47 protein-coding genes and 8 tRNA genes (2 of these 55 cut by a window edge) are annotated in these 57,671 nt (G+C 44.6%); 44 read left to right on the top strand and 11 right to left on the bottom strand.

Annotated features, from left to right (window positions below; genetic code table 11):
* A protein-coding gene (locus tag D5281_RS07575) for a VOC family protein (RefSeq protein WP_277935231.1) crosses the window boundary here: on the bottom strand, positions 1-92 show its start. Its footprint begins 310 nt before the window's first position; only the first 92 of its 402 coding nucleotides appear in the window; the start codon lies at positions 90-92; the stop codon falls past the left edge of the window.
* 53 nt (positions 93-145) lie between these two features.
* A complete protein-coding gene (locus D5281_RS07570) occupies positions 146-994 on the bottom strand; it encodes an MBL fold metallo-hydrolase (RefSeq protein ID WP_160559554.1) in 849 nt (282 codons plus the stop codon).
* 480 nt (positions 995-1,474) lie between these two features.
* On the opposite strand from D5281_RS07570, the gene D5281_RS07565 reads away from it, so the two are divergent.
* The 19 genes from D5281_RS07565 to D5281_RS07475 all read left to right on the top strand — a co-directional run bounded on the left by D5281_RS07565 (position 1,475) and on the right by D5281_RS07475 (position 15,027).
* The gene (locus D5281_RS07565; RefSeq protein ID WP_160559553.1) at positions 1,475-2,191 is read left to right on the top strand and encodes a polyphosphate polymerase domain-containing protein; all 717 of its coding nucleotides are present in this window, start codon (positions 1,475-1,477) and stop codon (positions 2,189-2,191) included.
* A 155-nt stretch (positions 2,192-2,346) separates the two neighbouring features.
* The gene (locus D5281_RS07560) at positions 2,347-3,018 is read left to right on the top strand and encodes a DUF4956 domain-containing protein (protein WP_160559552.1); all 672 of its coding nucleotides are present in this window, start codon (positions 2,347-2,349) and stop codon (positions 3,016-3,018) included.
* 69 nt (positions 3,019-3,087) lie between these two features.
* Positions 3,088-4,818 (top strand): CotH kinase family protein, encoded by a 1,731-nt coding sequence (locus D5281_RS07555; RefSeq protein WP_160559551.1) that lies wholly within the window; start codon positions 3,088-3,090, stop codon positions 4,816-4,818.
* A 283-nt stretch (positions 4,819-5,101) separates the two neighbouring features.
* Positions 5,102-5,176: transfer RNA gene (locus D5281_RS07550), tRNA-Pro, on the top strand.
* A gap of 20 nt (positions 5,177-5,196) precedes the next feature.
* A tRNA-Gly gene (locus tag D5281_RS07545) sits at positions 5,197-5,267 on the top strand.
* Positions 5,268-5,272: 5 nt separating this feature from the next.
* Positions 5,273-5,344, top strand: a tRNA-Glu gene (locus D5281_RS07540).
* A gap of 15 nt (positions 5,345-5,359) precedes the next feature.
* Positions 5,360-5,433 (top strand) — tRNA-Ile (locus D5281_RS07535).
* A 29-nt stretch (positions 5,434-5,462) separates the two neighbouring features.
* A tRNA-Asp gene (locus D5281_RS07530) sits at positions 5,463-5,536 on the top strand.
* A 17-nt stretch (positions 5,537-5,553) separates the two neighbouring features.
* A tRNA-Val gene (locus tag D5281_RS07525) sits at positions 5,554-5,626 on the top strand.
* A gap of 58 nt (positions 5,627-5,684) precedes the next feature.
* Positions 5,685-5,770, top strand: a tRNA-Leu gene (locus tag D5281_RS07520).
* Positions 5,771-5,864: 94 nt separating this feature from the next.
* Positions 5,865-6,116, top strand: a complete 252-nt coding sequence (locus tag D5281_RS07515; protein WP_160559550.1) for a DUF3781 domain-containing protein — start codon at positions 5,865-5,867, stop codon at positions 6,114-6,116.
* A gap of 38 nt (positions 6,117-6,154) precedes the next feature.
* A complete protein-coding gene (locus D5281_RS07510) occupies positions 6,155-6,952 on the top strand; it encodes a class I SAM-dependent methyltransferase (protein WP_160559549.1) in 798 nt (265 codons plus the stop codon).
* Positions 6,953-6,991: 39 nt separating this feature from the next.
* Positions 6,992-7,906 carry a DUF3737 family protein gene (locus D5281_RS07505; protein ID WP_330584879.1) on the top strand — a complete coding sequence of 305 codons (915 nt, stop codon included), beginning with the start codon at positions 6,992-6,994 and terminating at the stop codon, positions 7,904-7,906.
* 130 nt (positions 7,907-8,036) lie between these two features.
* Complete coding sequence (locus tag D5281_RS07500) at positions 8,037-8,597, top strand: GNAT family N-acetyltransferase (protein ID WP_160559548.1); 561 nt, start codon at positions 8,037-8,039, stop codon at positions 8,595-8,597.
* A 366-nt stretch (positions 8,598-8,963) separates the two neighbouring features.
* Positions 8,964-9,881 carry an ABC transporter permease gene (locus tag D5281_RS07495; protein WP_160559547.1) on the top strand — a complete coding sequence of 306 codons (918 nt, stop codon included), beginning with the start codon at positions 8,964-8,966 and terminating at the stop codon, positions 9,879-9,881.
* A gap of 16 nt (positions 9,882-9,897) precedes the next feature.
* Entirely contained in the window at positions 9,898-10,944 is a 1,047-nt protein-coding gene (locus D5281_RS07490) for an ABC transporter permease (protein ID WP_160559546.1), read from the top strand.
* A gap of 100 nt (positions 10,945-11,044) precedes the next feature.
* Positions 11,045-12,046 carry an ABC transporter ATP-binding protein gene (locus D5281_RS07485; protein WP_160559545.1) on the top strand — a complete coding sequence of 334 codons (1,002 nt, stop codon included), beginning with the start codon at positions 11,045-11,047 and terminating at the stop codon, positions 12,044-12,046.
* Positions 12,039-13,028 carry an ABC transporter ATP-binding protein gene (locus tag D5281_RS07480; RefSeq protein ID WP_160559544.1) on the top strand — a complete coding sequence of 330 codons (990 nt, stop codon included), beginning with the start codon at positions 12,039-12,041 and terminating at the stop codon, positions 13,026-13,028. Before D5281_RS07485 ends, D5281_RS07480 begins: the two co-directional genes overlap by 8 nt.
* Positions 13,029-13,188: 160 nt before the next feature.
* Entirely contained in the window at positions 13,189-15,027 is a 1,839-nt protein-coding gene (locus D5281_RS07475) for a peptide ABC transporter substrate-binding protein (protein ID WP_277935230.1), read from the top strand.
* Between the two features lie 135 nt (positions 15,028-15,162).
* Here the strand turns inward: D5281_RS07475 and D5281_RS07470 are convergent, their stop codons facing one another.
* The 3 genes from D5281_RS07470 to D5281_RS07460 form a co-directional block, all read right to left on the bottom strand.
* Complete coding sequence (locus D5281_RS07470) at positions 15,163-15,609, bottom strand: FMN-binding protein (RefSeq protein WP_160559543.1); 447 nt, start codon at positions 15,607-15,609, stop codon at positions 15,163-15,165.
* The gene (locus tag D5281_RS07465) at positions 15,606-17,648 is read right to left on the bottom strand and encodes a methyl-accepting chemotaxis protein (RefSeq protein ID WP_330584878.1); all 2,043 of its coding nucleotides are present in this window, start codon (positions 17,646-17,648) and stop codon (positions 15,606-15,608) included. The genes D5281_RS07470 and D5281_RS07465 overlap by 4 nt, the downstream gene beginning before the upstream one ends.
* A gap of 229 nt (positions 17,649-17,877) precedes the next feature.
* Positions 17,878-20,439, bottom strand: coding sequence for a hybrid sensor histidine kinase/response regulator (locus D5281_RS07460; protein WP_160559541.1), 2,562 nt, complete (start codon positions 20,437-20,439; stop codon positions 17,878-17,880).
* Positions 20,440-20,916: 477 nt separating this feature from the next.
* On the opposite strand from D5281_RS07460, the gene D5281_RS07455 reads away from it, so the two are divergent.
* From D5281_RS07455 to D5281_RS07420, 8 genes are all read left to right on the top strand, one after another.
* Positions 20,917-21,693 (top strand): nitroreductase family protein, encoded by a 777-nt coding sequence (locus tag D5281_RS07455; protein ID WP_160559540.1) that lies wholly within the window; start codon positions 20,917-20,919, stop codon positions 21,691-21,693.
* Between the two features lie 31 nt (positions 21,694-21,724).
* A complete protein-coding gene (locus tag D5281_RS07450; RefSeq protein ID WP_277935235.1) occupies positions 21,725-22,150 on the top strand; it encodes a YbaK/EbsC family protein in 426 nt (141 codons plus the stop codon).
* A 142-nt stretch (positions 22,151-22,292) separates the two neighbouring features.
* A tRNA-Leu gene (locus D5281_RS07445) sits at positions 22,293-22,372 on the top strand.
* Between the two features lie 46 nt (positions 22,373-22,418).
* Positions 22,419-22,592: a hypothetical protein gene (locus D5281_RS07440; RefSeq protein ID WP_160559538.1), complete on the top strand. Its 174-nt coding sequence runs from the start codon at positions 22,419-22,421 to the stop codon at positions 22,590-22,592.
* Positions 22,593-22,637: 45 nt separating this feature from the next.
* Positions 22,638-22,832, top strand: coding sequence for a hypothetical protein (locus D5281_RS07435; RefSeq protein ID WP_160559537.1), 195 nt, complete (start codon positions 22,638-22,640; stop codon positions 22,830-22,832).
* 903 nt (positions 22,833-23,735) lie between these two features.
* Positions 23,736-24,677 (top strand): calcium/sodium antiporter, encoded by a 942-nt coding sequence (locus D5281_RS07430; RefSeq protein WP_160559536.1) that lies wholly within the window; start codon positions 23,736-23,738, stop codon positions 24,675-24,677.
* A 107-nt stretch (positions 24,678-24,784) separates the two neighbouring features.
* Complete coding sequence (locus D5281_RS07425; protein ID WP_160559535.1) at positions 24,785-26,014, top strand: 6-phosphofructokinase; 1,230 nt, start codon at positions 24,785-24,787, stop codon at positions 26,012-26,014.
* Positions 26,015-26,215: 201 nt separating this feature from the next.
* On the top strand, positions 26,216-27,154 hold the full coding sequence (locus D5281_RS07420) for an AEC family transporter (protein WP_160559534.1): 939 nt from the start codon (positions 26,216-26,218) through the stop codon (positions 27,152-27,154).
* Positions 27,155-27,226: 72 nt separating this feature from the next.
* Here D5281_RS07420 and D5281_RS07415 read toward each other — a convergent pair whose 3' ends face one another.
* The 3 genes from D5281_RS07415 to D5281_RS07405 form a co-directional block, all read right to left on the bottom strand.
* The gene (locus D5281_RS07415; RefSeq protein WP_160559582.1) at positions 27,227-28,909 is read right to left on the bottom strand and encodes a putative manganese-dependent inorganic diphosphatase; all 1,683 of its coding nucleotides are present in this window, start codon (positions 28,907-28,909) and stop codon (positions 27,227-27,229) included.
* 179 nt (positions 28,910-29,088) lie between these two features.
* Entirely contained in the window at positions 29,089-30,246 is a 1,158-nt protein-coding gene (locus D5281_RS07410) for a toxic anion resistance protein (protein ID WP_160559533.1), read from the bottom strand.
* A 126-nt stretch (positions 30,247-30,372) separates the two neighbouring features.
* A complete protein-coding gene (locus D5281_RS07405) occupies positions 30,373-31,818 on the bottom strand; it encodes a 5-bromo-4-chloroindolyl phosphate hydrolysis family protein (RefSeq protein ID WP_160559532.1) in 1,446 nt (481 codons plus the stop codon).
* Positions 31,819-32,073: 255 nt separating this feature from the next.
* On the opposite strand from D5281_RS07405, the gene D5281_RS07400 reads away from it, so the two are divergent.
* The 6 genes from D5281_RS07400 to D5281_RS07375 all read left to right on the top strand — a co-directional run bounded on the left by D5281_RS07400 (position 32,074) and on the right by D5281_RS07375 (position 42,272).
* Positions 32,074-32,898, top strand: a complete 825-nt coding sequence (locus D5281_RS07400; protein WP_160559531.1) for a sugar phosphate isomerase/epimerase family protein — start codon at positions 32,074-32,076, stop codon at positions 32,896-32,898.
* A 99-nt stretch (positions 32,899-32,997) separates the two neighbouring features.
* The gene (locus D5281_RS07395; protein WP_160559530.1) at positions 32,998-34,335 is read left to right on the top strand and encodes a BMP family lipoprotein; all 1,338 of its coding nucleotides are present in this window, start codon (positions 32,998-33,000) and stop codon (positions 34,333-34,335) included.
* A 98-nt stretch (positions 34,336-34,433) separates the two neighbouring features.
* Positions 34,434-36,098, top strand: a complete 1,665-nt coding sequence (locus tag D5281_RS07390; RefSeq protein WP_160559529.1) for a DUF5722 domain-containing protein — start codon at positions 34,434-34,436, stop codon at positions 36,096-36,098.
* A 223-nt stretch (positions 36,099-36,321) separates the two neighbouring features.
* Positions 36,322-37,707, top strand: a complete 1,386-nt coding sequence (locus tag D5281_RS07385) for a C40 family peptidase (protein ID WP_160559528.1) — start codon at positions 36,322-36,324, stop codon at positions 37,705-37,707.
* Positions 37,708-38,325: 618 nt separating this feature from the next.
* On the top strand, positions 38,326-38,853 hold the full coding sequence (gene hpf / locus D5281_RS07380; protein ID WP_160559527.1) for a ribosome hibernation-promoting factor, HPF/YfiA family: 528 nt from the start codon (positions 38,326-38,328) through the stop codon (positions 38,851-38,853).
* 221 nt (positions 38,854-39,074) lie between these two features.
* The gene (locus D5281_RS07375; protein ID WP_160559526.1) at positions 39,075-42,272 is read left to right on the top strand and encodes a hybrid sensor histidine kinase/response regulator; all 3,198 of its coding nucleotides are present in this window, start codon (positions 39,075-39,077) and stop codon (positions 42,270-42,272) included.
* Positions 42,273-42,491: 219 nt separating this feature from the next.
* On the opposite strand, the gene buk is transcribed toward D5281_RS07375, so the two are convergent.
* Together buk and ptb are read right to left on the bottom strand one after the other, a co-directional pair.
* Positions 42,492-43,559: a butyrate kinase gene (gene buk, locus D5281_RS07370; RefSeq protein WP_160559525.1), complete on the bottom strand. Its 1,068-nt coding sequence runs from the start codon at positions 43,557-43,559 to the stop codon at positions 42,492-42,494.
* Between the two features lie 87 nt (positions 43,560-43,646).
* On the bottom strand, positions 43,647-44,567 hold the full coding sequence (gene ptb / locus D5281_RS07365) for a phosphate butyryltransferase (RefSeq protein WP_160559524.1): 921 nt from the start codon (positions 44,565-44,567) through the stop codon (positions 43,647-43,649).
* A 241-nt stretch (positions 44,568-44,808) separates the two neighbouring features.
* Between ptb and D5281_RS07360 the strand changes: the two genes are divergently transcribed.
* The 4 genes from D5281_RS07360 (at position 44,809) to D5281_RS07345 (ending at position 48,710) form a co-directional block, all read left to right on the top strand.
* Entirely contained in the window at positions 44,809-45,003 is a 195-nt protein-coding gene (locus tag D5281_RS07360; RefSeq protein ID WP_160559523.1) for a hypothetical protein, read from the top strand.
* 31 nt (positions 45,004-45,034) lie between these two features.
* Complete coding sequence (gene mtnA, locus D5281_RS07355) at positions 45,035-46,123, top strand: S-methyl-5-thioribose-1-phosphate isomerase (RefSeq protein WP_160559581.1); 1,089 nt, start codon at positions 45,035-45,037, stop codon at positions 46,121-46,123.
* Positions 46,124-46,189: 66 nt separating this feature from the next.
* Positions 46,190-47,035, top strand: a complete 846-nt coding sequence (gene ant(6) / locus D5281_RS07350) for an aminoglycoside 6-adenylyltransferase (RefSeq protein WP_160559522.1) — start codon at positions 46,190-46,192, stop codon at positions 47,033-47,035.
* Between the two features lie 109 nt (positions 47,036-47,144).
* Entirely contained in the window at positions 47,145-48,710 is a 1,566-nt protein-coding gene (locus D5281_RS07345) for a carboxylesterase/lipase family protein (protein ID WP_160559521.1), read from the top strand.
* A 145-nt stretch (positions 48,711-48,855) separates the two neighbouring features.
* Here the strand turns inward: D5281_RS07345 and D5281_RS07340 are convergent, their stop codons facing one another.
* The gene (locus D5281_RS07340; protein ID WP_160559520.1) at positions 48,856-50,277 is read right to left on the bottom strand and encodes an esterase/lipase family protein; all 1,422 of its coding nucleotides are present in this window, start codon (positions 50,275-50,277) and stop codon (positions 48,856-48,858) included.
* Positions 50,278-50,633: 356 nt separating this feature from the next.
* On the opposite strand from D5281_RS07340, the gene gatC reads away from it, so the two are divergent.
* The 7 genes from gatC to D5281_RS07305 form a co-directional block, all read left to right on the top strand.
* Positions 50,634-50,927 carry an Asp-tRNA(Asn)/Glu-tRNA(Gln) amidotransferase subunit GatC gene (gene gatC / locus D5281_RS07335; protein WP_160559519.1) on the top strand — a complete coding sequence of 98 codons (294 nt, stop codon included), beginning with the start codon at positions 50,634-50,636 and terminating at the stop codon, positions 50,925-50,927.
* 11 nt (positions 50,928-50,938) lie between these two features.
* On the top strand, positions 50,939-52,414 hold the full coding sequence (gatA, locus tag D5281_RS07330) for an Asp-tRNA(Asn)/Glu-tRNA(Gln) amidotransferase subunit GatA (protein ID WP_160559518.1): 1,476 nt from the start codon (positions 50,939-50,941) through the stop codon (positions 52,412-52,414).
* Positions 52,398-53,828 (top strand): Asp-tRNA(Asn)/Glu-tRNA(Gln) amidotransferase subunit GatB, encoded by a 1,431-nt coding sequence (gatB, locus tag D5281_RS07325; RefSeq protein ID WP_160559517.1) that lies wholly within the window; start codon positions 52,398-52,400, stop codon positions 53,826-53,828. Before gatA ends, gatB begins: the two co-directional genes overlap by 17 nt.
* 328 nt (positions 53,829-54,156) lie before the next feature.
* Positions 54,157-55,524, top strand: coding sequence for an MATE family efflux transporter (locus D5281_RS07320; RefSeq protein WP_160559516.1), 1,368 nt, complete (start codon positions 54,157-54,159; stop codon positions 55,522-55,524).
* 105 nt (positions 55,525-55,629) lie between these two features.
* Complete coding sequence (locus D5281_RS07315) at positions 55,630-56,073, top strand: ACT domain-containing protein (protein WP_160559515.1); 444 nt, start codon at positions 55,630-55,632, stop codon at positions 56,071-56,073.
* A 94-nt stretch (positions 56,074-56,167) separates the two neighbouring features.
* Positions 56,168-57,376, top strand: coding sequence for a homoserine dehydrogenase (locus tag D5281_RS07310; RefSeq protein WP_160559514.1), 1,209 nt, complete (start codon positions 56,168-56,170; stop codon positions 57,374-57,376).
* 56 nt (positions 57,377-57,432) lie between these two features.
* On the top strand, positions 57,433-57,671 hold the 5' end (the start) of the coding sequence (locus tag D5281_RS07305) for a cofactor-independent phosphoglycerate mutase (RefSeq protein WP_160559513.1). Its footprint extends 970 nt past the window's final position; the window shows 239 of its 1,209 coding nt (coding positions 1-239); it begins with the start codon at positions 57,433-57,435; the stop codon falls past the right edge of the window.

Here is a 57,671-nt window from a genome sequence, read left to right as displayed (position 1 = left end):
TCGTAAAACGCAATTGTGGCTTCTATGTCATTTGTAGGAAGCCCAATGTGTTGTAATCCTGTAATAAACGGTTGAAAATTATTTTTCATCATGATGAGTCCTTTCTGAAATGATGCAATCAGAATGTATCCTTTTTTATGTGTGCTTAAAAACTTAATGGTAAATATATTACACCTTCGCCCAAAGCGGGAAGCTGCCACCTGGCGGCGTCATCGATCTCCCTTAAAATCCGTACAAAATCAAGAGGATCTACGGTGTTTCCTTTCACCATATCATAATGAGTGGGAACGGTAACGGCAGCTTTTAGCATTATGGCCAGATTGGCAGTTTCCAGCATATTCAGATTCCCAATGCAGTCCCGTGCGGTGCGGAAATAATCGCCACCGTTGATAGGCGCAAAAAACAAGTCCGGAGCCTTGAGAGCCAGCAGATCGTTTAAAAGCTGCTGGGTCAGGTAGGTATCGCCTAAATGCAATATCCGGATATTCCCCATAGTAAGCTGATAGCATAATGCCACATCTTTTCCCTGGGCTGTTTTTTGGTGGACCGGGTGGGCCGCCTGAATTGGATATACCGTAAGTCCTGGCAATTGAAGTTCTTCTTTGGCACAGGCTTCGATGATACGCGGCCTATCAATGCCAGCTTCAACCAGCGTTTCTACGCAGTCTCCCGGCACGATAAATTTGGTATGTAAATCTGCCTTGGCGATTCCTGTAAGGGTTTCCAAAGCCAGATGATCCTTGTGCCCATGGGTGCAAAGAACATAGTCGGCGGTTACCTTGTCCGGGGAAAAGGGGGATGGATAATAGCGCATGTTATCTCCCTTTTCATCAACAAGGCTGTTTAACACAGGGTCAATATAAACGATCGCCTCTTTCTTGTATACAAAACCGCATTGACCAAGGTACCAGAAAATCAGCTCATGGGGTCCTGGTAGCCATTCTTTCATTTCTCGAAGCAGCCCGTTTCCCTGCTTATACCATTTTCGCTCCATAATCATCCTCCATGCTGCCAACACCTGCCAATTTGGGCGTTGGCACAAGTATAATTCATTTTATTTTAACACAATTCTATGATTTTTCCTATTTTGATTTAAGGAATTGTGTTGTATTGTCTGAAATCACATTTTTTTCACAATTTCAACATGACTTAGACAAATTTTACCTATAAAATTGAAACTGCACATAACGGTTCAGGCAGTCCAAATCAACAACCTCGCTGCAAGGAACGGGGAATTGACCCTTGCGGCAGTGGCCCAATGTTCATGTAAGCATGTCCACTTGGCTGGCTGCGAGCGGAAATCAATAGATAAAATTTTACATAAAGCCAACAAGACTGGTTTTACGCACCTGAATCATCCTCTCACGTTTTGCGAAGAAATGCACAGGTCTGTCTGAACGTTATTGGTGCATTTTAAATTGAGCTGCGGTGTGAGGCGGTAGTAACATACTCTTGTGGGAAAGGAAAGAATTGGATGGCAAATTTTCGGCATGAGTGGAAGCATGAAATTAATACTTCGGATGCGGCAGTTGTAAGGCAGCGTCTGATGACCGTGACAAAACCGGATCCGCACGCACAGATGATCTGTCTGCCTGATATTTCAGGAAGGCCTGGGATACACAGATATATATATGAAATCAGGAGTCTGTATTTTGACAATTTGACGGATAAAGCACTGCGGGAAAAAATTGACGGAGTAAATATGCGTGAAAAATTCCGCATCCGTTATTATAATGGAGATGCTTCAGTGATTCATTTAGAAAAAAAGAGAAAATGCAATGGACTTACCAGTAAGGAAAGTGCCTTGCTTACAAAAGAAGACGTTCAAAAAATTCTGTGTGGAGATTACGGCTTTATGGCTCATAGTCCTTATGCACTGGTGGTGGAGCTTTATCACAAGATGCGGACAGAAGGGCTTGCGCCAAAAACCATTGTGGATTACACCAGAGAGCCATTTGTGTATGCGCCGGGAAATGTTCGTGTTACGCTGGACTACAATATCAGAACCGGAATAGGGTGGACAGATTTCTTAAATCCTGACTGCGTGACGATTTCGGCTGGGGATCAGATTATGATTATGGAAGTGAAATGGGATGCATTTTTGCCGGATATTATTCGTGATGCGGTACAGCTTACAGGACGGCGGGCAGGCGCTTTTTCCAAATATGCGGCCTGTCGGATTTACGGGTGAGTATTATGTGGGTAATTGTGATAGAAGCAGCTGCCGCTTTTATGGATAGCTGCTATTTGAGCAGGGATGGAACAGGCGGTTTATATGGAAAGGGTATGCGAGTCGTATTGTAACAAACCATTCTATATATAGGAAGAAAAAGAAAGGATAAAAAGATGACATTTCATGATATTTTTAAATCGGGTTTTTTAGAAAATATGAACAGCGTGAGTATTTTTGATATGGTTTTGGCACTTGTTTTGGCGTTTGGGCTGGGAATGTTTATTTTCTTGGTTTATAAGAAAACTTTTTCCGGGGTTATGTACTCCTCCAGCTTCGGTGTGACACTCATTGCCCTCACTATGATTACAACGGTGGTGATCCTTGCGGTTACTTCTAACGTGGTATTGTCTCTTGGTATGGTAGGTGCATTATCCATAGTACGTTTCAGGACAGCGATCAAGGAACCGCTGGATATTGCCTTCTTGTTTTGGGCGATTGCAGTTGGCATTGTGCTTGCAGCCGGTATGATTCCCCTTGCGGTGGTGGGAAGTCTTGGTATTGGCATTGTTCTGCTGGTGTTTGTGAATCGGAAGCCACAATTAAATCCCTACATAGTAGTGCTTGCCTGTGAAAGACATGAAAGCGAGCAGCAGGCGGTGGAATTTTTAAAGGGCAAAGTACAGCGCTGCGTGGTGAAAAGTAAAACTGTGCAAAAAGAAAGAATTGAGCTTAATTTGGAAATTCGTATGAAAGAGGATAATACAGATTTTATGAATGAGCTGGCGGAAATGGATGGCGTAAGCAGTGCGGTGCTTGTCAGCTATAGTGGAGAGTATATGGGATAGCAATGTAACTATGAAATAATTTGTGCTTTCGCCCAAATTTGAGGGCACTGGCAAGGATGAGGGATTAGTATGTCAACACACAAACATATCGATAAAATATGCTGCATAGCGATGGTACTGGCGCTGCTCCTTACAGTTTTCTTTGTGAATGCCGGAAAACTGGGCGTTCAGTCCGTTATGGCCGAGGCCGGGTATGCGCTCAAACTATTTGACACATCCAAGGTTCATACGATTGATATTGTGATGGATGATTGGGAAGGCTTTTTAGATACCTGTGAGAATGAGGAATACACGGCGTGTGCAGTAGTGATTGACAATGAAGCATATAAAAATGTAGGTATCCGCGCAAAGGGCAACACTTCCTTAAGGTCGGTTGCCTCTTATGGAAATGACCGTTACAGTTTTAAACTGGAATTTGACTGCTATGAGAGCGGAAAGACTTATCATGGGCTTGATAAGATCAGTCTGAATAACATCATTCAGGACAATACCTATATAAAGGATTACCTTACCTACCAAATGATGCGTGATGCCGGTGTGGCAGCGCCTCTTTGCAGCTATGTTTATATTACGGTAAACGGAGAAGAATGGGGGCTTTATCTGGCGGTAGAGGGCGTAGAGGAAAGTTTTCTTGCGCGTAACTATGGAAATGATTACGGGGAACTTTATAAGCCTGACAGCATGGATATGGGCGGCGGCCGGGGAAACGGCGGTAAATTTGATATGGAGAAGCAGCGAGAGCTTTTGGAAGAAGAAATTGGATTCCCGGAAGGGATGGAAAGGAGAGCGGATTTGCCTATCCCTGAGAATCAGCAGGATTCAGAAGGTGATTTTGGAGACAGAGATAGAGACAGAGAATTTTTAGAAGACAGGGAATTTCCACAAGATAGGGAATTTCAGGAAAGGTCGGAAGGAGGATTTGCCCCAAAAAGAGACTCAGGCGAAGGGCAGATGCCTCAAATGCCGGAGAATGCTCCGCTGGAGGAAAGAGGCCCGGAAGGCGGAAACCGCGGCGGCATGGGTATGGGACTTGGCAGCGAGGACGTTGCGCTGATTTATTCTGACGATTCATACGACAGCTACCAAAATATCTTTGATAATGCTAAAACGGAGATATCGGATACGGATAAAGATCGTTTGATTACCTCCCTGAAAAAACTTTCACAGGGAGAAGAAATCGAAAGCGTTGTGGATGTGGATGCAGTTATAAAATATTTTGTGGTGCACAATTTTGTCTGTAATTTTGACAGCTACACAGGCTCTTTGATACACAACTATTATTTATATGAAAAAGATGGAAAACTGTCCATGATTCCCTGGGATTATAACCTTGCTTTTGGCGGATTCCAAAATCATGCTGATGCGGAGAGTATGGTGAATTATCCCATTGACAGTCCCGTATCGGGCGACAGTATTGAATCAAGGCCTATGATTGCATGGATTTTTAATGAGGAAGAATATATGGAAATGTATCACCAGTATTTTGCCGAGTGGATAGACAGCTATTTTACCAGTGGGCGCTTCGAGGAAATGATTGGGGAGGTAAAAGAGCTGATTGCACCTTATGTGGAAAAAGACCCAACGAAGTTTTGCAGCTATGAAGAATTTGAGGCGGGCTGTGACGCATTGAAGGAGTTTTGCCTGCTGCGGGCTGAAAGCGTCAGCGGCCAGCTTACCGGGGTGATACCGGCAACATCCCAGGGGCAGGCAGAGGATCGAGATTCTCTGGTAGATGCGTTCGGGCTGTCGCTTGAGGCCATGGGAACGATGGAACATGGTGGGATGGGAGGTGGTAGATAAGCCCCCCCCGTTTTGCGCGATATTAATATAAAGTTACTTTTCCGGGTCAGGAATGTGCATTTACTGCGTATTCCGTGAGAACGTGATTCCCAGGTGTGAGGGGCGATTTTTACGAAGCGAAACTTGGAATATCGTTCTGAATGTTACTATGAGCGACTCCCAGACCGTGAATAGTAACGATATAAAATTCGGCTTCTGTAAATTAATTAATTTTTATATTGACAGAAGCAAAGTCCTATTTTATAATATATTTTGTGCTGTAGAGAGAGCGGCAGGAAACCAGCGGGGTGTGGCTCAGCTTGGCTAGAGCGCCTGGTTTGGGACCAGGAGGTCGCAGGTTCGAATCCTGTCACCCCGATTGGCAAATGTATAAGATTTGCGGGTGTAGTTCAATGGTAGAACACCAGCCTTCCAAGCTGGACACGTGGGTTCGATTCCCATCACCCGCTTTTATGGCTCCGTGGTCAAGCGGTTAAGACATCGCCCTTTCACGGCGGTAACACGGGTTCGATTCCCGTCGGAGTCATTTGACAGAGTATATGGACCTTTAGCTCAGTTGGTTAGAGCAACCGGCTCATAACCGGTCGGTCCTGGGTTCGAGTCCCCGAAGGTCCACTCGACAATTTCATATTTGATTGATATTTGGCCTGGTGGCTCAGCTGGTTAGAGCGCCGCCCTGTCACGGCGGAGGTCGTGGGTTCGAACCCCATCCGGGTCGTTTTAATAAAAAAGATTGGGATCTTAGCTCAGCTGGGAGAGCATCTGCCTTACAAGCAGAGGGTCATAGGTTCGAGCCCTATAGGTCCCACGAGTCAATTATGAATTGGTAAGTTGTCTTGGTAAACGAGATGGCGTTCTATTGACTTGCCGGCGTGGCGGAACTGGCAGACGCACAGGACTTAAAATCCTGCGGGACTAATCTCCCGTACCGGTTCGATTCCGGTCGCCGGCATGAATGAAAAGAGAGAGAAATACAGCTTAAGTACTGTATTTCTCTTTCTTTTAGTTGCAAACTTGACAGAATTGGAAACATGGAGGTTGTTAAAATGAATACAGGCAGCGAACTGCGAGAGAATTTAGATAAACTGCATACAACGGAGCTGGGTGTGGTGCGGATAAAAAGAAATTTATCCCTGGACACAGACGATGTGGTTGGTTGGTGTAAGACTAAAATCGATTCTTCCAATGCTGTTATTGAAAGGAATGGGAAGAACTGGTATGTAAATATAGACAACTGTATTATAACGATAAATGCATACAGCTATACAGTTATCACAGCCCATAAAATAAAGAAATGAATTGGAAACTGTGTATGGGAAAGATGGAGGAATAGAGTATGGAGGGAAAGTCTTTTGACTACCAGAGAATAGCGGAAGGCTATGCAAATGACAGGCCCTTTCTCCACAGGCAGGTTATAGAGCGCATAAGAGAGGACTTACATATAAGCGAAAATTTCCGAAATGGACTGGATGTAGGGTGCGGCGCAGGTCTGTCCACGAAAGCGTTGAGACTTGTGTGCGATAAAGTGACGGGAGTAGATAGTTCCAATGAAATGATAAAGGCGGCAAAGGCTATATACAAGGATGAGGCTTACACCTTTTTACAGAGCAGCGCGGAAGATATCAAAGCACCGGACCAGAGCTTTGATGTGGTAACTGCGGCCGGGGTAGTAAACTGGGTAGATGAAAAAAGGTTTTTGACAAATTTAAGGCCCCTTATGCGGGAAAAGGGATTTCTCATTATTTATGATTTCTGGATTACGGATAAGATGAAAGGAAAGGACGCCTACACAAGATGGTGGTATGATAGGTATTTGAAAGAGTTTCCAAAGCCGCCAAGAAAAGAAAATGTATGGACGCAGGAAATGACTTTATCTTATGGATTTGCCTTAAATAACCGGAAGATGTACACATTAGAATATGAGTTTGACAAAGAGGCATTCATCAGATTTATGCTGGTGCAGTCAAATGTAAATGTACAGATTGAAGAAGGCAGGAAAACTGTCAGGGAAGTCAGAGATTGGTTTGATGTTTCCCTGAAGGATATTTCCCGGAACGATATGTTTATGGATGGAAAGGAAACGCTTATTTTTGAAGGTTATGACTGGTGTTTCCTTGCATCTGACAATTTATGATGGCAGGTAATTGTAACAGTTCGGGCAGGCGGAATTGCCATGGACTTTACGGTACATTTGGAAAAAGAAAAGCAGCAGGGATTATATTTTAGAGGAGGATATAGAATGATGAGAGAAATGATTACAAAAAAACAATTTGATGAGGAACGCGCATTATATCACCTGCAGGATACGGATGTGGCAAACTGCAGTTTTGCGGGTCCGGCAGATGGGGAATCCGCCCTGAAAGAAGCCAGGGATGTTGGGATAAAAGAGTGCCATTTTTCTTTGCGCTATCCCCTTTGGCATGTAAAGAAATTTACCATGGAAAAATCCGTCATGGATGATACGGCCCGGGCGGCCATCTGGTATGCGGAGGATGGAATCATTACGGACAGTACCTTAAACGGAATTAAAGCCGTGCGGGAATGTGCCAAAATACGGTTAGAACGCTGTCAGATTGTTTCGCCGGAGTTCGGATGGAAATCGGAGGATATTTCCCTTGTGGATACGGATATTACGTCTGAGTATCTTTTTTTAGACAGCCGGAATGTGAAGCTTTGCGGCGTAAAGATGCAGGGTAAATATTCCTTCCAATACGTGGAAAATCTTGGGATTGACGACTGCGATTTGGACACAAAGGATGCCTTCTGGCACAGCAAGAATGTGACGGTACGTGACAGTATTGTGAAAGGAGAGTACCTTGGATGGTTCTCGGAGGGGCTTACGCTGATCAACTGCAGGATAATCGGAACCCAGCCCTTATGTTATTGTAAGAACCTGAAGCTTATAAACTGCCAGATGGAAGGAACGGATTTATCCTTTGAGTATTCTGATGTGGAGGCGGATGTGCGAGGCCATGTTATCTCTATTAAAAATCCCAGGTCCGGTATCATCACAGTGGACAGCGTGGGAGAGATTGTGCGGGAAGACCCTGTTATGGAATGCACCGGCCAGGTGGTGGTCCGCGCCTGAAAAAGCAGACATTTTGTCAACATTTGTGCACCTTAAAAATTGGTGGAAAGCTTATAAACAGGCAGGGAAAAAGTGCAGGAGAGCCGGAGCAATTTGGAAACCGGAGTAAAAAAGAAAGGCAGGGCGGTAAATGGAGTTTCAGGAAAAAGCATTTCAATCAAAGAATGGAAATCAATATCTGCTGCGAAGTCCCCGGGAAGAAGATGCCGGGATTATGCTCGCATATTTAAAGAAAACCGCGCAGGAGACGGAGCGTGGACTTAGTTATCCGGAAGAAATGGATATGAGTATAGAAGAAGAAGCGGATTTTATAAAGCATTTTTTGGAAGATGAGAGAAGTATGATGATTTCCGTATATGATGACGATAAACTGGTGGGAGGCGCCAGCCTTAGCAGTGTGGGCGAGAAACAAAAAATACGGCACAGGGCTTCCATTGGCATTGCCCTTTTAAAGGATGTATGGGGGCAGGGGATTGGCCGCAGCCTTATGACGGAGCTGTTAAGCTTCGCAAAGGAGGCGGGATATGTTCAGATTGAACTGGAAGTGGTGGCGGACAATGTTTCCGCTATAGGTCTTTATGAATCCTTAGGCTTTGTGACTTATGGCAGACGGCCCAATTTTTTCAGGTTAAAAGATGGAAATTATGTGGAAGGGATTTTAATGGTTTTGGCTTGTAATAAGCTGCCCTGATGGCGGGCGTATGAAGTTCAAAATGATTAGATATCAGGCGGAGTGTTGTGATAGATGCTCCGCCATTTTTTTGCAATAAGCTGACTGACGGAGCAACGGCATTTGACAGAAAGTTGATAAATACCATAGATGGTACGAATTAAAGAATAATTTTAGATGAAAATATGAAATTTATTGCAAAAAGAATAAAAATGTTACAAAATGGTAACAAATTTTGCAGAAAAATTTTAATATAGAATTGACAAATAAGGTAGTTTTTTGTTAAAGTGGTAAAGTATTAGAGCTATGAAGGGAAGGGACGATGGAGTTTGACGGAATGAAACACTATGGTTCTTTCTTTTTAATATTGATTTAAGGGGTGTAAGTATGGCAAAGTATATTGCAAAAAGAGTCGGTCTTGCAATTGTCACAATTTGGGCGGTTGCGACCATTACGTTTTTTCTGATGAATATGGTTCCGGGCGGGCCGTTCCTTTCGGAAAAGGCGATCAGCCCTCAGGCAACGGCAGCTTTGGAGGCCAAGTATGGACTGGATAAACCTTTGTTCCAGCGGTACTTAACTTACATAGGGGATGCGCTGCATGGGGACTTTGGGGACAGTTTAAAACAGCGTGGACGTACGGTAATGGACATTATCAAGATGAAATTCCCCGTATCGGCCAGAGTGGGAGGCCTTACAGTGTGTGTGGCCCTGCTTCTTGGAATCCCGTTAGGATGTATTGCGGCGCTTAAAAGAGGAAAATTTCTTGACAGTTTGATCAGTGTAGTAGCTACCTGTGGTATTGCAGTTCCAAGTTTCGTTATATGCACACTGCTTCTTTATTTCTTTGGTGTTAAATTAATGCTGCTCCCTACGGTGGGGCTGTCTTCCTGGAAACATTTTGTTATGCCTGTCATGGCATTATCCTTTTATCCTACGGCTTATATTATGAGATTGATGCGTTCCTCCATGTTAGACGTTTTGGGACAGGATTATATGCGTACGGCCAAGGCAAAAGGCGTAGCGGGATTTTTCATTTTATTTAAACATGCTCTCAGAAACGCTATTTTGCCGGTTATCACATATGTGGGACCAATGCTGGCCTACACGGTGACAGGTAGTTTTGTGGTAGAGAAGATTTTTACCATTCCGGGGCTTGGGGGAGAATTTATCACCGCTATCAATGGACGTGATTATACCCTGATTATGGGGACTACGATTTTCCTTGCAACCTTAATCGTTATTATGAATGTGGTGGTTGATATTGTTTATAAGTTTGTAGATCCCAGAATTAAATTAAAGTAAGGAGTTTAAGGCGAATATGAAACAGAATCCAATCAGCTTTCAATTAAAACTTAACCCTGAGGATTTCCTGCCTGCAACGGAAGAAGAAAAGCAGAGCCAGGTTATCATGCGGGAAAGCGTAAGTTTCTGGAAGGACGGTATGCGCCGTCTTGTAAAGAACAAGGTGGCCATGGTAAGTATTGCGGTGATTATTTTGGTCATGATTTTTTCCTTTATCGTACCTGCCTTTTACCCTTATAGCTATAAGGAGCAGATGAAAGGTGCAAATAACTTAAGGCCCATGCAGTACTCGGAAGAAGAACAGGCCAGAATTGATGCGGGAGAAAAGGTTTTTCCTCATATTTTTGGGACGGATAAGATGGGACGGGATTACGCGATTCGTGTTATGATGGGGAGCCGTATTTCCCTTCTGGTAGGTTTGATTGCAACCGGCATTATTTTGATCATCGGTTCGGCCTATGGTTCCATTGCGGCGTTTTTTGGCGGATGGGTGGACCTTATTATGATGCGTATTGTAGATATTATTTACACGGTGCCTGATATTTTGCTGATCGTTCTTTTATCCTTTGCGCTTAAGGCCCCTCTTGGGAATCTTAAAACGGTGCCCGGGTTTGGCTGGGTTGGCATAGTAGGGGAGAATCTGATTAGTATTTTCGTAGTGTTTGCTCTTTTGTACTGGGTAGGTATGGCGAGAATGGTCAGAAGCCAGGTGCTTATGTTAAAGGAAAGCGAATATGTTACGGCGGCAAGGGCTCTTGGAGTGGGCAATGCAAAGATCATCAAAAGACATTTGCTTACAAACTGTATCGGAACATTGATTGTTACCACTACATTACAGATTCCTTCCTCCATTTTTACGGAAAGTTTCTTAAGTTTCCTGGGTATGGGCGTTGCGGTTCCCCTTCCCTCCCTTGGAAGTCTTGCGAGCGATGCAATCAACGGAATGAATACATATCCCTATCTTCTGTTTATTCCGGCACTTTTGATTAGCTTGATCATATTAAGCTTTAACCTGTTAGGTGATGGGCTTCGGGATGCTTTTGACCCTAAATTAAAAAATTAGATTCTACTTACAGGTTTGTGGATGCAGTGGGTCTGTAAACCTGAAATGTGCAAATAAAGCAAAGGTGAACAAGGTTCACCCTGCGGAAATGAGGAAATTTATGTCAGAATATCTTGTTGATATAAAAAATGAGCGGCTTTCTTTTTTCACTCCCGTAGGGGAGGTAAAGGCGCTAAATGACGTCTCCATTCATTTGAAAGAGGGGGAAGTGCTGGGAATCGTAGGCGAGAGCGGCTCCGGCAAATCCGTAACAGCCTATAGTCTTATGGGACTTACGGCTCATCCGGGCAAGCTGATTGGCGGCAGCCTTATGTTTAACGGACATCAGATCGACCAGATGAGCGATAAGGAAATGCGTAAAATAAGAGGAAATGAAATTTCTATTATTTTCCAGGACCCTATGACCAGCCTGAATCCGGTTTACACAATTGGAAACCAAATTATGGAGGCAATTCTGCTTCATACGGATAAAAATAAGGCCCAGGCAAAGGAAAGAGCTAAGGAGCTCCTTGAGCTGGTAGGTATCAATGAGCCTTTAAAAAGGTTAAAACAGTATCCACATGAACTTTCAGGGGGTATGCGGCAGCGTGTTATGATTGCCATCGCGCTTGCCTGTGAGCCTAAGCTTTTGATTGCGGACGAACCGACAACTGCCCTTGATGTTACTATCCAGGCGCAGATTCTAGAGTTGATGATGGAACTTAAGGAAAAGCTTGGCATGGCGATTATCATGATTACCCACGACCTTGGGGTGGTGGCAAGCATGTGCGAGAGGATTGCGGTTATGTATGCCGGAAAAGTCATAGAGTACGGCACGGCCGATGACATTTTTTATAATCCCAGGCATCAATACACCAGAGGATTGATTCGTTCCATACCCAGAATTGATACCAAGGAACATGAAAGGCTGATTCCCATTGAGGGAACGCCGGTTGACCTTTTAAATCCGCCCAAGGGATGTCCTTTTGCGCCCAGATGTGAAGCATGTATGAAGATATGCTTAAGGGAAATGCCTCCTGTTACCAATTTTGGGGAAGTCCATTATACCCAGTGCTGGCTGAATCAGAAGGAAGAAATGGAGAAAGGAGCCGCAAATGAGTGAAACATTAGTTCAGGTTGAGCATTTACAACAGTATTTTCCAGGGGGCGGCTACGGCAAAAATAAAAAATATATCCAGGCCGTAGATGATGTCTCCTTTACCATTGAAAAAGGCGAAACATTAGGACTTGTAGGTGAATCCGGCTGCGGAAAAACCACCACAGGACGTACCTTGCTCCGGCTTTATGAGCCCACAGGAGGAAGATTTGTTTTTGACGGGGATGTAATCTTTGACGTGGAAAAGAAGATTTACACCCATATGCTGCCCTACCGCAAAAGAATGCAGATTGTATTCCAGGACCCTTATGCCAGTCTCGATCCGCGCATGACGGTGGGCGATATTGTGGGGGAGGCCATTGATGTCCATAAAATGGCGGCAAATAAGCAGGAAAGATATGAATTGATTATAGAGATGCTGCAGCGGGTGGGGCTTAATTCGGAGCATGCAAACCGGTATCCCCACGAGTTTTCCGGCGGACAGCGCCAGAGAGTGGGAATTGCAAGAGCGCTTGCAGTGAAGCCGGAATTTATTGTCTGTGATGAACCGATTTCCGCCCTGGATGTTTCCATTCAGGCCCAGGTCATCAACATGTTTGAGGATTTACAGGCGGAGATGGGGCTTACTTACCTGTTTATTGCCCATGACCTTTCCGCCGTGAAGCATATTTCCAACAGGATTGGCGTTATGTATTTGGGCAGGATGGTGGAGCTGGCGGACAGCTATGAGCTGATTACCCAGCCCCTGCATCCATATACAAAGAGTCTTATATCCGCTATCCCCATTGCGGATCCTAAGGCGGCTAAGGCAAGCAAGCGTATTGTGCTTGAGGGAGATGTGCCCAGCCCCTTAAATCCCCCTTCAGGGTGCCGGTTCCGCACCAGATGCCCTTATGCGGATGAGCAGTGCGCGCAGGAGATCCCTAAGTGGCGGGAGGCGGAAAATAACCATTACGTGGCCTGTCATCACATTGACAGAGTGAACTGATATCCGGTTTCGTAACGGGGGAAGCCGAAAGTTGAACGATATCCGGTTTTCCGTTTGGATAATGATTCATATTGACAAGGTGAATAAAATGTGGTAAACCAATATAGACGTTAAAAGGTCTATATTTGTTAAATAAAAAATGAAAAGAGGAGGAAAAATTATGAAGAAAAGAGTAATCGCCCTTATGTTGGCAGTTACTATGGTTTTCGGACTGACAGCCTGTGGCGGCGGTAATTCCGGAAGCAGCGATGGAGCCGGCAGCACAGATGCGGAGCAGAGCACGGATGACGGCGCAGATGCAACTGGCAGCACAGACGATAGTGGTGAGAGCGCAGAAGCTCCTGCTGCGGCAAGCGGAGAGAAGATTCTTTCCGTACAGGTAGGACCTGACCCTGAGACAATTGATCCGGCGCTTAACAGCGCGGTAGACGGCGGCAATATGCTGCTTCATTCCTTTGAGTGTCTTTTGACAGTAGATGAGGATGGCAAGCTGGCTCCCGGACAGGCAGAAAGCTGGGAGACAAGCGAGGATGGTCTTACATGGACTTTCCATTTGAGAGAAGGATTAAAGTGGTCTGACGGAACTGACCTTACGGCAAATGATTTCGTATACAGCTGGAAGAGAGTATGCGATCCTATGGTAGCAGCTCCTTATGCTGAAACAGTATTAGCTATGGTTGTGGGTTATGATCAGGCAATTGAAGGCGATTTAGATGCCCTTCAGGTAGTGGCGGAAGATGACCAGACACTGGTTGTTACTTTAAGCGCTCCCTGCTCCTATTTCGGCAGCCTTGCAGCATTTGCTACTTTAAGCCCTGTACAGCAGGCAACAATCGAAGCAAACGGTGATGCATGGGCAACTTCAGCTGAAACATATATTTCCAATGGTCCTTTCTATGTATCAGAGTGGGTACCTGGTTCCTATATCCTTATGAGCAAGAATCCTAACTACTGGAATGCGGATGCTATCAAGCTTGACGGCATCAAGTGGAACCTGATTGAGGATGCCAATGCTTCTTACAGCGCTTACCAGACCGGTGAAGTTCTTTTCATCAAGGATGTACCTACGGAAGAAATTCCTTCCTTAAGCGGTAATGCTGATTTTTACGTTGATCCGATTATCGGAACTTATTACTTAAGTGTTAACACAGAAAGAGAGCCTTTTAATGATCCGAAGGTACGTAAGGCATTAAGCCTTGCAATTGACCGTGAATATGTGGCAGGTACCTTGATGCAGGGTACATACTCAGCAGCAAGCAACTTCATGGGCCCCGGCTGGATTGACACAGATGGCAGCCAGTTCATAGATAATGCAAACGGCGGTCAGCCTTACATTGATGTTACAAATTATGAAGCTAACTTAGAGGAAGCAAAACAGCTTCTTGCTGATGCAGGTTATCCGGATGGCGAAGGATTCCCTTCCATTTCCTATTCAACAAACGATGCAGGCTATCACAGAGTTGTAGCTGAGTACTTACAGCAGGCTTGGGGAGAACTTGGTATTGACCTTACGGTAGATATCGTAGAGTGGGCAAGCTTCACACCTATGCGCCGTAACGGTGATTATGATTCTGCTCGTAATGGCTGGGTTGGCGATTACAGCGATCCTTCCAACATGTTAGACCTGTTATATTCCACCAACGGAAACAATGACGGTAACTTCAATAATGCAGATTATGATGCGGCTATGGAGACATCCAGAACCACACTTGATGCGAAAGAGCGTTCCGAAGCGCTGCACACAGCAGAAGATATCCTTATGGAAGAAACCGGATGTATTCCTGTAGCTTACTACAATGACTTCTGGTTACAGAGTGACAAGATTACAGGCTCCTGGCATTCACCTTACGGTTATTGGTACTTCATGTATGCAGATATCGCAGATGGTGCCGGTGCGGATAATGCTGATAACGCAGAGGCAGATAATGCTGATAACGCAGAGGCAGATAATGCTGATAACGCAGAGGCAGATAATGCGGAAGCGGAAGTTGCAGAATAATTGAGTGTAGGCAGTAGATTTATAGAAGATAAGGGATGCCATTATTGGATGTCCTGAATGAAATGATAAGGCGGATTTAAGTGAACTTACTTAAATCCGCCTTTTCAAAAGCGTTTTAAAAAGTTTTATCCGGGCTTAATGGGTGTTGGTATCCACCAGCACTATGCTGGAATCCCCTCGCCGGGCCTGTTCTAACACAGCGTGAGCCAGCAGTTGAAATGACCCATGGGAAGAACTTGCTCCGCTGATTGCATCGATACCGGTTTCACTTTGCGCCTCCAAAAGCTGGCTGGCATAATCGCGGGTGTACTCATTAGGGTAGGTGCCGTTGCTGTGAAGCATTGTCTGCATATAGGCGTTATCCCAGCTTTTGATGAAGCCGCTGGGATTTTCTGCATTGTACTCTACGGAGACAATGGTTCCGCCTTTCACCAAAATGGTGATATATTCCTTCCAGCCAAAATTAAATTCGGACGCCTGAGCGGTGTAATAGCCGTCCTGAAGCTCTGCCTGGCCACTGCAGGCTGTCAGCAGTAAAGTGGCTAATAACAGGCTTAGAAGCGTGGTAATCATTCGTTTCATGTATCGCTTTTCTCCTTCAATATAAATTTTTGTACCTGGGATTGCAGCGCCTCGGCTTCTAACGCCAAAGATCCACTGGACTGCTCTGTCTCCCCGGCGTTTTGCAGGTTGCGGTCCGCAATACCTGAAATAGTATCAATTCGTTCCTCCATAACAGATAAAGCCGCCTCCTGGCCCTGTATCGCTACTGACAGTTGGTCTGAAATAGCGCTGATTTGCGTAGAGACCTCTGAAATAGCGCGCAGGGAATCTGCGGTGTCTGCGGTCAGCGCCACGCCGGTTTGGATAATTGCTTTGGTGCTGTTTACCATATCCGTAGCGCGCTGAGCAGCCTTTGTGCTCTTGGCAGCCAGCTGCTTTACTTCCTCAGCCACAACTGCAAAGCCTTTTCCGGCAGATCCGGCACGGGCGGCCTCCACAGAAGCGTTAAGAGTTAGTATATTGGTTTGGAATGCAATATCCTCAATGTCCTTTGCAATTTTCGTAATTTGCTGCGCATTGGCGCTTATGTTGTCCATAGCGGAGGAAAGGTCAGCCATCTGTGTATTGGCAATTTGAATACATCGGGTGATTTCTTCTGTCTGGGAACGGGTCTGGTCACTGCTATTGGTGACATCAGCCAGCCGCTCTTTCACATGGGTTACTTCGTGGACCAGTTCTTCAGTGGAATGGTTCTGCTCTAAAGATGCCTGATGCAGCTGTGTGGACTGCTCGTTCAACTGTGCCGCCATATCCGTAAGACGGGCAGCGGCAGCGCGGAATCCAAGTAAGGTTTCGTTCATGGATTCAGTAATGGTGTGCAGGCTGCCACGAATTAACTCAAAGTCGCCCTTGTAATCCACCTGGGGTTCGGTGCGCAGATCACCTTCCGCAACATGGTTCAACACCTGCTGGATATCCGATATGTACAGATTTACGCTTTCTAAGGTAGCGTCCAGGGTCTGCGTCATGACTTCCAGCTCATCTCCAGTGTGAATGGGAAGTACATCTGTGTGAAGGTCCCCATTGGAAAGAGCTATCATCCGGTCTGTTACGCTCTTAACGGGATGGGAGATAGAGCGGGACAGGCGCAGAACCAGTAAAATGGAAACGACCAGAATTGCCAAAGTCGCCAGAACTGATACAAGCATTGCCCCATAAATTAAACTTGCGTAATCCGATTTAGGAATTTGGATCACCAGTGACCACTGGGTACCACGGATGGGAGAGAAAGCCACCAGCATTTTTTTACCATCAATTGAAAATTCCGTTGCACCTGTTTCGCCGGTGGTTACACGGTCCGCGGCGTCCTGATTACCATCACTGAGCTGAACCAATGAATTTTTGTTAAGGACCAGAGACTGGTTTGGATGGCCGGTAACAATGCCGTCCCGGTTAACCATATAGGCCATGCCGGTTTTTCCTAAATTGATGCTGCTGATTACATCATTGATAGTGTCATATTTGTAGACACCCACCACATACAGGATGGTCTCGCCATCTTCTTTCACCGGCATACCCATCATTATGCCAAGATTATCCTGATAGATGGTGGAGGAATAGGTAGTCAGATTGTCTGTTTCCTTTAAGAGAGCAAAAAAATTACTGTCCAATTTCATCATGGCGCCATCAATTCCCTGCACCAGCTGTCCATCCAGGTCATATAGGGCGATTGTGTAAAGCTCATAAATCTCCGCTGCTTCTTCCAGTACTGACATGCGGTTTTCTTCCGTTGATGGGGCATCCGGCAAAGAGATATCTGCTCCATTTCCACTTCCTGCGGCGCTTACCGTACGCATTCTTGGATCATCGGCGATGGTCATCATACGGTCCGCCAGCATATGGATGTTAGCCTCCACTGTTTTAGCTGACTGTCGAGCCATTGGCTGAAGACTATCCAACAAAATATTGTTGGCAAGGGATTGCATGGAGAGGGCCATAATAACACAACATATGACCACCAATAGGAGGATGTTAAGTGTAGTGCTTTTCAAAATCCTTCCATTCAGACTTCGCTTTACTTCATGGCTGGCATGAGCGTCCGTTTGCTTTTGTGTCACTTTTCTGTCACTCCTTTTACAAATAAATTTTTGTTTAACACAATAAAAGCCGCTCATTCTTCCGGTAAGAGCTATGAGCCGCACAGCGCAACCAAAGAATGATAGACTTTAAGAAAAGTATAACACAAATTAGGAATAAAAGGAAGGGCCGATGTGTAATCACGTATTTTGGTGATTGCACATCGGCCCTTTCTTTATCTCAAGAACAGCAGTGTTTTGATAATTTGATTTAGTGGTTTAAAATGAATTTCTTTAACAATGAAAGTACCTCATCAAGATTAACCGGTTTGGCAGTATGGGCATTCATTCCGCTGTCCAAACACCGTTGCACATCCTCAGAAAAAGCATCCGCTGTCATGGCGATAATCGGAATACTTTGGGCATCCTGATGGTCTGATGCGCGGATTGCCAGTGTAGCTTCTATGCCATTCATAACAGGCATTCGAATATCCATTAGAATTGCAGCATAATATCCCGGTTCAGAGGACTTAAACATTTCGAAACAAATTTGTCCGTTTTCGGCCCAATCAAGCTTCAGGCCGAAATCAGAAAGCAGTTCACTTAAGATTTCCCAGTTTAAATCATTATCTTCCGCAACTAATATATTATGACCGGCTAAATCCATGTCTACATTTGAGCTGTCCTGGGCTTCCGATATATTCATATATTTCTTTAAGCCGTAGAACAAAGTTGATTTAAATAATGGCTTTGAAATAAAACCGGTAATGCCGGCAGCCTTGGCCTCTGCTTCAAATTCACCCCAGTCATATGCTGAAATCAGAATAATGGGTATATCCGTGATTTGCAGCATTTGTTTGGCAATTGTAATGCCGTCCTGTTCAGGAAGTTTCCAATCCAAAAGAACAATTTGATATTCATCATGCATCTGATGATGGGCCGTTACCATTTGGATTGCTTTATTTCCGCTTTGTGTCCAATCTGCATGTATGCCAATGGATTCCAGAGTTTCTATTGCTGTGCGGCATAACATCTCGTCATCATCTACCACCAGTATCTTCCAGGGGGGAAGAAGCATATCCATTTCCTGCCCTAAGGCCTTTTCCAGATCTAAAATTACGTGAAATTCAGTACCTTTATTCAGGGTGCTTTCCACGGTAATGGTTCCGTTCATGGCATTTACAATATATTTTGTAATGGCCATGCCTAGTCCGGCGCCCTCCGTTTTTTGTACGCGTTTACTGTCCGCTCTGGAATAGGAATCGAAAATACGTTCTATAAATTCGGGCGCCATGCCGATTCCATTATCTTTCACCTTAATATGGGTTCGAACATAGTTTTCTTTTTCTGGCAGCGTTATGTCTTCCTGGTACAGGGACAACTGAACGGTTCCACCCTCCTGTGTGTATTTAATGGCATTAGAGAGCAGATTCAGGAGAATCTGATTCAAACGTACGCTGTCACAATATACATCTTCTGCTATTATATTATCAATATGTACATTAAAGTTTTGATTTTTGTTTTTAATCTGAGGTTGCACAATGCTGACCAGTGCATCGGATATTTCTCGCAGGGAGATTCGTTCTGCAGTTAAGGTCAATTTGCCGCTTTCTATTTTTGACATATCCAATACATCATTGATAAGTCCAAGCAGGTGTTTGCCGGACAATGCTATTTTCTTAAGGCAGTGCTGTACATGCTCAATATCATCAATGTGTGTAGTTGCGATTGCCGTCATGCCTACGATTGCGTTCATTGGAGTACGAATATCGTGGCTCATATTCGAGAGAAACTCACTTTTAGCCTTATTTGCCAAAAGGGCCTCTTGCCGCGCCGCATCCAAAGCAATAAGCTGTTGGCAGCTCAGTTTGTAATAAATATAGAAGATAAACAACAGCATAAGAAGAATAAGCGCAAAGACTAATATAGTAGCGGCTGTTGTATTTAAGTTTAAGTTTTCTACTGTTTGGTTTAAAGGACCGAAGGGGAGAACAATAATCAGGTGCCATTCTGAGTAAGGCAGTAAGGTGGAATATATCAGTTCTCTGTTTCCTCCCAGCTCCAGAATAGCAGAATAATCTTCTTTGTTTTGCATGGCTGTAGTGAGAGCTTCGATATAAGCGTCTATAGTTTCACGGGAATCCTCCGGATATCTTTCATAAAGACTGGAAAAATAATCCGAATAGTCGTTGCTTAGAGCGCTTGAAATAAAACTTCCGTCCTTTCGGATAATATGTGTGTACACCAGTTCATCGACTTCGTCCGTATCAAGCATTTCGCTAATGTATTCTATAGGAAGGGCGGCAATTAATGCCATGCACTGTTCCCCGTTTTTCATAGGGTAGTCTGCGTTAATACCGAACAAAACCACCTCATTACCAGATTCATCCTTGCCTATTGCAATCTTTTTTTCGTTGTTTTCTAAAGATTCAAAAAATGGCTCAGGATCAGCAAGGTATATCGGCTCTCCGTAAAGCATTTCCAGGTCGCCGCTTTCAGAGCATAACGCCAGATAATTAAAATTCCTGACATGGATTCGGTAGATTAATTCTTCGTATAATTCATTGGCATTGTCATGGTTTGCCGAAACTACCTCTACGACCGTTTCGGCCTGCTCCAATTTCAGAGTCATAAGTGTCCGGAAATGTGCGGAAATCTGCTTATTTATGCCTTCCATATACAGACTGCCCACTTTGTCAATGGCTTTCCGGCTTACATTGCTCATATAGTATCCCAAACATAAAAACGCACTGGCGCTTATAACCAGAAGGAGAGTAAAGCTTCCGATTAAAAAATGTCTTGTACGGTTCCCCATCTTATCCTGGATATCCATATGTTTTCCTCCTGTAAATCTTTTATTCGCGGACAATGGTAGAAATAAGCCAAATTTATGATGGCTTATTTAACATTATATCAGTTTTTTTTATAAAAACAATTTTATTTTTTCATCATTATATCTATTCATTATAGAGATGTTGCAGGTGAAAGGCAACCCTAAATATTTTCAAATGAGCGTGTGGCGTAACAGCAAATATGAAGACCAAACTGTTACTATTTGGCAGTTATTTCTATAATTAATAGGAATAACCGCTTGACGGGTAAATTATATTTTTCTAAAATAAGTAAAAGCATGATATTTGGAGAGGGTAAGGATTTAAAAATATGATTTATAATAAAATTAAGGACGGTATTTTACTTATCAAATGCGATGTCGGAAAGAACACGGAAATTATACGATAGCGGAAAATAACGTTGTGCAGATATTTCCGATGATGTAAGTAAGAACTTGAGAGAATGGAGGATTGTACAAATGAATGAGATAATACGGGATTTGCACAGAAGGAAATCGGTACGTGTTTTTACAGATCAGGAAATTACTTCAAAGGAGAAAAAGGAAATCTTGTATGCGGCAATGGCGGCGCCTACGGCAGGAAACCAGCAGCTCTATACGATTCTTGACATTACGGATGAGGAGCTGAAAAAGAAGCTTTCCGTAACCTGTGACCACCAGCCTTTTATTGCAAAGGCGAAAATGGTGCTTGTATTTTGTGCGGATTTGCAAAAATGGTATGATGTTTTCTTAGAGGGCGGATGTACGCCGAGAAGGCCTGGTGCAGGGGATTTAATGCTTGCAGTGTCAGATACAAACATAGCGGCGCAAAATGCTGTTACGGCGGCCCAAAGCATGGGAATTGGTTCCTGCTATATTGGGGATATTATGGAAAATTGTGAGGTGCACCGGGAGCTTTTGAATCTGCCGGAATATGTTTTTCCAGCGGCTATGCTAGTGTTCGGCTATCCCACAGACCAGCAGCAGGAGCGCCAAAAGCCGGTGCGGTGCCGGTTAGAGGATATTGTGCAAGAGAACGGCTACCGGCGTAAAAGCAGTGATGAGCTGCGCAGGATGTTTGATAAGAAATGCCAGAGTGTAAGCTTCGAGGAGTGGAGCAGGTGTTTTTGCGAGCGGAAATACAATTCGGATTTTGCAAGAGAGATGAGTCGGTCGGTGCGTGTTTATTTGGAAGCTTTTGCGGATCAGGCAGCCAATCATGGTAAAGGTAAGGAGGAAGGAAGCTGTGGCAATTGATAAGGTAAGAGAATATTTTAGAAAATATGGAATGGAAGATAGGATTCAGGAATTTGAGGTATCCAGTGCAACGGTCGCTCTGGCAGCCCAGGCACTTGGATGCGAGCCTCAAAGAATTGCAAAAACGCTTTCCTTTATGGTGGAAGGAAAGGCAATTTTGGTGGTGGCTGCCGGGGATGTGAAAATTGACAATGCCAAATATAAAAAGAAGTTTGGCACAAAAGCGAAGATGCTCTCGCCGGACAAAGTGACGCTTTTGGTGGGACATGCGGTTGGAGGGGTTTGTCCCTTTGCGGTTAACCAAGGGGTGAAGGTCTATCTGGATGAATCCATAAAACGATTTGAGACAGTGTTTCCTGCCTGCGGCAGCAGCAACAGTGCGATTGAACTTACAATAGAGGAGATGGAAAGGTATGCCGATGAGGAAGGCTGGGTGGATGTGTGCAAATTGGCGTAGGAGCAGATGGCTTTACTTGTTTGAAAGGTTAGAAGATAATACCGGAAGATTAAAATTTTTTATGTGGAGAAGTTGACAGCAAATTCTTGGAATGGTAAGATAGAATACGTAATTTTTAAGTCTGGTTATCCGGATGAAATAGGCGGAATTGATGGAATTGGCAGACATGCAAGATTTAGGTTCTTGTGGGCGACCGTGAGGGTTCGAGTCCCTCATTCCGCATGGCAGATACCTTGAAGGGGGGATTCAATCTTTCAAGGTTATTTTTTTGTCTAAAAATACAAATTTAACGGATGACAGGGTGTTTGGATTTATGTGCCATAAAAAGCTTGCGGATTGCTTTATAGAAGAAAAGCTGAAAGAGGTTAAGAGCAGGATAGAGAAGACGATGGAGGACGTGGTGCTGGTGATTGGTGTTGGCGTGCGCCTTATCACCCGGTAGGATTGAGGGCGGGTAGGGCTGGACGGGATTCCAAGACCCATCCATGTGGAGCATGTACTGAATGTGGTGGAAGGGGAAAAGGCTGTGATCGAAAGCTACAGCGGCGCTTTTGAACCCTTTGAAGTGCACTATGCGGAAACTTTTATTATTTCGGCTTGTGTGGAGGAATACATAATCAACCCGGCAGGAGAGGCGGCGGATGAAAAGGTGGGTGTTGTGGTTGCGTCTGTGAGAGGATGAGGATTAGAAATCATTTTCTTAAATGTGCGGTATATGTGAAAAAAATATTTTGCAATGATTCGGTCTAGGCCTTTGCAGTTACTGCAAAGGCCGTAAAAATATGTAAATTTAATCGAGAGAAAATCTGCCCCCTAACCGCAGATGATTTAGAATTGAGCCACGATAGTAGATTGTTTTTTTTATAAAAGAGTGAATTGATTACATAAAAATACCACATCACGCATCTCAAACTGCAGGTTTTCTGATAGATAGATTCAATGAATTAGGCATTGCATCTCCTGCGCTGGCAAAGACCACACTGTATACCGCATGCATAATTTGCCGGATAAAAATGTACTGAAAAGGTACGCTGCATGGGGGAGAGATACAGCTATTTGCGCAACGGACGATATTGAGAACAGTGAAAATGATAATGAAAAAAGCGGAATCGTTAAGACGTCATTTGATGTATTGGAACGAAAGGAGGTTCCAATACAGACCTCGATTTTGGGAAATGCAGTATGCATCAGTAGTATTGTTTCCTAATGATTCGGCCTTGGATTTTGCATTTATTGCAAAGTCAGTAAGAAAGTTTTTGACTTTTATGTTTGACATATTTCCATTTTTCTGGTAAAGTTTTCATAAGTTGAAAGGGAGTAGTAAAAAGGGTTGGGCCAACAATCTCCGGTGATAAGCCGTGGCTTAACACTTCCGCTATAAAATGGAAGTACGAGACTTTTGACACACATAATTTGTGGGTCAGAAGTCTTTTTTGTTATGATAAGCTGACTTACGAAGTATGCGTTTGTTACAATAAACCGACTCGCGAAGCGAGATGACGTTTGTTGTGAACGGCGGCTCAAAACATTATCAATTGAATTAGTACAACAAAATGAGGAATACTAAGGAAGAAAGGATGAGAAAATGGTAAAAACTGTTATTTTGTTTGTAGTAGGTTTAGTGCTTATTTGTCTAGGCGGTGACAGGCTGGTGGACGCGGCTGTGGCAATCGCTAAAAAACTTGGGATCCCCCAGATTGTGGTGGGGGCTACGGTTGTCAGTCTTGGGACCACGCTGCCGGAGATTTTGGTTTCCACTACGGCAGCTTTTGACGGATCCGCAGCCATTGCTGCCGGAAATGCTTTTGGTTCTATCATTTGTAATACGGCGTTGATTGCGGGACTGACCCAGACCATACGTCCGTCAAAGCAGGTGGAACTATCCGCTCTTTCATGGCGCAGCGCATTCTACTTTATTGTAATTATTTTGCTAACCGCGTGCGGCTTCATAACAGGGGCCTTTGGACGTCCTGTTGGGATTGTGCTGCTCATATTGTTTATTGTTTATGCATGTATCAATGTTGTGCGTGCTCCTGCCGAGAGCAGCGCTGGGGAAGAAGATAAAGATACGGCGGATGGGATTTCCATTCCGTTACAACTTGTGATACTGATTGTCTGTGCGGTTTTCCTTTTTGTGGGGGCAAATCTTTTGGTGGACAACGGAATCCTGATTGCAGAGGCGGTTGGCGTGCCGCAGAGAGTTATCGCAGTTACCTTTATAGCGCTTGGAACATCCCTGCCGGAGCTGATGACTTCCGTAATGTCTTTGATAAAAGGCTATGGCAATGTGGGTCTTGGCAATGTGATTGGGGCAAACCTTCTGAATATGCTTTTGGTAATCGGAATTCCTTCGGCGATTGCAGGAATTCCTTTAGAGCGCTCAACTGTGGTGGTAGATATGCCCCTTTCCTGCCTTGTTATGGCAGTGCTGCTTGTACCTATTTTAGTCAGAAAGAAAGCTTCACGGCTTCAGGGAATCACACTGCTTGGGATTTATGGGATTTATTGCGTTGCATCCTTTTTGTAATAAGAAGTGTAAAAAGGGGAATGGCCCTTGTCAGAAAAAAGGGAATCTGCTATACTTCAAGATGCAATGGAAAAATTTGAAAACAATAGAATAAAGGAGAGGTAAAAATGAAAGGTAATATTGTTGTTGGACAGTCCGGCGGGCCTACGGCAGTTATTAATTCATCTGTAGCAGGTGTATACGCAGCAGCAAAGAAGCTGGGCGTAAAGAAAGTTTACGGAATGGTGCATGGAATTGAGGGATTTTTAGAGGACAAGCTGATTGAGCTTGAGGACTACTTAGATGACCCTGTGGGAATTGAACTGTTAAAGAGAACTCCGTCCGCTTTCTTAGGATCCTGCCGTTTTAAGATGCCTAAGATTGAAGGCCATGAGGACATTTACGAAAAGGTATTTGAAATCATGGAAAAGCATAATATTGAGTGCCTGTTTTATGCCGGCGGAAATGATTCTATGGATACGGTTAAAATGTTATCTGATTATGCTGCGGCGCATGGCAAGACACAGAGATTCATGGGTGTGCCGAAGACCATTGACAATGACCTTCCTGTTACGGACCATTGTCCCGGATATGGTTCGGCGGCTAAATATATTGCAGCCAGCTTAAAAGAAATCATTCGCGACAACGAGTCCTTTGGGGCGAAAAAGCCTACTATCTGTATCGTAGAGATTATGGGCCGTAATGCAGGATGGCTTACTGCGGCAGCAGCTCTTGCAAAGGGAGAGGACTGCAGCGGCGCTGATGCGATTTACCTTCCTGAAAAAGTATTTGACATGGACGCTTTCATGGAGAAGGTAAAACATTTGGCAGCAACCAAATCTTCTGTTGTGATTGCAGTTTCCGAGGGAATCCATATTGCAGACGGCCGTTATGTATGCGAGCTGGCAAACGAAAATGTTGCGGTAGACGCATTTGGCCATAAGCAGATGTCCGGTACGGCGGCTTATTTGGCACAGCTGGTTGCATCTGAAACAGGATTAAAGACCAGAGCGATTGAATTTTCAACCCTGCAGCGTGCGGCAACCCACCTTGCTTCTCTGACCGATATCAATGAAGCGTTTCAGGTTGGACATGACGCGGTTGTAGCGGCAAACGAAGGCAAGACAGGCATGATGATTACTTTGGACAGAAATGGGGATGATCCTTATCAGTGCGGCACAAGCGCATATGATATTCACGCAATTGCCAATGTTGAAAGACCTGTTCCGGCGGAATGGATTACGGAAGACGGATGCGGCTTAAACGAGGGCTATGAGAAGTATGCAAGACCGCTCATCATGGGCGAGCTTCTTCCGATTTTTGTAAATGGCGTGCCTTCACATTTAGTAAGAAAATAGGCTGAGGGACATTTTTCGTCAGATTGATGCTGCTATAAAAGAGCGGTATGGAAGTCGGCGTTAAGAGAATTTCCGGTCCTATAAAAAATACGGATTAAACATGATACCTCCAAAGTTGACAAGGGATATAACCTGATCTGCTTTGGAGGTTTTGAATTTAACAGATCGGCATTTGTTTTGTAGGAGGTATAGAGCGGACAGATGGATAATTTTTTGCTTGCGGCAAAGGTAGTGCTGCCGCTTTTGATTTATATGGCGGTGGGGCTTATGGTACGGAAACGGGGCATCTTTCCGGCGGAGAATTTTAAGGCTTTAAACAGCATGACGTTCCGTATTTTTATGCCGCTTACATTATTTTTTAATATATATGAGGCCGAATTGAAAGAAGCGGTGAGACCTGGTATATTTATATTTGCTGTGACATTTATTTTTTTACAATTTTGTGTTTTGTGGATTGCCCTTAGCCGTTCCATAAAAAGTAAGCCGGATTGTGCCACAATGATCCAGGGAATTTACAGAAGCAATTTTGTGCTTTTTGGGAACGTGGTTGCGGCCTCACTGTGCGGTGAGAGCGGCCTGGCGCTGGTTGCGGCCCTGGCGGCTTTGGTGGTGCCAATATTCAACATCCTGGCCGTTATTTTGTTTGAACTGAAAAGGGAGAATGATTTGAGGATTGGGCAGATGATCATAAATATTTTTAAGAATCCATTGGTGGATGCCGGTATTTTTGGGTGTATTTTTAAGTTGTTTGAACTTCCCTTTCCAGCATTCGTGAAAGCGCCTTTGGCAACATTGGGTGATATCGCCACGCCGTTAGCGCTTATGTCCCTGGGCGGTATGCTGTCTCTGGGAAGTATGATAAGCCACAGGAAATATTTGCTTACTGCTGTTATCGGGAAATTGATTGTGGTACCGATTATCGCTCTGTCCGCAGCAATTACAATGGGATACCGCGGGGATGCGCTGGTGGCCGTGCTGGCAATTTTTGCTTCTCCTACCGCTGTTGCCTCGGCTCCAATGGCACAATCTATGGGAGGAAACGGCGATCTGGCGGGAGAAATTGTGGCGGCGACATCCGTATGCTGTATTATCACAATATTTCTGCTGGTGTTTTTTCTTTCGGGAAGGAATTTGATTTAACCATACCATGTAAATCCGGCCCTGCGCTGCAGAGGGCCGGTTTGGGCAATGGCTTGGCCGAAGGCTTTATTGTCATAATTCTCCGATTGCCATCATAAAAGAAGGCACAAGCTGTTTCTTTCTGGAAAGAACGCCAGGCAGTTTGACGCTCCCATTTTCCACCTTCTTGTGAAAGGCTTCAAGGACTAAATCCGGCGCCTTGTCGCCGCAGCACAGAAGCTGGGTTGTCTCCTGAATGATATCCGTTAGCATGAAGAACATCATATCTACATTTTTGTCCTGATAAACTTCATTCATATAGGGATAAAGGGTAGAGTGGATATGGGCCAGTTCATCCTCGCTCATGGAAGTGATTTGCCCTATGCCCACATTAAAGTCGCCAAATTCAAACATTTTAAAGTCCTGATACAGAATTTCCTCGTTGGTTTTTGAGGCCAAATCACTTCCGGCGGCAAACATCTGCTTAGCGTAGGACTCGCATTCGATCCCGGCTATCTTCGCCAGCTCCTTTGCCGTATGAATATCCATCTGGGTGCAGGTAGGGGAACGGAACAGCAAGGTATCAGACAAAATGGCGCTGCACAATAAACCGGCAATGGCGGGAGGCACTTCCACACCCTGTTCCACAAACATCTGATAGATGATGGTACCGGTACATCCCACAGGCTGGTTGCGGAAATAAATGGGAGCCATTGTCTCTAAAGAACCAAGTCTGTGGTGGTCTATGATTTCCAGAATTTCTGCATCCAGCACATTGTCCACGGCCTGGGTAACCTCATTGTGGTCTACCAAAATAAGGCCCCGCTTGTGCACACCAAGTAAGTTACGCCTGGAAATCATGCCTATATATTTTCCGGTTTTAGTTAAAATAGGAAAGTCCCGGTAACGCTTTTGGGACATGATTTCTTTGATGCCCTCCGTGTAATCCGATTCCCGGAAGGTCAAAAGGTTATCCTTGCGCATAAAAAAGCTTACAGGCATACTTTGATTGATCAATCTGGCTACGGTGTAAGTATCCTGGGGGGTAATGATGATGGCACAGTTGCGTTCCTGGGCTAAACGTCTGATGGTCCGCGACACCGGAGAGCCGAGACAGACAACGATACAGCCCGCCTGCATTTCGATAGCGCAGAGCTGGGATTCGTAACGGTTGCCCAGAACCACCATGTCATGCTCGTTGATGTACTCCTCCATGACATCGGGGTTTGCGGCTGCAATTACAACCTTACCCTTGTCAAAGTATCCGTTTTCATCCCCCACTACCATCTCCGCATCCAATGTTTCCAGAATGTTGCGGTAGGAGGTTTTGGCGGTGGAGAGGATGGCGCTGTCATATTCATCCATATAGGACTGGGCAATGTCATTGATGGTGATAAGCCCTTCCAGCTGATTTTTTTCGTTGGTGATAGGAAGCGTAAACACACTTTGGTCGTTCATCAGGGAATAGGCCTTTTTCAGGGAAATGTCACTTCCAACACCCGGTACCTTGCGGATATCCATATCCTTTACGCGCGTGCCAATGTTTTCAAGCAGTGTCGGCACGCTCATATTAAACCTTTTGAGCACGTACTGGGTCTCTGCGCTGACATGTCCGGCCCGGGCAGGTACATAGCAGTTGTTGCCGGGGCTTTGGTTTTTTAAATAGGCATAAGAAATTGCAGAGCATATGGAATCCGTGTCCGGATTTTTATGGCCGACTATGTAGATAGTGCGTTTGCGCGCATGGGTGGGGTCTGCATCTACGTTTCTTTTCATTTTCTTTTCACTCAATTTTTTCACCATCCTTATTGATAACCTGTATCTCTGTAGAAGAAATGGGCCGGCAAGTCTGCAATGCGCAAGAGAAAGGCGCTTCTTCAACGTGTAAATTGGGCCCGGAGGAAATCTGCCCTTTTACGCAGGCGATTTGGAATGGACAGATCATGGGCATGTGCCTATATCTGCCCGGAAGAAGAACGGCTTACGGCAAGAAGTTTTTGCCGCATTTCGTTCTCAATTCTAAAAAGCTCCTGCTCGGCGTTTCTTCTCTTTGCGCGTCCGTCTTCCTGGATTTTCAAAACCTCGTCTAAGGTACTGATGAGGGTTTTGTTGGTTGCGGTAAGCGTTTCAATATCCACAATACCCCTCTCGCTTTCACGGGCGGTTTCAATGGTTGCGGTTTTAAGGGCCTCCGCATTTTTTCGAAGCAGGGCGTTGGTCATGTCCGTCACTTCCTTTTGGGCCCTGGCCGCCTCGGCGGAATGGTTTAAGCCTATGGCAATGACCATCTGGCTTTTCCACAGGGGGATTGTGTTGACAAGGGTGGACTGTATTTTTTCGGACATAGCGGTATCGTTGCTTTGAATCAACCGAATCTGGGGAGCCATCTGCATAGAAATGGTTCTTGTCAGCTCAAGGTCGTAAATTTTCTTTTCAAAACGCTCGCACATGGAGGCGTAGTCATTGGCAGCCTGGGTATCCTCCGGCAGCCCGCTCTTTTCCGCCTTCTGTAAAAGGGCCGGCAGCTCGGAAGTTCTGGCCTGTTCTAATTTTTGCTTACCTGCGAGGATGTACATGGATAATTCTTTAAAATAATTCAGGTTCAATTCGTACATTTTATCCAGCATGGCCGCATCCTTCAGCAGAGTGACCTGATGATTTTCCATTACCTTACAGATTTTGTTAATGTTATTTTCTGCCTTATCATACTTTACTTTCATATTTTCAAGCTTATTGGCGCCTTTTTTGAAGATGCCAAGGAATCCCTTTTCCTCAGGTTCGTCAAAGTCCTTTAACTCTGTGACCACATCCGTCAGCATCTGGCCGATTTCGCCCATATCTTTAGTGCGCACGTTGTTTAAGGCACTCTCGGAAAAATCAGCTATTTTTTTTTGGCTGCCTGCGCCGTACTGCATCACCATCTGGGTGTTGGTAATATCAATCTGGGCGGCAAAGGCATCTACCATTTTCTGTTCTTCCGGCGTTAATACCACTTCAGGGATCTCCGGCTGCTCCTCCTCTATTATCAAAGGTTGCTTTTCTTCCTCCTGGGTAAAAGGGGTGAGGGTCAAAGAAGGAGCCTCCTTAACCAGTTCGTCTAAATTATTGCTCATTTGATTGTCCTCCATTGTTTTTGATTATGCAATAAGCTCTCTTGCGAAGCATGACAGTTTTTGATATATTAACTGCATTTGCGAAGCATGACAGTGTTTGATTTATTAACTGTTTTGCGAAGCGTATCAGCGTTTGATATCCATTTCATTCATAAGGCCTTCCCGTGCAAGCATGGTTTTAAGCACCTGGGCGTCTGTGGTTGCGTCAAGCACAGCGTCCTGAAAGAGGTTGTTTAAAAGCTCTGTAAAGGCCTGGTTGATGGTATCTAAGGTGTTTTCTATCTCCGCCTTGGCGGCCGTGATTTCTTCCCCGGGGACGCTGACTTTGTCAAAATCAGCATAAGCCTCCACCAGCTTTAAGGTGGTGGGCAGATAATAATCCATCAGCTTGTGCATCCGGTGCATTTGGTCAGGATGCTCTTTTAGATTATCAAAGATTTCCTTTAACAGATTTTCCAGCCGCATTAGCTTTTGGGAAATCACTTCTCCGGGAATCTGGTCGTTAAGATATCTTAATTTGCGGATACATTCTGCTCCTTCCATTATCATAGTATTTAATTCCGCTTGTTCAGAATCTCCGCTATGCAAAGTGGAGGCGGTCGCCTGGAAAGACATATTTTTACTTTGTTCTGCGTTTGTGCTCGTATGATCGCCGGAAAGATTGGTCTGCCGGGAATGATTCTGCGCATCCAGCTCCATGCGTCTGCGGTTTTCTTCCATATCCAGATACTGCCTGTAAATCGTATCGTTTAACATGAAGTTGGTTTTCTGCTTGTCCAGGTGGCCTTCAGGAAACATACCCAACTTTAACATTTTTTGTAAATCCCGCAGGATATAACGTTTGCTTTTTCCGGTGCTTTGGGCCAGAGCTTCCGTGCCGATATACATTTTCCCACTACATAGCTGCATATAACGCTTGGCTCTCTTTAAACGCCTACCCTGTCCAATTCCAACCTGAATCATGTAAAAGAAGCCTGCCATGAAAAGGAGAGCTGTGATAAAGGCTGCGCTGCTTACAGGAAAATTAGCGCCCCAGAGGACGAACAAGCCAAAAAGGGAAAAGCAGGTGGTGCCAAGGCCGATTCCACCAAAGACTTTGTATAAAATGTTGGATACGCTGCCTATTTTATTAAATTTAACAGGAGGGGCAAGCTGGGTTTGCTGCGGTGGGCGCTGCTCTGGCGATCCAAAATGCCCAAATTGTTTTTTTTGCTTTAAAAATTGCTCCTTCTTTTGTAAAATATGTGCTTGAGTGCGTTGGATTTGCTCTTGCCAGTGCTGCTGTTGCTTCAGACGCTTTTGCGCTTCCCGTTCACTATGTGCCTGAGCGGCTTTTTGATCCCATGTGTAGGTGCCGCTTTGTCCGTTTCCTGTGTGTTTGCCTGAATTATCGTGTGAAGAACAGTCAAAATTATTTTCAAAGGGAATATGTTTTCCAACCTCATTTATTGTACTTGCCACCGTCTGAGTAACCAGATCATTTAAATTTTTAAAATCTCCAGTCCGCAAAGCTTCAGCCAGCGCATCTTTCATTTGTTCTCCTATATTGCTCCGATTTTGATAGTCGCTCATAGTAGTGTTTGGAACCTCATTATCTTTTTCACTTTCAATGTTTTATGTTATCTCTTTTGATGAAAGATTTTTTACCACCTTTATTATCACACATCAAACCTTGCTCCGCAATAAATTTCTTGCAGAAGATTCATATAAATCCTGATTGATTCGGTAGAAGGTCTAAAGTATAATGATATGTATTCAGTAGATTTATGATTTTAATTTCTTTAAAAAATATTGTTTTGATGGGTTAAAGTAAAGGAGGGTTACGGAATGAAAATTGCAGCTTTTTATGAAAATATTATTTATGGGGCGGAAAAAGAACAAGCTTTTATAGGGGATATACTAGATGAATTGAAGGCGGAAGGACTTCAAATGATTTATATTTCGTGGGACTCCTTAAAAGGAAAAGAAGAAGAATTGATGCATCTTTTTGGAGAAAAAGGACTTGCTGTAGAGGGACTGCACCAGCATTTTGATTTTGGGCATCATCCGGAGGATGAGAGCTATAAGGAGTTTATAGAGCTTGCTCTGAGAGTTGGGGCGGCTAACTGCCTGATTGTGCCTGGTCTGCTCGCAAAGGAAGATGAGGGAAATCGTAAAGAAATGATTGAAAATATGATTGGAGTTGTAAAAAAGGCAGTGGAATATGGAAAGGAAAGAGGAATTTTAGTTTGTATGGAGGATTATGATTCTATGGCATCTCCTTATAATTCCGTGGAGGGCCTTTCCTGTTTCTTTGAGAATATTCCGGAGCTTAAGTGCGCTTTTGATACGGGAAATTTTGTCTGCTTTAAGGAGGATGAAGAAGCGGCATTTTCAAAATTTGCCGATAAGATATGCACGGTTCATTTGAAGGACAGAAGTCACCAAGCTTATATGGAAGGCGATAGAGGCTGCGTTTGCTATGATGGGAGCAGTGCGTGGTCAACACCGATTGGAAGCGGATATATTCGTATAAAAGAGATTTTGGGCAGGTTAAAAAAGAGAAATTATGAAGGTAACGTGATTGTGGAGCTTTATGGGTATGAGGATATACTAGAGGGAATAAAACAATCTATCAGGTGGGTGCGGCAGCAGGCAGGTGTAAATACATAAAAGACTTAGCGGATGCGAACACATTTGCTGCTGTACAGGCAGTTATGGAGCGTGCTATACTGAAAAATAGAATTGTTGTAAAAGCAGAGGAATGTATAAATGAGAAAGAAAATTGTATATCGTATCGTTGGTCTACTGCTGGCTGGCGCGCTTGTAGGATGTGCGGGCGGACAGCAGCAGACGGTATCCACAGGAACGGGAAACGTTTCTGAAGATGCTGCGGCAGATACAGAAAAAAATATTACAAAAGAAAATCAGGGAGAGGATGCTGGGAAAGTTAAAGGAACAGGTAACGGAACAGGCAGTATTCCGCAGGAAAGCGATGTGCAGGCGGCAGAGAAAAATTTTGAGGCGTGGCAGGCGCTCCTAAAATCGCCGGCGGAAGGGCCGGAAAAGAAATTAATGGAGGATATTTACGGGGATTATAAGGAACAGGGCGGAGAGATTGCTTTTGTAACAGATGGCAGCATTAAGGACGGGAGCTATAATGATGCGATTTATAAGGGAATCAGAATGTATGCATTTTCAGCAGGCGTTTCTTTTTCCCATTATAATATAGATATAAATCAACCGGACGGATATCAGGAGGGACTCAGGCAGGCGGTTTCCAACCAGGCAAAAATTATTGTCTGTGGAGGCGATGGCTTTGAAGAAGCAGTGGGAACTTTGCAAAGCGAGTATCCGGAGGTCTCTTTTTTGTTGATAGATGGTGTCCCGGTTAATGAACTCGGAGTGGCCGTTGCGATAGAGGATAATGTGCACTGTGTTTCCTTTGAGGAGGAGGAATCAGGTTATCTGGCGGGGTATCTTACGGTTTTTGACGGATACCGCAATCTGGGCTTTATCGGTGGCAAGGAAGTGCCTCCGGTGATGCGATATGGTTATGGGTATTTGCAGGGGATCGATGACGCGGCGGAGGATATGGGGCTTTCCAATGTGACGGTTCATTACTGGTATGCGGATTCCTATGAGCCCAGTCAGAAAATCCGGGACAAGGCTTTAGGGTGGTATGAAGAAGGGACGGAAGTGATTTTTGCCTGCGGAGGATCTTTGTACCAGTCGGTGTTGGAGGCAGCGGAAGAAGGAGATGGACTGCTCATTGGAGTGGATGTAGATCAAAGTACATTGTCAGAACGTTTTTTGACCAGCGCAACCAAAGATATTTCTAATGCGGTCATTATTTCATTGGATGATTTTTACGCGGCAGGGAAAGAATGGTCGGATGGATTTGCCGGCGAAGCAGTGCGCTATGGCATGAAGGAAAACTGTACGGGAATTCCGATTTATGACACGGAATGGAGATTTAATGCTCTTACTATGGAAAAGTTTGGCGAATTGCACAGGAGAATCAAATTGGGAGAGATTTCAATATCGGATGAAATTGATGTGCAGCCCCAGGTATCTTTTACATTAAATGTGGACAAGACAGGGGATTGAAAGGTGCAGGGGGAATCGGGATGATGAAAAAAATATTACTTTTCTTTATATTGGGGGTACTTTTACCGGCATGCCTTTTAGGGGGGTGTGGGAGAAAGATGAGAGGATCCGTTGAAGTTGCAAACGTGGAGAAAAAGGAGGAAGACGCCTCAAAGGATAAGACAGACAAGGGAAAAAAGACTGCATTAAGTGAGGGAGAAAAAAGGCGGCTTACGCGGGGAGATTTGTATGTGGAGGCAGGAGAGCTGGCAGGATATGCCTCTGATTTTTCTTTGTCTTATGATGCGGAATCGGAGCAGATGATTTATTCCCTTAAGATGCCCCAGATACCGGAAAGCGATGATGCATATTTATATTTATTTGCACTTTCCTGTTATGAAAATGAGGAAACGCCAGGCGGCTATCCGGCAGCCTTTGGGCCGAAGGGAACAGAATGCCAGATTTCCTTTTCTTATGAGGAGGAATATCTGTTTCAGCAGTTTGTTCCGGCATTGCTCTTAGAGGGAAAATATGTGCCTGTAGGGGATGGAATTTACCTGTCAAACCCGGAGGAGCTTGCAGACAATCAGGAGGAGTATCCGCAGCTGGAGTCCAAAAAGGGACTTTTGCTTGACCCGACTATGTTGGGGACGGAGGAATTGACAGATCTTGGTGTAAAGCATGCCATTTATAATATTCCGCTATCCGCCATTATGGGAGAGACGGCGGATGAGACCTTTCCAACCATTACCTATACCTATCAGGGAACCGATTATCTGTTTAATGGGGCGGCAATCAACGGCTATGACGGGTTGTTTACTTATCTGACGGATTTGGGCATGTGCTCTACGGCAATTGTGCTAAATGATTGGAATGATGATTACATAGAAATGATTCATCCTCAGGCAAGAGATAATACCAGCGGAGCCAGTTACTATATGTTTAACACTGCGGAGGAAAAGGGAGTTAAGGAACTTGAAGCTGTGGCCAGCTTTCTTGCAGAACGGTATTCTGACGGGAAACATGGTATGGTGTACAGCTGGGTGATTGCGAATGAGATTAACCAGTTTAGAACATGGAATTATATGGATACCAATGATGTGACATATTATGCACAGGAATTTGAAAAGGCTTTCAGGATTTTTTATCAGGCTGTTAAACGAAGATATGCAGGCGCAAAGGTATATTTCAGCATAGACCATGATTGGAACAGTAATAAAGGGGACAACAGGATCTATTTTAATGCAAGAGATCTGATAGAGGGAATAAACCAGGCGGCTCTTAAGCATGGCAACTACGATTGGGGAATTGCCATACATCCTTATCCGAACCCACTAACCCGTGTAAATTATTGGTCACAGGAATACGATAAGACCCAGGAGGCTCAGACACTTTCTATTATGAATCTAAATGTGCTGACAGACTTTCTTGGACAGGAAGAATATTTAGATACAAAGGGAAAGATTAGGAGTATTACGATCACAGAGCTTGGATTTTCCTCCAAGTTTGGTCAGAAGCTTCAGGCAGCAGCCTTTGCCTACTGCTACTATATTACGGAGGCAAACCCATACGTGGAAGCCTTCATTATGAATCGGCAGACAGATGCACCGGAAGAAATGGTACAGGGCCTCTCCTTTGGCATTTATGAATATGATCATTCTGAAAAATTTCTGAAAGAAATTTTCTGTAACATTGATACAGAGCAGTCGGAAGAATACATAGATTTTATGTTAAATATACTGGGAGCGGGCAGCCTGGAAGAAGCCTTAAGCTGGGCACAATAACCCCTGCCTATGAACCATATTCTCATGAAATGCGCATTCCTGACCTGTGAAAAGTATCATTGTACCAGATATAGAACATTGGAAACTAATTCCGGTGGTTGACAGACTGCATGAGAAGTGTTATATTTATTAACAGATGTAACAAATTTGTAATATTTAGTAACAAATTTCATATGATAAGTAAAATGGCCTACAACAGATAAGCACACGGACGGAGGTTATCATGCAGATAAAGAATGTTAGAAAAGCAGGGCGTGTTACAGCTTGTGCCATATCGGCGGCTCTTTTGTTTTCAAACATGAATATGGATATATTCGCGAAGGAAGCGAGTGGGCTTCCATCAGCAGGAATTGATTATTTTTTATCGTCTAACGCTACCAGCGTTAAAAATCTGAGGGATGACGAGGAGGAAGTTAAGGAGACAACGGCTCCTGTTATAGACGCTGATGCTGAGCAAGAAGATGACGGAGAGAAGATAGAGAGTACTTCCCCTACAGCCGCATCTACAGCTGCTGCAACAGCTGCGGCTGCGGTGATAGCATCACCGGTGAAAGAATTGCTTCCGGAGAAGGAAGAAAAGGTAATTGAGGAAACCGTAGAGGCTTCTACCACGAAGACGCTTAACCAGATGGAAAGAGAATTAGAGACGAAGCGGGAGGAAAAATCATTCCGCTCACTGGTTATTGCGAAAGTAAATGATTATGTAAATGTAAGAAGTATGCCCAGTGAGGAAGGAGAAATCCTTGGAAAGCTGTACGATAAATCAGTTGGGGAATTTATTTCTGAAAAAGATGGATGGTATGAAATTGAATCCGGCAGCGTAACTGGTTATGTAAAAGCAGAATATTGTGTAACGGGTGACGATGCGGTGGAGCTTGCTAAGAAAGTGGGAACCAGAATAGCGACTGTTACAACCACCACATTGAAAGTTCGCGAGGAGCCCGGACTTGATGCTGCAGTTTTAGGGTTGATTCCTATAGACGACCAGCTTCTGGTAACAGAAGAATTAGATGAATGGGTAAAGGTCAATATTGAGGAAGGTGACGGGTATATTTCCACAGATTACGTTACGCTCTCCACAGAATTTGTAAAAGCAGAGTCAAAGGAAGAAGAAGAAGCCAGACTGGCCAAGGAAGCCGCAGAAAGAAAGGCGGCACAGGAAGCGGCGGCTAAGGCGGAAAGAGAGAGAAGGGCAAAGAGCAGTGCATCTTCATCAGACAGCCAGGAAGCACCTGCGCCAGTGTATGTAGCAGGCGGAGGAAGCGAGTTAGGTAAATCAGTAGCAAATTATGCCTGCCAGTTTGTAGGAAATCCTTATGTGTACGGCGGTACCAGCCTTACAAACGGCGCGGACTGCTCCGGTTTCGTCATGAGTGTTTACAAAAACTTTGGTGTGAATCTGCCTCATTCCTCGGCAGCAGACAGAAGCGTTGGATCAGCAGTAAATGGTCTTGAAAATGCACAGCCAGGCGATATTGTATGCTACTCCGGACATGTAGGAATTTATGTAGGCAATGGACAGATTGTCCATGCGTCCACCTCAAAGACTGGTATTATCGTATCCAATGCAAACTATCGTTCGGTGCTTTCAGTAAGAAGAATTTTCTAAGCAAGAAGTTTTAGAATTGATACAATGGAAAACATACATTTTAAAGCAACAGTTTCTTGAACGGAGACTGTTGCTTTTTTGACTTTACCATAACCGACTGGCGAAACGCTGCAGCGTTAGGCCGGATAAATCACCGCTAAAAAGGCTGCTTCTAAAAAAGTAACTTGTACAAATTCCACAAATTATAAAAATTTATATTCAAAAAAGGAAGACAGGCAAGAAAAATCATAAAAAAGTTATCCACATTTAAATGCTGATAAATAGTGGATTTTTAAGTTATACACTGGGTTATCCACATTATCCACTGACGAAAAACCGAAATTTAATCGATTTCAAAATCAAATTTAAGAACATCTGTTTTGTGAATTGTGTTGGAAATGTAGAAAAATAAAGGAAATTAAGAGGATAGTAAGATGGATAAATTGTATGAAAACTCACCTGAATCAAAAACAAAATTCGGGAATTATTGCATAACATGTACAAGGTGTGATATAATGTTTACACAATAATTTATGGAAAGGATGATAGATTAAAAATAAGCGGACAGCTTGTTTTTTAATCAATAAATTTGTGCTGAAGCCCCAATTTGCGGGTTGGCAGCAAGAATGGAGGATTAGAATGAAGTTTGTAATTGTAGGTAAGAATATTGATGTTACGCCAGGGCTGCGCAGTGCAGTGGAAGAAAAAATTGGAAAGCTTGAGAAATATTTCACATCAGAAACAGAGGTGCATGTGACCCTCAGCGTTGAGAAGGACAGACAGAAAATTGAAGTTACGATTCCTGTGAAAGGAAGTATTATACGTTCCGAGCAGGTGAGCAATGATATGTATGTTTCTATTGACCTGGTGGAGGAGATTATAGAAAGGCAGCTGAAGAAATACAAAAATAAGCTTATTGATAAGAAACAGCCTTCTGATTATTTCAAGAAAGAATTTATGGAAAAGGAATACATGGATGAGGAGGAGGTTAAGATTATCCGCACGAAAAGGTTTGACATCAAGCCTATGTATCCCGAGGACGCATGTGTTCAAATGGAGCTTTTAGGACATAATTTTTATGTATTCTGCAATGCGGAGACAGACCAGGTAAACGTAGTTTACAAGCGCAAGGGAAATACTTACGGATTGATTGAACCGGAATATTAAACAGGTTTTGCCAGAAAAAATCGCCCCCTTAGATAAGAATCATGTTCTCATGGAATGCGCAGTCCATGCGCATTCCTGACCCGTGAAAAGTAACGATTGCTACGAAATAAAGCGATAAAAAAGAAAAGATGTGTGGCGCGCCGCACATTTTTTTGATAAAATAAACAGCAGGAATTCCATGCAAAAATGCATAAAATATACGTTTGGAGCGAAGGTAAATTATGGATATCAGAGATTATAAAAAAATTTTAGATGCCATAACGACATCGGCAGTATATGTAATCCGTGAAGATGATCATGGGATTTTATATTATAACAAACGGGTAAAGGAGGTTACGCCCAATGTATGCGTAGGCGCCTGCTGTCATGAGCTGTGGAAGGAGTGCTGTGCTAATTGTCCGCTATTGACCATTGGGGACAAGGAGGAGAGCCGGTCTGTGAGCAATGGAAGCTTTTTTGGCGATGTGGTGGACATTACGGCTGCCAGAATCCGGTGGGCGGATCAGATTCCGGCTTTTATAATCACAGTATCCCCTTGTAAAGAAACAGTCAGCGGCGTTTACCATAAGATTATGCATGTGAATCTTAGCACAGATACCTATGACATGGTAGAAATGAGTTCTGAAAAGCTGATGCAGGAGAGCCAGAAAGGCGTTTTCTCGGATTGGACGGACTGGTTTATTCAAAATGGCGGTATTTATCAGGATGATGTGGAACGGTTTTCAAATTTTATTCATCCGGAAAAAATACAAAAAGCAATGCAGGACGGACGCGGGACTTTGACCTGCAGCTATCGCTGTCGTACACCGGAGGGAATTAGATGGAATATGATAGAGGTGGTTCATGATACCGGATACAGTGAAGAAAATCAGACGATTATCATTTTTATTAAGGATGTGCAGGATGTGCTTAAGGAGAGTCTGGAGCGCGAGGAAATCAGTATCCGCATGCAGGAGGTTGTCCGTTCTCTGGGAACGCTTAATTTTGGAATTTATGCTATCGACTTACATTCCGGAGAAGTGAATCCACTTCGGGAGGATGGAAAGGTGCAGGACGAATGGACTTCCAGGACATTGCTTTGGGAGGATGTTATGCGTCTTCATTTGGCTGCAAATATGCATTATGACTATCGGAAAGTATTCACACACAAGTTTTCGCTGGAAAATTTACGGAAGTCCGGTGATACCGGCGCCCAGAAGCTGGAAATGCTCTGTCAATGGGATAAAAATGGGGAATATCATTATGTTTCTGTTACTGCGTATTTTGACAAAGAGCAGCGTTTTAAGAAATATGCGGTGATTGCCCTGCAGGATGTGGATGAGCGCATGCGGCAGGAAATTAATTTTAGCAAACAGGAACTGCAGATGGCAGCCATATTGAAATCCAAGTTTAAGATTATAACCACAGTTCATTTAAAAAGCGGTCAGTGCGAGCGGACATGGCTCAGTGAGAATGAAATGCTGAAAAAGGTTTATGTAGGTGATTATACCCACTATTTTCATAAGGCTTTGTCTGATGTAGTTCATCCGGAGGACAGGAAGAAATTTGCGGAGACACTTGGCCCGGAACATCTGCACCGTCAGGCGGAAAGTACTGAAAAATACAAGGAAGAAATCTGCCAGTACAGAATGATGGGGAAATCCATACAGTGGCTGGAGCAGTGTGTGATTTATATTCGCCGTGGAGGAGAAGTACAGGTTAATATATTGGAGCGGGATATTACAAAAGAGAAAATAAAGGAGCAGATGCAGCTTGAGACAGCTCGGGTAAGAGTAAATATTATCCGCAGCTTAAGCAGTATGTTTTTTGCTACCTACTATGGCAATCTGGAGGAGAATACATTTAGTCCGGTGATGCAGCTGAAAGAAGTAGGAAAGGTTTTGGGAGACGGGTATTGCTATGAGGACGGGCTGCGTATTTATGCGGAAAGGTTTATTCATCCGGATGACAGAGAGGAATATCTGGATATTTTTAGCATCAAAAACATGCGTAAAAGCCTGAAGCCAGAGCAGCCTTATGTAACTTTTTCTTACCGTAAGCTGCTGGAACAGCCTGGAAATTTAGATAATTATGGCTGGGTAAGAGCGACTTCCGTGCTGGCCGAAACAGATGAAAAGGGGCAGGCAAAGCTGTTCGTCTATGCAGCACAGGATATTACTAAGAGCAAGGTTAAGGAGCTGCGTGGGCAGCAGGCGCTGCAGGCAGCCTGCGAAGCGGCTGATCGCGCTAATGCATCTAAGAGTGAATTTCTCTCTCGTATGAGCCATGATCTGCGAACTCCCATGAATGGGATAATGGGCATGATTAAAATTGCCGGCAATTATATAAACGATTCAACCAGACTGCAGGAATGTATGGATAAAATCAATGAATCCAGCGAGCTTTTAATGTCGCTGGTAAACAAGATGCTTGATATGAGCCAGATTGAGTCGGGAAATGTAGAATTGGAGACGAACTTCTTTGGTCTGTCTGAGATGATAGAAAATGTCAGAAGTGTGATATTGCCCAGTGCCAATGCAAAAGGGCTGGGGCTGGAAATTCATCCGATGAAGATAGAGCACGAGTATGTAATCGGCGATCAGCAGAAGATTCAACAGGTATTTCTACATATTTTAGAAAATTCAATGAAGTATACGCCCACAGGAGGGCTTTTGGAGCTGTCCGTAACAGAACAGGAATCCCGTGAATATAGCTGTGGTTCTTATGAATTTGTTGTTAAGGACAATGGAATTGGGATGGATGATGATTTTATACCGCATATTTTTGAACCCTTTAGCCGTGCGCAGGATTCACGTGTAAGTAAAATCGAAGGCACTGGTCTTGGAATGACGATTGCACAGAATATTGTCAGTCTGATGGGCGGACATATTGTAGTGGAGAGTAAGCGTGGCTGTGGGACGAAGTTCACAGTTTCACTTTTGCTGAGGCAGCATAACCAGGGAAAGGGGCCTAATAAGGCGGCTGATTTGGATAAGGGCGCTGCTGCGGAAGAAGATTTCCTTTCAACCGATCCGTTTCGTGGCAGGAGAATCCTTGTGGTGGAGGATAATGAGCTAAACCGCGAAATAGCTATGGAGATTATAGGCCAGACAGGGGCAATGGTTGAGTGTGCGGAAAACGGCCAGGAGGGCCTTGATCGTTTCGCTGAAATGCCGGAAGGGTACTACGATTTGCTCTTTATGGATATACAGATGCCTGTTATGAATGGTTATGAGGCAGCCCAGGCAATCCGCAAGCTTCCCAGGGCTGATGCTGCATCGGTTCCGATTCTTGCACTTTCCGCAAATGCTTTTGCGGAGGATATCGCCGCCAGCCGAGCGGCAGGGATGAATGAGCATCTGACAAAACCCCTTGACATTTCCCGTCTGATGGCGAGCATGCATTATTGGCTGGATGGGGATAAGGGCAAGGCATCATAGGATTTCAACAGGCTATCTATTTAGAAATTGGGCAGGGGAACTTTTTCCCTGCTTGATGCGCGGGTTGTGCGGCGTATGAGCGGCATATTTCCTTTGCGCGGCTTCGGGGTATAAAAAAGACAGCTGCAAAACCTGGATTTTGCAGCTGCTTTTATTTCCGCCGGCAATGAGCCAAGCGGCTGCGAAGCGCGCCAGCGTAAAATAGCCTTGTTTATTATATTAGTATACCATAGCTTTTTCTTCGCCGTTCATGACCCGGAGAGCGCCCTGCGCCAGAGCAAGAAGCTCATCTTCGCCGGGATATACGGTGATGGGAGCGATAAAGCCTGCCCGTTCCTGTAAGCCCGCTACCACTACTTTATCGTAAGCGATTCCACCGGTAATAATAATCTGATCAATCTTTCCCTTCAGCACACATGCCATGGAGCCGATGTCCTTTGCAACCTGCATGATGAAAGCTTCGCGTACCTCTGCAGCTTTTTCGTCACCGTTTTGAACCATCTTTTCCACATCACGCATATCATTTGTGCCGGAATAAGCATTGAAGCCGCCTGCGCCTACAAATTTTTTGTAAACCTCTTTTTCCGTATATTGGCCGGAAAAGCACATTTTAATCAGTGCGCCTGAGGGAACGCCGCCTGCCCTTTCAGGGGAGAAAGCGCCATCGCCGTCTAAGGCATTGAAGACATCAACTACACGCCCCTGCTCATGGGCACCCACGGAAACGCCGCCGCCCATATGCACAACTATTAGGTTCAGGCTCTCATAGGCAGCGCCCTGTTCCTTTGCATAGCGCTTTGCAACTGCTTTCTGATTCAGTGCGTGGAATACACTGGTGCGGGGCAGCTCGGGAACACCTGAGTATCTGGAAATAGGCATCAATTCGTCCACAACCACTGGGTCCACAATATAAGAGGGAACACCGATAGAATCTGCAATTTCCCTTGCGAGAATTCCCCCTAAGTTGGAAGCATGCTGTCCCTGTACGCCAACCTTTAAGTCGGCTAACAGCTCATCGCTTACAGCGTAGGTACCGCCGGGAATGGGCTTTAACATACCGCCGCGTCCAACGATTACCTGCAGGGAATGGATATCAAAATCCTTTTCCTTAAGCAGGTCAAGAATAATCTGTTTACGGAAATCTTTCTGGTCTACGATAGAAGCATACTGTGCGATTTCTTCTGTGGAATGACGAAGGGTTTCTTCGAATAAAAGGGTTTCATCCTCGAATACACCGATTTTGGTGGAGGTGGAACCGGGATTGATAATTAAACTCTTTACGGACATTTCTTTTCCTCCAAATATGTATGATTAGAAATTGTAAAATTACAGCCGGTCATGTTGACTTTTGTAATGATTCAGCCGTCTGGGCTGTTACTGGTTTTTGGACATTGCCTCAGCAACTACAGCGCCCAAAGCGATGGAATTTACCTTCGTTTCAAAGTCATCGGAACGAGAAGTTAAGATGACAGGTGCTTTTGTCCCTGTAAGGATATTTCCGTTGACCACTTTGGCAGTATGTACCAGGCATTTGTAAACCAGGTTCCCGGCATGAATGTCAGGGAAAAGTAAAATATCGGCATCGCCCTGGATGGCCCTATCCGTAGCTCCTTTGTGCTTGGCTGCCTCCGGGTCGATGGCAAGGTCCAAAGATAAAGGTCCGTCAACGATACAGTCGGTAATCTTGCCGTCCCTGTTCATCTGTGTGAGTTCTCCGGCTTCTACGGTAGCAGGCATTTTAGGATTGATAACTTCAACTGCTGCAAGGGGAGCAACCTTAGGATTTTCAATGCCGCAGGCACTGGTGATTTCAAGTGTATTGTGGATGATGTTTACCTTATCCTCCAAAGTGGGGTAAGGAATGAATGCCACATCTGTTAAGAAAAGCAGATGATCAATGCCTTCAATGTCAAATACGCATACATGGGATAAAGGTTTACCAGTGCGGAGCCCAACTTCTTTGTCAAGAACGCTCTTTAAGAAACCTTTGGTATCAATTAGCCCTTTCATGTACATGTCGGCTTTTCCGTCATGAACCAGTTTAACTGCGGTGAGCGCCGCCTCGGTTTTGTCTTCAACATTGATGATTTCGAAATCGCTTAAATCCATGTTTAAGGAAGATGCAATTTCCTTGATTTCAGTTTCATTGCCTACTAAGATGGCATCTGCAATTTTTCTTTCCTTGGCAGCTTTGACTGCTTCAAGAACAGCAGAATCCTGGGCTACGGCAACAGCCACTTTTTTAGTGCCGCATTCATTAACTTTGGCAATCAGATCAGCGAATGTTTTGCTCATTTGTTTTCACCTCTTATAATTTGTTTAAACTTTTTTTATTCTTGCAGACAAAGAACCGGATAAGCATACTTTTATGCATATTTGGTGATTGCTGCGTCTTTATAACTTCGTTAAAATAATAACACTGATTTTGGGAAAAAGCAATATTATGAGGCTTGTTTTACGTTTTTGCACAAGTAAGTAGCCAAATGTTTAGGGATGTGATAAAGTTTTTATAAGCGGCAGAGAGAAGGGGATGGGTATGGTAAAAGAATTGAATCAAGAAAAGCTGAGGAAAAAGAAGGAGAAGGAAAAGCAAAAGCAACAGAAAAAGCGATGGAAACGCATAAATGCAAGGGTAGAGAAAACGGTGTATCTGCTTGTGCTGGGGATTTGTATTACTTATTCTTTTCTGGAGGTGCAGGAGAGAATGCAGAGGTTTGAAAAGACACAATGAGAAAGGTAAGGAAAAGATGGATAAAAATATCATGGAATATGAAACAGTGGATCTGGATGAGGAGAGCGGGAGCGTAGTCATTCTTGACCAGACAAAGCTGCCGGGAAAAGCGGAAATCATAAAGCTTCACACGGCTACGGAGATATGGGATGCGATTTACCTGCTGAAAGTCCGTGGAGCCCCTGCCATTGGCGTAGCGGCTGCTTTTGGGATTTATGTGCTGGCTCGGCAGATAGCGGAGAAAAACCCGGATTTTAATTCTTTTTACAAGGAATTTAAAGAACAGAAGGAGTATCTTGATTCAGCCAGGCCTACCGCCGTAAATTTATCCTGGGCATTAAACCGGATGGACGAAGTGTGCAGCAAGGCGCATGCCGATGGAAAAAATACAGCGCAAATTGTAGAAATTCTCGGCAGGGAAGCAAGAGAAATTAAGGCGGAGGATATACGGGTATGCAGGGCAATTGGTGAAAATGGTTTGAGTCTGTTAAAACCGGGAGATGGCATACTAACCCACTGTAATGCGGGCCAGCTTGCTGCCTGCAAGTATGGAACGGCTACAGCGCCTATTTATTTAGGGCAGGAGAGAGGGTATCATTTCCATGTTTTTGCAGATGAGACAAGGCCTCTTTTGCAAGGCGCAAGGTTGACAGCTTATGAGCTGTACAGCAGTGGAATAGATGTGACATTAATCTGTGACAATATGTCGGCAATGGTTATGAAGAACGGATGGGTGAATGCCGTGTTTGTGGGCTGTGACCGTGTGGCGGCTAATGGGGATGTGGCTAATAAAATAGGAACCTCCGTAGTGGCAGCCGTGGCGAAACAGTATGGGGTGCCTTTTTATGTGTGCGCACCTACTTCTACCATAGACTTAAATACACCTACCGGAAATGAAATTAAAATTGAGGAGCGCCCTTCTAAGGAGGTAACGGAAATGTGGTATAAAGAGCCTATGGCACCGGAGGGTATAAAGGTGTTTAATCCGGCTTTTGACGTGACGAGCCATGAATTGATTACCGCTATTATAACGGAGCATGGAATTGCCCGGGCGCCATTTTGGGAATCTCTTGCGGAGCATGGCAGCGCTTGTTACAATAAGCCGACTTGCGAAGCGTGACGGTGTTTGCTTTTCAGCCGGTGTGACGAAATCTATTATAAAAATAACAAAGCATGAGGAATCAGTATGAGATCAGATCAGCAGGTATATGATACTATTTTAAACTTTGCAAAAGCGGATGATCGCATCCGCATAGTAACCTTGGAAGGTTCCCGAACCAACAGCAATATTCCGCCGGATGCTTTTCAGGACTTTGATATTACTTTTTTTGTTACGGACATGGAGAGCTTTACGGCAGATGACGCATGGCTGGATGTATTTGGCGAAAGGCGAATCCTGCAAAAGCCGGAGGGTATGGAGCTGTTTTTGGCGCAGCAGGAGGGCTTTTCTTATTTGATGTTGTTTCAGGATGATGTTAAAATAGATTTAACTTTATTGCCGCTTTCTTTATTGGATGAGTATTTCACATGGGATAAGCTGGTAAAATTGCTGTTGGATAAAGATAACCGCATTCGGAAGCCGCCGGTGCCGACCGACATAGATTATCATTTGCAGCGGCCCACGGAGAGAATGTTTGACGATTGCTGCAATGAGTTTTGGAATACTGTGACGTACGTGGTGAAGGGGCTGTGCCGCCGGGAAATTTTGTTTGCGATTGACCACATGAATGAGATTGTGCGTAAAGAATTGCTGCGCATGATTTCATGGCTGGTAGGTATCAGGCATGGGTTTCATTTCAGCTTAGGCAAAAATTATAAATTTTTGGAGCGCTATATCCCGGAAGAATTATGGAAACGTCTTATGGCTACCTATAGGATGGACTCTTATACGCAAATGTGGGAGTCTTTAGAACTGTGTATGGAATTATTCAGGGAAACCTCAGCGGAAGCAGCACAGAAGCTGGGCTACTCCTATCCGCCTTATGATGAAAAAATCAGTGATTATGTGATGCGCCAAAAAGCAAAATATTAGCGACAGAGACCCAAACTGGCGATTATGTGGCGGAAAGCGGCGGTAGAAGACCTTTGACAGAGGAAAATGATTTTTCGATATATTTTTGATGGAATGGAGGATAAATGAAATGGTAAAAGAATTTCTTTATGATGATGTTCCGGTGCTTGAGACAACCGGTGGGAAACTGAAAGGATATTTTTATAATGGGGAATATATTTTTAAAGGTGTTCCTTATGCTGAGGCGGACAGATTCCAAATGCCGCGGGCGGCAAAGTGGGAGGGGATAAAAGACGCATGTTCTTATGGATTTGTATGCCCTCTCATGGAGCAGGAGACGCCCAGCGCAGAGCTGTTGGTGCCGCACCGTTACTGGCCCCAGAATGAACATTGCCAGAATTTGAATATCTGGACGAAGGCTTTGGACAGTGAGAAGAAAATGCCTGTTGTTGTATGGCTGCACGGAGGCGGATATTCTGCAGGGTCTTCCATAGAACAGGTGGCTTATGACGGATTCAACGCATGTATGAATGGGGATGTGGTGGTGGTATCGGTTAACCACCGGCTGAATATTCTTGGATATCTTGACCTTTCTCCCTTTGGGGAAAAGTACAAAAATTCAGGCAATGTCGGCCATGCGGATATGGTTGCCGCCCTGAAATGGATTCATGAAAATATCGCATTATTTGGCGGAGATTCTGAAAATGTAACGATTTTCGGACAGTCAGGCGGCGGAATGAAGGTTGCGGATTTGATGCAGATTGAGGAGGCGGATGGGCTTTTCCATAAAGGGCTTATTATGAGCGGTGTGGGGGATAAGTCGCTTTTGCCTTCCTGCACAGGGAACGGGCAGGCAATTGTCACGGAAATTTTAAAGGAGCTTTCCATACCGAAGGAGCAGGTGGAGAGGCTTGAAACGGTTCCATATGATGAGCTTGTAAAGGCATATAAAAAGGTAAGCCCGGCAGTTGCGGCGAAAGGTGAATATATTGGCGGTAATCCGCTGGTGAATGATTATTACAAAGGGAATCCACTGGAATACGGATTTAGGGAACATGCATTTGAAATTCCGGTTATGGTGGGAAGTGTGTTTGGCGAATTTGTTTTTATGCCCATACGGTATAATAAAAACGAACTGACTTACGAACAGATAAAGGAAATAATTGGAGCCGTATATGGGGAACATACGGATGAGATGATTGAGCTGTTTCAAGAAACCTATCCGGGGAAAAGTCTGACAGATTTGCTCTTGGTTGACCGGGCAATGAGGCAGCCATCCAAAAGGCTTGCAAGGCTTCATGCCAAAGGCGGGAAAGCCGGTACATATTTGTATGATTTTATACTGGAATTTCCAATACAGCATAATAAAATCGCATGGCATTGTTCCGATATTCCGTTCTTTTTCCATAATACGGAATTAGTAGAAGTATGCCAGATACCGGATGTTGGTGAGAAATTGGAGAAGCAGATATTTGAAGCCTTTATGACATTTGCAAAAACAGGTAAGCCCCAATGCGATGAACTGCCTGTCTGGGAGGCAGTGACGCCGGAGGTGGAGCCCACCATGATATTTGATAAAAAATGTGAGATTCGCTATAATTTCGATGATAAATTGTATGAGAGGATCGACAGCATTCTGCCGCCATTTAATCTGATGGAAATGATGGCCGATAGTGAGAATGCGGTGCAGCATTAAGCAAATGAGCCGCAGGCAGCCGTGCTTGATGTGTTTCGATGGCAGTACATTGTGTTAATAGCATTTCGGGCCGCTCTGGCGTTGGTAACACCAGAGCGGTTTTTTACAGCAACCAATATGGTCACACCCTGCATGTATCAAATTTTCAAAAACCCATATCTTTCAGCTCCGCCACAATTTTCACATAAGCTTCAATCACATCAAAGCCCTTATAGTCCTCTCTCTTTAAATCAATCATATCGCCGTGGGAGATACCGCGGCTGCCCGTGCTCACAAATGTCTTTTTAAAATGTCCCCACTTAGCGGACGTAATGTTTACCAGCCCATCGTTTTTAGATGCGCCCGACAGGTACATAAGAAGGTTAGGAATGCCGAGCATGGGGTCCCCAAAGGGATGCTTTACATAGGAGGCGTAGCTTTGGTAATACACCTTAGGCGAATCCGGATATTTGGCGTTAAATGTCTGGCAATATGTACGGGAAAGCTGTTTGCTTGCGTGGTAGCAGTCAGGGTTCAAATCCCCAAATCTGGCATAGGATTTATCAAAGAGAGAGGAAATAAAATGGTAGATTCCGTCAGGAAGTCTGTTTAAGATATCCAAAAGCTCCGAGCCCCGGTGTGGTGTGGATATGGTAGTCAGAGAAGCTACCTGCTCCTCCATGTGCAGACCGGAAATCAGATAACGGGCGTCTAAGCCGCCTTTTGAATGGGCGATAATGTTTACTTTGCTGCAATGGTTTTGGGCAAGCACTTCCTTTATCTTTTCTCTAATGACCTGCCCATTGTTTTCTATGGTGCCCCAGGCCTCCTGGTGGCCGTAATAAACAAGGGCGCCATTTCGCACCAGTTCTTTTGGAATGCGTCCCCAATAGTTAAAGTACTGAAGATCCCGAAAACCGATTCCGTGAAGCAGAAGGATGGGGTATTTGGTGGCGCAAATCATGGCGCCATCCCGCTTTTTATGGTTTTCAAAACGGCAAATCTCCGCATCCAATTCAATTTTAGCTCGTTTGCTCAAGTATTTCAGTGGAAAAAGATGGACAACCGGTATCCATAAAAAGCAAAAAAACAGTACTCTTTTCCAGACACCGAGGCTTCGGCAGGTGCATAAAATCCGGATAGAGCCATTTAAAACCAGCAGATAGAAGAAAAGAAAAGTCAAAGCGCCATCTGCCACAAGCAATAAAACCCACATCTTTTTATCGCTTATGGAATAAAGAGGGTATTGATAAAGCCTGAAAAGATAAAGAAAAGGCTGCGCAGCCATTCCCCAAAAACAAAGCCGAAGAATTTTTCTGCCCCCTTTCATGATTTTCAGTCTTAAGGGAAAACGTTCCTGTTTTTGGCGATGTGTGACAGAAATAAAATCAAAGGGTCTTATATGGACCAGGAACAGGAAGATACCATAAATGAGAAGAATCTGTATGGTAAAAGAGGCATCTGTCTCCCATATGGGCTTAAAGTTTCCAAAATCAAAGCCTCTTAAAGGGCTGTAACGTTCAAGAGCGGAATGGGAAAGGGACCGTATCCAAATAAGCAGTAGGTATATGTGTGGTAAAAAAATCATTTCCGTTTGATTCCTTTATAGTTTATTTTCTAATGATATTCTTTTCATAAAATTCTTTACCACCTGATTTTACCATAATGCATTTCATTTTTCGACTCTAATTTTCCAAACCGCCTGTTTTTCAAGCGGTTTATTGGCTAACCTGCGAAAAGTAACCGGAGAACGGGCGGACAGTCAAGATGTGATGAAAATAGTGGACACCGAACCGCAAAAGTAGTAAATTAATGATTAGAAATTTTTTGAAGATATTGTAACGATTCGACAGCCTTAATTGGGCGGATTCCGTAACAGTTTGGCCGAAGGCTGAGTTTTGCAATCTTGTATTAAATTTGTAAATTGTAGAAAGGAAAAGGGAGATGGCAAATATCATTTCTGACGAAACCATTGAATATGTAGGGATTTTGGCCAAACTTGAACTTTCCGGGGAGGAAAAGGAGCAGGCCAAGAAGGACATGGGAAGGATGCTGGACTATATAGACAAGCTTGGAGAGCTTGATACAAAAGGCGTGGAGCCCATGAGCCATGTTTTCCCGGTAAAGAATGTATTTCGTGAAGATGTAGTGACAAACGGCGATATTCGGGAGGATATCTTAAAGAATGCTCCCGGTAAAAAGGATGGCATGTTTGTGGTGCCGCGCACATTTGAATAGGAGGGCGGTCGATGGAGCTGCTTAATATGACTGCCGTAGAGCTTGCGGCAGCAATCAGAAAGAAAGAAGTGACGGTTTTGGAAGCAACAAAAACTGTTCTTTCGCAGATAGAAGAAAAAGAAGATACTTATCATTGTTATGTGACTGTGGATAAGGAGGGAGCCCTTGCGAATGCTTTGGCGGTGCAGGAGGAAATAAACCGGGGATTGAAAAGTCCCTTGGCAGGTGTGCCTGTTGCCATCAAAGATAACATGTGTACAGAAGGGCTTCTTACAACCTGTTCCTCAAAGATTCTGGGGAACTTTATCCCCACATTTTCCTCGGAAGCAGTGCTGAATCTGCAGCGTGCGGGGGCAGTTATTTTGGGAAAAACAAATATGGATGAATTTGCCATGGGCTCTACCACGGAAACCTCCGCTTTTGGGGTAACAAAAAATCCATGGAACAAGGATCATGTGCCGGGAGGTTCCTCCGGGGGCAGCGCGGCGGCAGTGGCGGCAAGTGAATGTTTTTATGCCCTGGGTTCGGATACCGGCGGTTCCATCCGCCAGCCCGCATCTTTCTGCGGCGTGGTGGGACTAAAGCCTACTTATGGAACCGTATCACGCTATGGATTGATTGCCTACGGTTCTTCCCTGGATCAAATTGGGCCTTTATGTAAGGATGTAACTGACTGTGCAACGGTTATGGAAGTGATTTCCTCCCATGATGCGAAGGATTCCACTTCGGTAAAAAGAAACGACACTGATTTTACTTCGGCTCTTAAGGAAGACGTTAAGGGAATGCGGATTGGCCTTCCGAAAGATTATTTTGGGGAGGGCCTTGACCCGGAGGTAAAAGGAGCCGTTTTAAAGGCGGCAAAGGTACTGAGAGAAAAGGGCGCTGTGGTGGAAGAATTTGATTTAAGTCTGGTGGAGTATGCCATCCCCACTTACTATACCATTGCGGCGGCGGAGGCAAGCTCCAACTTAGAGCGCTTTGACGGCATCAAGTACGGCTACCGCACGGAGCGCTATGAGGGACTTCACAATATGTACAAAAAGTCCCGCAGCGAAGGCTTTGGTCCGGAGGTAAAGCGCAGAATCATGCTGGGCAGCTTTGTGCTGAGCTCCGGCTATTATGACGCTTATTATTTAAAGGCGCTGAAGGTAAAGGCGCTGATCAAAAAGGCTTTTGACGAGGCCTTTGCCAAATATGATGTGATTTTGGGGCCGGTGGCTCCGACCACAGCGCCTAAGCTGGGGGAGAGTCTTTCCGACCCAATCAAGATGTATCTGGGTGATATTTATACCATTTCCATTAATTTAGCGGGGTTGCCGGGCTTAAGTATGCCCTGCGGCATCGATTCTAAGGGGCTGCCCATTGGACTGCAACTGATTGGAGATTGCTTTCAGGAAAAGAAACTGATACGGACAGCTTACACTTATGAAAAGGCAAGAGGTGCATTTGGCAAAAAGGAGGATGGAGCGCATGGCAAAGCAATATGAGACAGTAATCGGGCTTGAGGTACATGTGGAGCTGGCCACCAGGACGAAAATTTTTTGCGGATGCTCCACTGCTTTTGGAGGAGAGCCTAACACCCATACCTGTCCGGTCTGTACCGGGATGCCGGGCTCCCTTCCGGTGCTGAACAGACAGGTACTGGAATATGCGGTGGCGGTAGGGCTTGCAACAAATTGCACCATCAGCAGATATTGCAAATTTGACCGTAAAAATTATTTTTATCCGGATAATCCGCAAAACTACCAAATTTCCCAGCTTTATCTGCCAATCTGTCAAAAGGGCAGGGTGGAGATTGATTCGGAGGACGGAAAGAAGTTTGTGGGAATACATGAAATCCATATGGAGGAGGATGCGGGCAAGCTGATTCATGACGAGTGGGATGATTGTTCGCTGGTGGATTTTAACCGTTCGGGGGTACCTTTGATAGAGATTGTCTCGGAGCCTGACATGCGCAGCGCAAATGAGGTGATTGCGTATCTGGAAAAGCTTCGGATGATTATCCAGTATTTGGGGGCTTCTGACTGCAAGCTTCAGGAAGGCTCCATGCGGGCCGATGTGAATCTGTCCATAAGGGAAGTGGGGGCGAAGGAGTTTGGCACTCGTACGGAAATGAAAAACTTAAATTCTTTCCGGGCGATTGCAAGAGCCATTGAAGGGGAAAGAGAGCGGCAGATAGACCTTTTGGAGGAAGGAAAAAAGGTGGTGCAGGAGACCCGCAGATGGGATGATAACAGGGGGGAATCCTATGCCATGAGGAGCAAGGAGGACGCCCAGGATTACCGTTATTTTCCGGATCCGGACTTAGTGCCCATTGTACTGGATGACGCTTTCCTGGAAGCGGTACGCGAAAAGCAGCCGGAATTTCGGGAGGATAAGATGCGCCGCTATAAAGAGGAGTTTGACATTCCCGATTACGATATTGAGATTATCACAGAAAGTAAACACATGGCGGATCTATTTGAGGCAACGGTGGCCTTGGGAAGCCAGCCTAAGAAGGTGTCTAACTGGCTGATGGGGGAAACCCTAAGGCTTCTTAAGGAGAAAAGTATGGATCCCGAGGAGGTGGGATTTTCACCGGAAAATCTGGCAAAACTGATTTTACTGGTAGATGCCAAGGCGATTAACGGTTCCGTTGCAAAGGAAGTATTTGAGGTCATGTTTGCGCAGGATATTGACCCTGAAAAGTACGTGGAGGAGCACGGGCTTAAAACCGTAAATGATGAGGGAGCCCTTCGCCGGACGGTGGAGGAGGTGATCGCAAAGAATCCTCAGTCCGTGGAGGACTATCGCAATGGTAAGGAGAAAGCGATTGGATTCTTGGTTGGACAGACCATGAAAGCCATGAAAGGAAAGGCTGACCCGGGTATGGTGAATAAGCTGCTAAAAGAGCTTTTATAACAGCGAAAATGGGCTTTTATTACAATAAGCCGGCCTAAAAGCGTGACGGCGTTTGTTGCAATAAACCGGCTCGCAAGGTGTGACGGCTTTGTTTATGCAGGCAAAGGCGATTGTTAAAGGTATATAGGTCGGACAGTTTTGGCTGTCCGGCCTTTGGCGTATAGATTTGAATCTCTGCAATGCAGGGTCAAAATGCCAATGAGTGTGAAGAAGTTCTAAGATGTCAAAAAATGCTATCTAAGAATTTTTTAAAGGTTAACGCTTAAAATATTTCAGGATAAGATATCAGGTATATGTAGAAGAATTTTTGTGAAGGAAGGGAAAATATATGCAGGAGGAAAGTAAAACAGCTTTATTTGAAAATATTCCAATTCCAAGAGCGGTGGCAAAGCTGGCGGTGCCGACCATTATAAGCTCGCTGGTGATGGTGATTTATAATCTGGCGGATACTTATTTTGTGGGGATGATCAATGACCCTATACAAAATGCGGCGGTGACGCTGGCGGCTCCGGTGCTGTTGGCATTCAATGCGGTGAATAATCTGTTTGGGGTAGGCTCGTCAAGTATGATGAGCCGGGCGCTGGGCAGGAAGGATTATGAGACTGTGTACAGGAGCTCGGCTTTCGGATTTTACTGCGCTCTGTTTTGCGGTCTGCTCTTTTCACTGGCATGTACGATTTTTAAAATGCCCCTTTTAAAACTGCTGGGAGCGGATGTGGATACGCTTGCAGCTACGGCGGATTATATGAAATGGACAGTAAATTTCGGGGCGGTACCGGCTATCTTAAATGTCGTGATGGCTTATATGGTGCGGTCGGAAGGCTCATCGCTTCATGCCAGTATTGGCACTATGAGCGGGTGCCTTTTAAATATGATATTAGACCCGATTTTTATTCTTCCCTGGGGACTGAATATGGGAGCGGCAGGCGCAGGGCTGGCGACTTTTCTCTCTAACTGTGTGGCGTTCCTTTACTTTTTGGTGCTGGTTTTTGTCCGGAGGAAAAAAACATTTGTCTGTATTCTGCCCCAGAAATTTTGCCTGCGAAAGGAAATTGTGTTGGGAATATGCGGCGTGGGAATACCTGCCTCCATCCAGAATCTTTTAAATGTGACCGGAATGACTATTTTGAACAATTTTACGGCCGGCTTTGGTGCGGATGCGGTGGCAGCTATGGGAATTACACAGAAGATTAATATGGTTCCCATGAACATTGCAATGGGATTATCCCAAGGGATTATGCCGCTTGTCAGTTACAACTATTCCAGTGGAAATCACAGACGGATGAAGGAAACTATTTTGTTCACGGCGAAGGTGTGCTTAGGGTTTATTGTTGTGGTAGTGGCAGGCTATTATGTAGGCGCCGGCCCGCTTATTACCATGTTTATGGATAACGAAGTAATTGTGGCGTATGGAAGCCGGTTTTTGCGTGGCTTTTGTATTGGACTGCCGTTTTTGTGCATGGACTTTTTGGCAGTTGGCGTTTTCCAGGCTGTGGGAATGGGGAAGGAAGCCCTTATTTTTGCAATTATGAGGAAGATTTTGTTAGAAATTCCGGCTATTTATATTTTAAACGCACTGTTTCCTTTGTATGGGCTTGCTTATACACAGTTTTCGGCGGAAGTGGTGCTGGCAGCGGCAGCAGTTATAGTGCTTGGAAGATTATTTAAAAGGATGGAGAAGGAAAAAGCAAATTGAGTCTAAAAATACTTGCCATGCAATCAGGTTTATGATACAATATCCCTCGTTGGCACACAAGTGTCCGTGATAGAGAGAATGGTGCGAGAAGTATAGGTGTGGACTATGGGAACCAGATATTTTGTGATGAAAGAGCGGGCGGTACCGGAGGTTCTTTTGAAGGTAGTGGAAGCCAAGCGGCTCTTAGAGACAGGTAAGGTGCATACGGTTAATGAGGCAGCAGACCAGGTAGGCATCAGCCGCAGCTCCTTTTATAAATATAAGGATGATATATTCCAGTTCCATGAGCATTTACAGGGAACCACCATTACACTGACCTTTCAGATGGAGGATGAACCGGGGCTCTTGTCGGATGTGCTCAAGATTATTGCAGAGTTTGGGGCTAATATTTTGACGATACATCAAAGCATTCCGATTAATGGAGTGGCCTCCTTAAGCTTAAGTGTGCAGGTGCTGCCCACAACGGGAAATGTTTCTGAGATGCTGGAAAACTTAAGGAGACAGCAGGGTGTTATGAATGTAAAGATATTGGCGGAGTCAAAAAATTGAAAAAGCAAAGTTTTGATGGTGACAAATTTGTGTTTGTGTCCAAATTTGTGCCTGGCCTGAAAATGTGGACTATGGGTAAGAACGGAGGGATAAAATGATTCAGGTAGCGGTAATGGGATACGGTACGGTGGGAAGCGGTGTCGTGGAGGTAATTGAAAAAAATAAGGAAGAAATCAATAAGAAATGCGGAGCCGGCGAGGCGGTTAATATTAAATATATATTGGATTTAAGGGATTTTCCGGGCGATGCCTATGAAAGCAAGATAGTCCATGACGTGGAACAGATTTTAAATGATCCTGAGGTAAAAATCATCTGCGAAACCATGGGAGGGTTAAAGCCCGCTTATGACTTTACGAAAAGGGCGCTTATGCTTGGGAAAAGTGTGTGTACCTCCAATAAGGAGCTGGTGGCGGCTCATGGGCCGGAGCTTATCAAGATTGCCCATGAAAATCAGTGTAATTACCTGTTTGAAGCCAGTGTGGGCGGTGGTATTCCAATTATCAGGCCTTTAAATTATTCTTTAACAGCCGAAAAGATAGATGCCATTACGGGAATTTTAAATGGAACTACCAATTATATTCTTTCCCGTATGGAAAAGGAAGGGGTTGATTTTGCAGAAGTGCTTAAGGATGCTCAGGAGAAGGGATATGCGGAACGGAATCCTGAGGCGGATGTGGAAGGGTATGACGCCTGCCGCAAAATAGCCATTCTTTCTTCGCTTATGTGTGGGAAAAATGTGAAATATCAGGATATTTATACAGAAGGCATCACGAAAATTACATCCACTGATTTTGTTTATGCCCATGCAATGGGTAAAACCATTAAGCTGCTGGCAATGAGCAGGGAAGAAGAAGGACAGTTTTATGCCATGGTAGCGCCCTTCCTGGTTAGCAAGTCCCATCCTTTATATATGGTCAATGATGTGTTTAACGCTGTCTGCGTTCACGGAAATATGCTGGGTGACTCTATGTATTATGGCAGGGGAGCCGGAAAGCTGCCCACGGCAAGCGCGGTGGTATCTGATGTGGTGGACTGTGCAAGACATATTGGAAAGGTTATTATGTGTTTCTGGGATGCGCAGGATGTGGAGCTTACCGGAATCGAACGAACAAGCCACAGGTTTTTTGTGCGGGTGGCATTAGAAAATGAGAAAAAGGCATTGCAGGCTTTTGAGCGCGCAAGTGTGATAGAGGCGGATGTACCAGGAGAATTTGCTTTTGTGACAGAGAAGATGACAGAGGAAGAATTTGACAGAAAGGCCAAGGAGGCCGGAATGATAAACCGCATTCGGATGAATGAATAAAAGCAATGTTAATATAGAGTGGCACGGCAGGCGGCCGGGCGGAAATGAAGGGAAATATGTCAGAGAAAAAATATATCATCGTGCTTGGGGACGGGATGGCAGACGAACCCATTGAGGCGCTTTCAGGAATGACGCCTCTTGCTTATGCAGATACACCTGCCATGGACAGATTAAGTAAACTATCGGAAATCGGGCTTGTGCATACCATTCCGGAGGGAATGAAGCCGGGATCAGATACGGCCAATCTTTCGGTGCTGGGCTATGACCCGAAGCTTTATTATTCAGGCCGCTCACC

The sequence above is a fragment of the Parablautia muri genome, assembly GCF_009917485.1.
Taxonomy (GTDB): Bacteria; Bacillota; Clostridia; order Lachnospirales; family Lachnospiraceae; genus Suilimivivens; species Suilimivivens muri.
The sequence above is the reverse complement of the archived record's forward strand: the minus strand, read 5'-3'. Positions and strand labels throughout refer to the sequence as shown.

What these genes read in the sequence shown, in the direction of transcription:
- D5281_RS07360 (WP_160559523.1), top strand. Translation starts at nt 44,809, where the DNA reads ATGGTAAAAGAATTGAATCAAGAAAAGCTGAGGAAAAAGAAGGAGAAG.
- hpf (WP_160559527.1), top strand. Translation starts at nt 38,326, where the DNA reads ATGAAGTTTGTAATTGTAGGTAAGAATATTGATGTTACGCCAGGGCTG.
- D5281_RS07470 (WP_160559543.1), bottom strand. Translation starts at nt 15,609, where the DNA reads ATGAAACGAATGATTACCACGCTTCTAAGCCTGTTATTAGCCACTTTA.
- D5281_RS07510 (WP_160559549.1), top strand. Translation starts at nt 6,155, where the DNA reads ATGGAGGGAAAGTCTTTTGACTACCAGAGAATAGCGGAAGGCTATGCA.
- gatC (WP_160559519.1), top strand. Translation starts at nt 50,634, where the DNA reads ATGGCAAATATCATTTCTGACGAAACCATTGAATATGTAGGGATTTTG.
- D5281_RS07455 (WP_160559540.1), top strand. Translation starts at nt 20,917, where the DNA reads ATGAATGAGATAATACGGGATTTGCACAGAAGGAAATCGGTACGTGTT.
- D5281_RS07565 (WP_160559553.1), top strand. Translation starts at nt 1,475, where the DNA reads ATGGCAAATTTTCGGCATGAGTGGAAGCATGAAATTAATACTTCGGAT.
- gatA (WP_160559518.1), top strand. Translation starts at nt 50,939, where the DNA reads ATGGAGCTGCTTAATATGACTGCCGTAGAGCTTGCGGCAGCAATCAGA.
- D5281_RS07505 (WP_330584879.1), top strand. Translation starts at nt 6,992, where the DNA reads ATGGACTTTACGGTACATTTGGAAAAAGAAAAGCAGCAGGGATTATAT.
- buk (WP_160559525.1), bottom strand. Translation starts at nt 43,559, where the DNA reads ATGTCCGTAAAGAGTTTAATTATCAATCCCGGTTCCACCTCCACCAAA.
- D5281_RS07385 (WP_160559528.1), top strand. Translation starts at nt 36,322, where the DNA reads ATGCAGATAAAGAATGTTAGAAAAGCAGGGCGTGTTACAGCTTGTGCC.
- D5281_RS07390 (WP_160559529.1), top strand. Translation starts at nt 34,434, where the DNA reads ATGAGAGGATCCGTTGAAGTTGCAAACGTGGAGAAAAAGGAGGAAGAC.
- D5281_RS07560 (WP_160559552.1), top strand. Translation starts at nt 2,347, where the DNA reads ATGACATTTCATGATATTTTTAAATCGGGTTTTTTAGAAAATATGAAC.
- gatB (WP_160559517.1), top strand. Translation starts at nt 52,398, where the DNA reads ATGGCAAAGCAATATGAGACAGTAATCGGGCTTGAGGTACATGTGGAG.
- D5281_RS07340 (WP_160559520.1), bottom strand. Translation starts at nt 50,277, where the DNA reads ATGATTTTTTTACCACACATATACCTACTGCTTATTTGGATACGGTCC.
- D5281_RS07450 (WP_277935235.1), top strand. Translation starts at nt 21,725, where the DNA reads ATGGAAGATAGGATTCAGGAATTTGAGGTATCCAGTGCAACGGTCGCT.
- D5281_RS07420 (WP_160559534.1), top strand. Translation starts at nt 26,216, where the DNA reads ATGGATAATTTTTTGCTTGCGGCAAAGGTAGTGCTGCCGCTTTTGATT.
- D5281_RS07475 (WP_277935230.1), top strand. Translation starts at nt 13,189, where the DNA reads ATGAAGAAAAGAGTAATCGCCCTTATGTTGGCAGTTACTATGGTTTTC.
- D5281_RS07430 (WP_160559536.1), top strand. Translation starts at nt 23,736, where the DNA reads ATGGTAAAAACTGTTATTTTGTTTGTAGTAGGTTTAGTGCTTATTTGT.
- D5281_RS07500 (WP_160559548.1), top strand. Translation starts at nt 8,037, where the DNA reads ATGGAGTTTCAGGAAAAAGCATTTCAATCAAAGAATGGAAATCAATAT.
- D5281_RS07570 (WP_160559554.1), bottom strand. Translation starts at nt 994, where the DNA reads ATGGAGCGAAAATGGTATAAGCAGGGAAACGGGCTGCTTCGAGAAATG.
- D5281_RS07410 (WP_160559533.1), bottom strand. Translation starts at nt 30,246, where the DNA reads ATGAGCAATAATTTAGACGAACTGGTTAAGGAGGCTCCTTCTTTGACC.
- ptb (WP_160559524.1), bottom strand. Translation starts at nt 44,567, where the DNA reads ATGAGCAAAACATTCGCTGATCTGATTGCCAAAGTTAATGAATGCGGC.
- D5281_RS07480 (WP_160559544.1), top strand. Translation starts at nt 12,039, where the DNA reads ATGAGTGAAACATTAGTTCAGGTTGAGCATTTACAACAGTATTTTCCA.
- D5281_RS07320 (WP_160559516.1), top strand. Translation starts at nt 54,157, where the DNA reads ATGCAGGAGGAAAGTAAAACAGCTTTATTTGAAAATATTCCAATTCCA.
- D5281_RS07375 (WP_160559526.1), top strand. Translation starts at nt 39,075, where the DNA reads ATGGATATCAGAGATTATAAAAAAATTTTAGATGCCATAACGACATCG.
- D5281_RS07345 (WP_160559521.1), top strand. Translation starts at nt 47,145, where the DNA reads ATGGTAAAAGAATTTCTTTATGATGATGTTCCGGTGCTTGAGACAACC.
- D5281_RS07315 (WP_160559515.1), top strand. Translation starts at nt 55,630, where the DNA reads ATGGGAACCAGATATTTTGTGATGAAAGAGCGGGCGGTACCGGAGGTT.
- D5281_RS07400 (WP_160559531.1), top strand. Translation starts at nt 32,074, where the DNA reads ATGAAAATTGCAGCTTTTTATGAAAATATTATTTATGGGGCGGAAAAA.
- D5281_RS07395 (WP_160559530.1), top strand. Translation starts at nt 32,998, where the DNA reads ATGAGAAAGAAAATTGTATATCGTATCGTTGGTCTACTGCTGGCTGGC.
- D5281_RS07460 (WP_160559541.1), bottom strand. Translation starts at nt 20,439, where the DNA reads ATGGATATCCAGGATAAGATGGGGAACCGTACAAGACATTTTTTAATC.
- D5281_RS07310 (WP_160559514.1), top strand. Translation starts at nt 56,168, where the DNA reads ATGATTCAGGTAGCGGTAATGGGATACGGTACGGTGGGAAGCGGTGTC.
- D5281_RS07495 (WP_160559547.1), top strand. Translation starts at nt 8,964, where the DNA reads ATGGCAAAGTATATTGCAAAAAGAGTCGGTCTTGCAATTGTCACAATT.
- D5281_RS07425 (WP_160559535.1), top strand. Translation starts at nt 24,785, where the DNA reads ATGAAAGGTAATATTGTTGTTGGACAGTCCGGCGGGCCTACGGCAGTT.
- D5281_RS07415 (WP_160559582.1), bottom strand. Translation starts at nt 28,909, where the DNA reads ATGAAAAGAAACGTAGATGCAGACCCCACCCATGCGCGCAAACGCACT.
- mtnA (WP_160559581.1), top strand. Translation starts at nt 45,035, where the DNA reads ATGGAATATGAAACAGTGGATCTGGATGAGGAGAGCGGGAGCGTAGTC.
- D5281_RS07485 (WP_160559545.1), top strand. Translation starts at nt 11,045, where the DNA reads ATGTCAGAATATCTTGTTGATATAAAAAATGAGCGGCTTTCTTTTTTC.
- D5281_RS07515 (WP_160559550.1), top strand. Translation starts at nt 5,865, where the DNA reads ATGAATACAGGCAGCGAACTGCGAGAGAATTTAGATAAACTGCATACA.
- D5281_RS07490 (WP_160559546.1), top strand. Translation starts at nt 9,898, where the DNA reads ATGAAACAGAATCCAATCAGCTTTCAATTAAAACTTAACCCTGAGGAT.
- D5281_RS07555 (WP_160559551.1), top strand. Translation starts at nt 3,088, where the DNA reads ATGTCAACACACAAACATATCGATAAAATATGCTGCATAGCGATGGTA.
- D5281_RS07405 (WP_160559532.1), bottom strand. Translation starts at nt 31,818, where the DNA reads ATGAGCGACTATCAAAATCGGAGCAATATAGGAGAACAAATGAAAGAT.